At 71.9% G+C, this 55,945-nt stretch carries 52 protein-coding genes and 1 pseudogene; 17 read left to right on the top strand and 36 right to left on the bottom strand.

Annotation, left to right across the window (positions count from 1 at the left end):
* Nucleotides 1-21: 21 nt before the first annotated feature.
* Nucleotides 22-705: a leucine efflux protein LeuE gene (gene leuE, locus LG634_RS07215; RefSeq protein ID WP_226732801.1), complete on the bottom strand. Its 684-nt coding sequence runs from the start codon at nt 703-705 to the stop codon at nt 22-24.
* A 240-nt stretch (nt 706-945) separates the two neighbouring features.
* Between leuE and LG634_RS07210 the strand changes: the two genes are divergently transcribed.
* A complete protein-coding gene (locus LG634_RS07210) occupies nt 946-1,341 on the top strand; it encodes a nuclear transport factor 2 family protein (RefSeq protein ID WP_226732800.1) in 396 nt (131 codons plus the stop codon).
* Nucleotides 1,342-1,523: 182 nt separating this feature from the next.
* A complete protein-coding gene (locus tag LG634_RS07205) occupies nt 1,524-2,270 on the top strand; it encodes an enoyl-CoA hydratase/isomerase family protein (RefSeq protein ID WP_226732799.1) in 747 nt (248 codons plus the stop codon).
* 63 nt (nt 2,271-2,333) lie between these two features.
* Here the strand turns inward: LG634_RS07205 and LG634_RS07200 are convergent, their stop codons facing one another.
* Both LG634_RS07200 and LG634_RS07195 read right to left on the bottom strand, forming a co-directional pair.
* Entirely contained in the window at nt 2,334-3,488 is a 1,155-nt protein-coding gene (locus LG634_RS07200; RefSeq protein ID WP_226732798.1) for a DUF5925 domain-containing protein, read from the bottom strand.
* Between the two features lie 179 nt (nt 3,489-3,667).
* The gene (locus LG634_RS07195; RefSeq protein ID WP_226732797.1) at nt 3,668-5,599 is read right to left on the bottom strand and encodes a DUF11 domain-containing protein; all 1,932 of its coding nucleotides are present in this window, start codon (nt 5,597-5,599) and stop codon (nt 3,668-3,670) included.
* 619 nt (nt 5,600-6,218) lie between these two features.
* Between LG634_RS07195 and LG634_RS07190 the strand changes: the two genes are divergently transcribed.
* The 7 genes and pseudogenes from LG634_RS07190 (at nt 6,219) to LG634_RS07160 (ending at nt 12,679) form a co-directional block, all read left to right on the top strand.
* Nucleotides 6,219-7,037: a LysM peptidoglycan-binding domain-containing protein gene (locus LG634_RS07190; RefSeq protein WP_226732796.1), complete on the top strand. Its 819-nt coding sequence runs from the start codon at nt 6,219-6,221 to the stop codon at nt 7,035-7,037.
* A gap of 131 nt (nt 7,038-7,168) precedes the next feature.
* Nucleotides 7,169-7,897: a CAP domain-containing protein gene (locus tag LG634_RS07185; protein ID WP_226732795.1), complete on the top strand. Its 729-nt coding sequence runs from the start codon at nt 7,169-7,171 to the stop codon at nt 7,895-7,897.
* A 311-nt stretch (nt 7,898-8,208) separates the two neighbouring features.
* Nucleotides 8,209-10,791 (top strand): sensor histidine kinase, encoded by a 2,583-nt coding sequence (locus LG634_RS07180; RefSeq protein ID WP_226732794.1) that lies wholly within the window; start codon nt 8,209-8,211, stop codon nt 10,789-10,791.
* The gene (locus LG634_RS07175; RefSeq protein WP_226732793.1) at nt 10,788-11,273 is read left to right on the top strand and encodes a roadblock/LC7 domain-containing protein; all 486 of its coding nucleotides are present in this window, start codon (nt 10,788-10,790) and stop codon (nt 11,271-11,273) included. The genes LG634_RS07180 and LG634_RS07175 overlap by 4 nt, the downstream gene beginning before the upstream one ends.
* Nucleotides 11,270-11,638: a DUF742 domain-containing protein gene (locus LG634_RS07170; protein ID WP_226732792.1), complete on the top strand. Its 369-nt coding sequence runs from the start codon at nt 11,270-11,272 to the stop codon at nt 11,636-11,638. Before LG634_RS07175 ends, LG634_RS07170 begins: the two co-directional genes overlap by 4 nt.
* A 7-nt stretch (nt 11,639-11,645) precedes the next feature.
* Nucleotides 11,646-12,227: pseudogene (locus tag LG634_RS07165) on the top strand (GTP-binding protein); the annotation flags it as partial.
* A gap of 74 nt (nt 12,228-12,301) precedes the next feature.
* Nucleotides 12,302-12,679, top strand: a complete 378-nt coding sequence (locus LG634_RS07160) for a roadblock/LC7 domain-containing protein (RefSeq protein ID WP_226732791.1) — start codon at nt 12,302-12,304, stop codon at nt 12,677-12,679.
* Between the two features lie 85 nt (nt 12,680-12,764).
* Here LG634_RS07160 and LG634_RS07155 read toward each other — a convergent pair whose 3' ends face one another.
* The gene (locus tag LG634_RS07155; RefSeq protein WP_226732790.1) at nt 12,765-13,178 is read right to left on the bottom strand and encodes a PAAR domain-containing protein; all 414 of its coding nucleotides are present in this window, start codon (nt 13,176-13,178) and stop codon (nt 12,765-12,767) included.
* A 41-nt stretch (nt 13,179-13,219) separates the two neighbouring features.
* Entirely contained in the window at nt 13,220-14,611 is a 1,392-nt protein-coding gene (locus LG634_RS07150) for a COG1470 family protein (RefSeq protein WP_226732789.1), read from the bottom strand.
* 154 nt (nt 14,612-14,765) lie between these two features.
* On the opposite strand from LG634_RS07150, the gene LG634_RS07145 reads away from it, so the two are divergent.
* The gene (locus tag LG634_RS07145) at nt 14,766-15,161 is read left to right on the top strand and encodes a hypothetical protein (RefSeq protein ID WP_226732788.1); all 396 of its coding nucleotides are present in this window, start codon (nt 14,766-14,768) and stop codon (nt 15,159-15,161) included.
* A 186-nt stretch (nt 15,162-15,347) separates the two neighbouring features.
* Nucleotides 15,348-15,974, top strand: a complete 627-nt coding sequence (locus LG634_RS07140) for a helix-turn-helix transcriptional regulator (RefSeq protein ID WP_226732787.1) — start codon at nt 15,348-15,350, stop codon at nt 15,972-15,974.
* Between the two features lie 152 nt (nt 15,975-16,126).
* On the opposite strand, the gene LG634_RS07135 is transcribed toward LG634_RS07140, so the two are convergent.
* From LG634_RS07135 to LG634_RS07125, 3 genes are all read right to left on the bottom strand, one after another.
* The gene (locus LG634_RS07135) at nt 16,127-17,476 is read right to left on the bottom strand and encodes a sensor histidine kinase (RefSeq protein ID WP_226732786.1); all 1,350 of its coding nucleotides are present in this window, start codon (nt 17,474-17,476) and stop codon (nt 16,127-16,129) included.
* A gap of 1 nt (nt 17,477) precedes the next feature.
* Nucleotides 17,478-18,170 (bottom strand): response regulator transcription factor, encoded by a 693-nt coding sequence (locus LG634_RS07130; protein WP_226732785.1) that lies wholly within the window; start codon nt 18,168-18,170, stop codon nt 17,478-17,480.
* A 131-nt stretch (nt 18,171-18,301) separates the two neighbouring features.
* Nucleotides 18,302-18,940 (bottom strand): response regulator, encoded by a 639-nt coding sequence (locus LG634_RS07125; protein ID WP_226732784.1) that lies wholly within the window; start codon nt 18,938-18,940, stop codon nt 18,302-18,304.
* A 204-nt stretch (nt 18,941-19,144) separates the two neighbouring features.
* Between LG634_RS07125 and LG634_RS07120 the strand changes: the two genes are divergently transcribed.
* Both LG634_RS07120 and LG634_RS07115 read left to right on the top strand, forming a co-directional pair.
* Nucleotides 19,145-19,774, top strand: coding sequence for a hypothetical protein (locus LG634_RS07120; protein WP_226732783.1), 630 nt, complete (start codon nt 19,145-19,147; stop codon nt 19,772-19,774).
* 12 nt (nt 19,775-19,786) lie between these two features.
* Nucleotides 19,787-21,397: a hypothetical protein gene (locus tag LG634_RS07115; RefSeq protein ID WP_226732782.1), complete on the top strand. Its 1,611-nt coding sequence runs from the start codon at nt 19,787-19,789 to the stop codon at nt 21,395-21,397.
* Nucleotides 21,398-21,542: 145 nt separating this feature from the next.
* On the opposite strand, the gene LG634_RS07110 is transcribed toward LG634_RS07115, so the two are convergent.
* From LG634_RS07110 to LG634_RS07040, 15 genes are all read right to left on the bottom strand, one after another.
* Complete coding sequence (locus tag LG634_RS07110) at nt 21,543-21,782, bottom strand: hypothetical protein (protein WP_226732781.1); 240 nt, start codon at nt 21,780-21,782, stop codon at nt 21,543-21,545.
* 14 nt (nt 21,783-21,796) lie between these two features.
* The gene (locus LG634_RS07105) at nt 21,797-22,954 is read right to left on the bottom strand and encodes a transglycosylase family protein (protein ID WP_308072329.1); all 1,158 of its coding nucleotides are present in this window, start codon (nt 22,952-22,954) and stop codon (nt 21,797-21,799) included.
* A 184-nt stretch (nt 22,955-23,138) separates the two neighbouring features.
* On the bottom strand, nt 23,139-25,088 hold the full coding sequence (locus tag LG634_RS07100) for an NADase-type glycan-binding domain-containing protein (protein ID WP_308072327.1): 1,950 nt from the start codon (nt 25,086-25,088) through the stop codon (nt 23,139-23,141).
* A complete protein-coding gene (locus LG634_RS07090; protein WP_226732779.1) occupies nt 25,072-25,617 on the bottom strand; it encodes a phage tail protein in 546 nt (181 codons plus the stop codon). The genes LG634_RS07100 and LG634_RS07090 overlap by 17 nt, the downstream gene beginning before the upstream one ends.
* Nucleotides 25,614-27,575 (bottom strand): putative baseplate assembly protein, encoded by a 1,962-nt coding sequence (locus tag LG634_RS07085; protein ID WP_226732778.1) that lies wholly within the window; start codon nt 27,573-27,575, stop codon nt 25,614-25,616. Before LG634_RS07085 ends, LG634_RS07090 begins: the two co-directional genes overlap by 4 nt.
* A complete protein-coding gene (locus LG634_RS07080; protein WP_226732777.1) occupies nt 27,575-27,994 on the bottom strand; it encodes a GPW/gp25 family protein in 420 nt (139 codons plus the stop codon). The genes LG634_RS07085 and LG634_RS07080 overlap by 1 nt, the downstream gene beginning before the upstream one ends.
* A 52-nt stretch (nt 27,995-28,046) precedes the next feature.
* Nucleotides 28,047-29,972 (bottom strand): VgrG-related protein, encoded by a 1,926-nt coding sequence (locus LG634_RS07075; RefSeq protein WP_226732776.1) that lies wholly within the window; start codon nt 29,970-29,972, stop codon nt 28,047-28,049.
* A gap of 16 nt (nt 29,973-29,988) precedes the next feature.
* Nucleotides 29,989-30,726, bottom strand: coding sequence for a LysM peptidoglycan-binding domain-containing protein (locus LG634_RS07070; RefSeq protein ID WP_226732775.1), 738 nt, complete (start codon nt 30,724-30,726; stop codon nt 29,989-29,991).
* A gap of 13 nt (nt 30,727-30,739) precedes the next feature.
* A complete protein-coding gene (locus tag LG634_RS07065; RefSeq protein ID WP_226732774.1) occupies nt 30,740-31,273 on the bottom strand; it encodes a phage tail protein in 534 nt (177 codons plus the stop codon).
* Nucleotides 31,270-31,722, bottom strand: coding sequence for a phage tail protein (locus LG634_RS07060; RefSeq protein WP_226732773.1), 453 nt, complete (start codon nt 31,720-31,722; stop codon nt 31,270-31,272). Before LG634_RS07060 ends, LG634_RS07065 begins: the two co-directional genes overlap by 4 nt.
* Nucleotides 31,723-31,732: 10 nt before the next feature.
* Complete coding sequence (locus tag LG634_RS07055; protein WP_264202816.1) at nt 31,733-34,489, bottom strand: eCIS core domain-containing protein; 2,757 nt, start codon at nt 34,487-34,489, stop codon at nt 31,733-31,735.
* 231 nt (nt 34,490-34,720) lie between these two features.
* Nucleotides 34,721-34,879 carry a DUF6760 family protein gene (locus LG634_RS38190; RefSeq protein ID WP_308072344.1) on the bottom strand — a complete coding sequence of 53 codons (159 nt, stop codon included), beginning with the start codon at nt 34,877-34,879 and terminating at the stop codon, nt 34,721-34,723.
* Nucleotides 34,876-35,256, bottom strand: coding sequence for a hypothetical protein (locus tag LG634_RS07050; protein ID WP_226732772.1), 381 nt, complete (start codon nt 35,254-35,256; stop codon nt 34,876-34,878). Before LG634_RS07050 ends, LG634_RS38190 begins: the two co-directional genes overlap by 4 nt.
* Entirely contained in the window at nt 35,253-35,705 is a 453-nt protein-coding gene (locus LG634_RS07045) for a phage tail protein (RefSeq protein WP_226732771.1), read from the bottom strand. Before LG634_RS07045 ends, LG634_RS07050 begins: the two co-directional genes overlap by 4 nt.
* 87 nt (nt 35,706-35,792) lie before the next feature.
* On the bottom strand, nt 35,793-37,307 hold the full coding sequence (locus tag LG634_RS07040) for a phage tail sheath family protein (RefSeq protein WP_226732770.1): 1,515 nt from the start codon (nt 37,305-37,307) through the stop codon (nt 35,793-35,795).
* Between the two features lie 202 nt (nt 37,308-37,509).
* Between LG634_RS07040 and LG634_RS07035 the strand changes: the two genes are divergently transcribed.
* Nucleotides 37,510-38,112 carry a Pvc16 family protein gene (locus LG634_RS07035; RefSeq protein ID WP_226732769.1) on the top strand — a complete coding sequence of 201 codons (603 nt, stop codon included), beginning with the start codon at nt 37,510-37,512 and terminating at the stop codon, nt 38,110-38,112.
* A complete protein-coding gene (locus tag LG634_RS07030) occupies nt 38,109-39,656 on the top strand; it encodes a hypothetical protein (protein ID WP_226732768.1) in 1,548 nt (515 codons plus the stop codon). Before LG634_RS07035 ends, LG634_RS07030 begins: the two co-directional genes overlap by 4 nt.
* Here LG634_RS07030 and LG634_RS07025 read toward each other — a convergent pair.
* From LG634_RS07025 to LG634_RS07010, 4 genes are all read right to left on the bottom strand, one after another.
* Complete coding sequence (locus LG634_RS07025; protein WP_226732767.1) at nt 39,644-40,087, bottom strand: hypothetical protein; 444 nt, start codon at nt 40,085-40,087, stop codon at nt 39,644-39,646. The genes LG634_RS07030 and LG634_RS07025 overlap by 13 nt on opposite strands.
* Before the next feature lie 203 nt (nt 40,088-40,290).
* Nucleotides 40,291-40,704 (bottom strand): aggregation-promoting factor C-terminal-like domain-containing protein, encoded by a 414-nt coding sequence (locus LG634_RS07020; protein ID WP_226732766.1) that lies wholly within the window; start codon nt 40,702-40,704, stop codon nt 40,291-40,293.
* Nucleotides 40,705-41,028: 324 nt separating this feature from the next.
* Complete coding sequence (locus tag LG634_RS07015; protein ID WP_226732765.1) at nt 41,029-41,481, bottom strand: hypothetical protein; 453 nt, start codon at nt 41,479-41,481, stop codon at nt 41,029-41,031.
* A 178-nt stretch (nt 41,482-41,659) separates the two neighbouring features.
* Nucleotides 41,660-42,184, bottom strand: coding sequence for a hypothetical protein (locus LG634_RS07010; protein WP_226732764.1), 525 nt, complete (start codon nt 42,182-42,184; stop codon nt 41,660-41,662).
* A gap of 469 nt (nt 42,185-42,653) precedes the next feature.
* On the opposite strand from LG634_RS07010, the gene LG634_RS07005 reads away from it, so the two are divergent.
* Both LG634_RS07005 and LG634_RS07000 read left to right on the top strand, forming a co-directional pair.
* Nucleotides 42,654-44,765 carry a transglycosylase domain-containing protein gene (locus tag LG634_RS07005; RefSeq protein ID WP_226732763.1) on the top strand — a complete coding sequence of 704 codons (2,112 nt, stop codon included), beginning with the start codon at nt 42,654-42,656 and terminating at the stop codon, nt 44,763-44,765.
* A 70-nt stretch (nt 44,766-44,835) separates the two neighbouring features.
* A complete protein-coding gene (locus LG634_RS07000; RefSeq protein ID WP_226732762.1) occupies nt 44,836-45,687 on the top strand; it encodes a C40 family peptidase in 852 nt (283 codons plus the stop codon).
* A gap of 40 nt (nt 45,688-45,727) precedes the next feature.
* Here the strand turns inward: LG634_RS07000 and LG634_RS06995 are convergent, their stop codons facing one another.
* From LG634_RS06995 to LG634_RS06955, 9 genes are all read right to left on the bottom strand, one after another.
* Nucleotides 45,728-46,258: an acyl-CoA thioesterase gene (locus LG634_RS06995; RefSeq protein ID WP_226732761.1), complete on the bottom strand. Its 531-nt coding sequence runs from the start codon at nt 46,256-46,258 to the stop codon at nt 45,728-45,730.
* 239 nt (nt 46,259-46,497) lie between these two features.
* Nucleotides 46,498-48,876: a hypothetical protein gene (locus LG634_RS06990; RefSeq protein WP_226732760.1), complete on the bottom strand. Its 2,379-nt coding sequence runs from the start codon at nt 48,874-48,876 to the stop codon at nt 46,498-46,500.
* Between the two features lie 131 nt (nt 48,877-49,007).
* Nucleotides 49,008-49,811: a CAP domain-containing protein gene (locus tag LG634_RS06985; protein ID WP_226732759.1), complete on the bottom strand. Its 804-nt coding sequence runs from the start codon at nt 49,809-49,811 to the stop codon at nt 49,008-49,010.
* Between the two features lie 217 nt (nt 49,812-50,028).
* Entirely contained in the window at nt 50,029-50,496 is a 468-nt protein-coding gene (locus LG634_RS06980) for an ATP-binding protein (protein ID WP_226732758.1), read from the bottom strand.
* 173 nt (nt 50,497-50,669) lie between these two features.
* Nucleotides 50,670-51,590, bottom strand: a complete 921-nt coding sequence (locus LG634_RS06975; RefSeq protein WP_226732757.1) for a hypothetical protein — start codon at nt 51,588-51,590, stop codon at nt 50,670-50,672.
* A gap of 20 nt (nt 51,591-51,610) precedes the next feature.
* Nucleotides 51,611-52,819: an MFS transporter gene (locus LG634_RS06970; RefSeq protein WP_226732756.1), complete on the bottom strand. Its 1,209-nt coding sequence runs from the start codon at nt 52,817-52,819 to the stop codon at nt 51,611-51,613.
* Nucleotides 52,820-52,862: 43 nt separating this feature from the next.
* Nucleotides 52,863-54,386, bottom strand: coding sequence for a peptide MFS transporter (locus LG634_RS06965; RefSeq protein WP_226732755.1), 1,524 nt, complete (start codon nt 54,384-54,386; stop codon nt 52,863-52,865).
* Nucleotides 54,387-54,558: 172 nt separating this feature from the next.
* Complete coding sequence (locus LG634_RS06960; RefSeq protein WP_226732754.1) at nt 54,559-54,954, bottom strand: hypothetical protein; 396 nt, start codon at nt 54,952-54,954, stop codon at nt 54,559-54,561.
* A gap of 46 nt (nt 54,955-55,000) precedes the next feature.
* On the bottom strand, nt 55,001-55,801 hold the full coding sequence (locus LG634_RS06955) for a class E sortase (RefSeq protein WP_372482381.1): 801 nt from the start codon (nt 55,799-55,801) through the stop codon (nt 55,001-55,003).
* Nucleotides 55,802-55,945: the final 144 nt, after the last annotated feature.

The raw sequence follows: 55,945 nt of genomic DNA, 5'->3' as shown, positions 1-55,945 counted from the left end.
CGGCGCCGCCGGTGACGGTCCCTACAGGCCGGCGATCAGGGCGGCACCGAAGCCGAGGAACACCAGACCGGCCGCGGCCCGGAGCCAGGCCGTCAGCTGCGGACGGCCGCCGACGGCCCTGCCGATCCGGGCCGCGGCCAGCACCAGACAGGTCTGGTAGCACACGCTGATCAGCTCGTAGACGGCTCCGAGGAACGCGAAGGCCACGTGGGGGTGGGCCGCCGACGGAGCGACGAACTGGAGGAAATAGGAGAGGAAGAAGACGATCGCCTTCGGGTTGAGCACGGTGACCACGAAGGCCCGGCGGGTGCCGGCGACCGTGCCCGGGCCCGTCCGGGTCCCGTCGGTCGCCGTCATCGGGGCAGTCGGGATGTCCGCAGGGGTGCTCGGACGGAGCGTCCCGGACCCGGCCGACCGACGCGCGGTGCGCAGCATGCCGACGCCCAGCCAGGCGATGTAGGCGGCGCCCGCCCATCTGACCCACGTGACGACCTGGGGGTCGGCCCGGAGCAGGTGCGCGGCTCCCACGACGGTGAGGACCATCAGGACGACTTCGCCGGCGAAGACGCCGAGGGCGCAGCGCAGCCCGGCCCGCCGGCCGCCTTGCGCAGCGGCCGTCAGGGTGCCGAGCGAGCTGGGCCCCGGCAGCAGGATCACCAGCAGGGCACCCAGGACGAACGCCTGGAGGTGCTGCGTTCCCCACACGGCCCTGCTCCCCTCCTGGAAACCGCAGCGCTCTGCGGCGGCCGGTCCACCGTAGGAGCGGCGCCGGGCAGGAGCGCCCGCCGATCGGGGGACGGGACCGGGGGATGCGGCGGAAGGAGCCCGGCGTCGACGGCCCGCCGCGCCGGATCCTCCTGTGCGCAGTGCCGAAGGAGGTGCCGGTGCGGTGCGCGGGGCAGCAGCGTGGGCGGTGCACGAGCAGAACGACGAAAGGCAATCACGATGACCGCACCGGACCCGGTGGACGTCTTCCACTCCTACTACGAGAGCCTGGTCGCGGGCGACATGGAGCGGCTGGCCGCGCTCCTCGCCGACGACGTCGTCTGGCACCAGCCGGGCGAGGGCGACCTGTCCGCCAGCTACCGGGGGCGGGACGCAGTGCTCGGGCTGTTCGCCGAGTTCGTGGGGCGCAGCGGGGGCACGTTCCGGTTGGTCGTCGAGGACGTGATGGCCAACGGGCCGTTGGTGGCCGCGACGGTCCACTTCAGTGCCGAGCGCGCCGGCCGGGAACCGCTCGCGATGTCCGGGGCGGACCTGATGAGGATCGAAGGGGGGCGGATCTCGGAGGTGTGGCTCTTCTCCCGGGACCAGGCTGCGGAGGACGTCTTCTGGTCCTGACCCTCGTGTGCGGTCGTGCGTGTGGCCGTACGTGCGGCCGTGCGGCGTAGTCCCTTCGGAGGGCCGGTCCGCGGTGCCGCCCGCGGCGGGGGCGCCCCAGGATGGCAGGGCCCGGCGCCGACGCCCCGAGCGGCGCCGGGCTCCCCCGGCACGACGAATCCGATGCAGGAGCACGTACCCCCATGGGCAACTGGACCGCCGAAACCCGTGACAAGACCGCCGTCCTGACGTTCCGGCGGCTGCCGGACAACCAGATGGACCTCGCGTCCCTCGGCGAACTGGCAGACCTCCTCGAAGGTCTCGCGCACCGCACCCACGACGTAGCCGTGGTGCTCCTGAGGGGCGGGATCGACGGGATCTTCGTCAAGCACGCCGACCTGGAGGTCCTCCGGCTGGCCGCCTCGGGTGCCCTGACCGCCGAGGACGCCGCGGTCTGGCCGCGCGCGCTGGGCCTGCTGGAGTCCATCCCGCAGCCGGTGGTGGCCGCGGTCGACGGGCAGGCCTGGGGCGGAGGTCTGGAGATCGCCTTGGCGGCGACGCTGCGGATCGGTTCGGCCCGGACCCAGGTCGGCCAGCCCGAGATCCTCAACGGCCTCATCCCGGGTGGCGGCGGCACGCAGCGCCTGCCCCGCCTGATCGGCCCGGGAGCAGCCGCCGACCTGGTCCTGACCGGCCGTACGGTCGGCGCGGAGGAGGCGCTGCGGCTCGGTGTCCTCAACGCGGTGCTGCCGGCGGAGGACTTCGACCGCCGTGCCGAGGACTGGGTGGCGCAGGTGGCGCGCAACCCTGCGCCGGCGCTCTTCGCGGCCAAGCGCGCCCTGGCCGCGAGCCGTACGCTGCCCCTCGACGAAGGCCTGGCCCTGGAAGCCGCCCTGTTCCGGCGGGTGGTGCCGACCAGCGTCTTCGGCGGGGCGGCCCCGGCGGAATGACCGCCTGCCGGCGCGGCGGCCGGGCAGGCACGCGCCCGGCCGGCGGCCCACGGCCCCGGCGCCCTACATGTACATGCCCACAGGGGCGGTGGCCGTGCCGTGCCGCAGGGACGGCCGGCCGCTTTCCTCGCGGGTACGGGCGTACAGCTCGGCCAGGGTCGCGGGGCCGCCCGGGCCGCGGGCTGTGACGCCGCCCCGCCAGCGGGCGGCCTCTTCCGGGGTGAGCGGCCCCACTTCGATCTGCGCCATGCAGCGTCCGGGCCGGGTGACGGCGGGGTGCAGGCGGTGCACGTCCTCGTTGGTCGTCATGACGAGCAGGGTGCCGGAGTCCTGCCCGAGCAGGCCGTCGCTGAGGTTCAGCAGCCGGGCCATGCTCTGGCCTGCGGCCCGCTTGGCGTCGCTGCGCAGCAGTTCGTCGCAGTCCTCCAGCACGAGGGCCCGCCAAGGGCTGTGTTCGGGGCCCCGGTTGAGGGCGGTGTCGAGGAGGTAGCCGGAGGAGGAGAAGAGGTTCTCGGGGTCGAGCACGTACTCGAACTCGCACCAGTCCCGCCATTCCTGGGCCAGTGCCCGCAGCGCGGTGGTCTTGCCGGTGCCCGGAGGTCCGTGGACGAGGAGGATCGCGCCGTCCATGCCGTCGGGGCCGAGGGCGGCCAGGTGGTCGAGCCGGTCGCGGGCCGCCGCAGTGTAGTTCTGCCGGATCGCGTCCCAGCGCGGCGCCTTCGTGTCCCGGGAGATGCGTACGGCGGTCCCCAGCTCGGAGAGGTGCCAGAACCCGATCGGCACGGTGGCGTGGTCGGCCGGTTCCTTGCCTTCGTGGGCCCGGGTGAGACCTTCGAGGACCTCGGCGGCGAGGGCCTCGGTCCCGGCGGTGACCGCGATTTCCGCGTGGGTCGACGACCCCTTGGTCATGCGGGCGACCGTCGCGGTCCAGCCCGGCCCCTCCAGCAGGCCGACGGTCACGGCTTCGGAGGTGAACTGCCGTACGAGCCGTCCCGCGCACACCTCCCATCGCGGGGCTCCGTCCAGACCGTGGAGCCGGCCGGTGCGGGCGTAGGGCTGGGTGCCGTCGAGGAACGGGGCGAGCGCCATGGCCTGGATGGCGTGCCGGGCGTTCTCGGTGCCGCGCAGCGTGAGCTGTGCGGGGTTCCTGCCGTCTCCGGTGGTGGGCCCGGGACGGGTGGCGGTGTCGCGCAGGGCGCTGAGGGCTTCGGTGGACATGGGCCCAGTCTGTGATCTGCACGTGGCTGCGTGGAGGGCCGCCGGGGCACGGGAACGGGCACGGACGCGGGGCGGATGCCGGCAACGCCGTGCGAGGCACGGGACCGGGCAGCAGACCGCCGTACGACCGGCCCGGACGGGGCTGGTCGTACGGCGGTCCGCCGATGCCGGTGCGGAGGCTACTGCTGGGCGCGGGCCGCCCGCCGGGAGCGGACGAACAGGAAGGCACCGGCCGCGGCGGCGAGGGTCGCGCTGGTGCCGAGGGCCAGGAGCAGGGCACCGTTGGCGCCGGTGAGCGCCAGCAGGCCCTCGCTCTCCTTGTCTCCCTCTTCGGAGCCCGAGCCGCCGCCGGCGGCGATCTCGACCTCGGCGGTCGCCTTCTGGTTGTCGAGCTTCGGGTCGAACGCGTCGGTGCCGACGGTGGCGGTGGCGACGATCTTCTCGGCGGGCGCGGTCTCCTGGCCGTCCTTGCCGGTGTCCGGCGCTGCGGTCGGGACCGCGTCCGCGGTCTTCTCGGTGGCCTTCTGCTCGGGAACGGTGCCCGTGATCTCCACGGTGCGCGACTCGCCCGACGGGACGGTGCCCATGTCCTTCAGTTCCGCCGGTGCGGTGAAGCCCTCGGGGAGTTCGGTGACGACACGGACCTTGTCCGCTGCGGACGGGCCGTTGTTGGTGACCTTCATGGTGAAGGTCACCTCGGAACCGGGCTTCGCCTTCGGAGTCTCGCCGGCCTTCGTCTCCCCGTCCTTCGGCTTGGCCGTCAGCTCGACGGCGACGTCCGCCGTGGCGGTGGCGAGGGTCGCCTTGTTGTTGGCGGGCTGCGGGTCGTCGGTGGCCGACGTCGCGGTGGCCTCGACCGTGGGCAGCTTCCCATCGCCGATGTCGCCCGTCACGGTCATGACGGCCGACTTGCCGCTCTCCAGCACCTTCAGCGAGCAGCCGGCGTCCTTCCCGTTCACCGTCCCGCACTCGGCGCCGTCCACGACCGCCTTGCCGGTGAGCGCCACGTCGGACACGCCCTTGAGCTGGACGCCGTGGGCGGCCTGCGGGCCGTTGTTGGTCACGCGGACCTGGTATTCGGCCTTGGTGCCGCCCTTGGTCTGCACCCAGCCGTCGACGGCGAGGTCCGCGGTGGCGAGGCCGACCGTCACGGTGTTGCCCTGGACGACGGGAGCCGTGCCGACTTCGGCTCCGGTCCGGTAGCTCAGGGTCGAGGACTGGCTGAACTTCGCACCGGCCGGGGCGTCCTTGGCGACCTGGAGTTCGTAGGTGACGACGGCGCTCTCGGCGTCGAGGACGCCGTCCTTGCCCAGGCGCACCGTCAGCTTTCCGTCCTCGACGGCGGCCGCCTCACCGGCCGGCTCGCCGTCGATCTTCACCGAGTCCGGTACCAGGGTCGCGTGTGCGGGCAGGTCCTGGATGAGCGAGGCCTCGTGCAGGGAGTCGGTGCCGGGCTTCTTGACCGTGGTGGTGAAGGCGACCTTGCCCTCGCGCTGGACCGTCTGGGCGGAGGCGCCGGTCTCGACGGCCGGCTGGCCGGGAGCGGGGGTGGGGGCCGGGTCGGAGGCCGGCGGGACCACCTTCAGGCTGGCGGAGTCGAGGAGGTTGCCCTCCGAGAGCGCCTTGAAGCCGAAGGCGACCTTCTTCTGGCCTTCAGGTACGACGTACTTGCCGGAATGCGTCTTCCACTCCTTCGTGCCGGCGATCGTGTCGCTCTCCGCACCCTGCGGCTTCACCGCCTTGAAGTCCGCGGGGGTCTCGCCTTCGTGGCCGAACACGACCTGCATCTTGTCGGCGTCGTAACGGCTCAGGTGGTTCACGCTCCACTCCAGTTCGTCGCCCGCATCCACGTCCACCCACTGGTAGACGATGTCCATGCCTGCGCGCGCGGTCAGCTCGATGAGCTGGTTACCTTCGGGAGCATCGACATTCCGGTGCTTCGCACCCCACACCTCGACCTCTCCCGCGGTGGACTTCCAGTCCACTTCGTTCTCCGGGACGTAGCGGAATTGGGTCGGAGTCACCTCCGGATGCTCGAAGCTCCCGTTCTTCAGCAGCTCTTCACCGCTCTGCGTCGTCTTGGGGGTGGTGGCGCCCGCCTCGGGGGCCATGAGTACGGAGCCTGCGAGGCATGCCGCGAACGCGCCGGCGGCTCCGTAGCGTCGAAGGGAAGGGAGAGTGGACAGGGAAGGCATGGCACCTGCTTCGTGGATCGACTGCCGTGATCGGGGTGGGCCGCGTACTGCGCAGTGCGGCGGCGGCACACGGCGAACCTTCCAGCCCCGCCCCGGGCCCGCAGGGAGCCGCCGGGAAGTCGTTCGGGCAGGAGGCCGGGGTGCGCGGGCGGCGGATCCGCCCCGGCGAGGCTGTCGTGGGCAGGTGCTCATACAGGTCCTCAGCGCAATCCCCGAGTCGGTTGAACACGGTGTCCGCCGGTCGACGGAGGACGGGCGACCGACCGGACTGTGATGCCCGTCACATCACTCGTGGCATGTGACGGAGCCCCAGGACCGTGCCGGGCCCCGTGTTCCCGCGGTCGTTGCGCGGTCGCCGATGCGGAGGGGCCGAGCGGTGCGCGTGCGCCTTCCCTTTCGGGCACGGATCCCGGGGACCGGTTCCTTGTCCGGCGATTGCTGTTTGCCTACGGTCACTTCAACCGCTCGGATCGGCACCCAGCCGGCCGTCCCGCATCCGCCCCGTTCTCCGGGACCGGACGACCGAGAGGCACCCATGCCACCCCACGCAAAGCACCGGCGCCCCAAGGGCCATGCGTTCCGGCGACGCATCCTCGCCGCGGGCACCGGACTCGCCCTGCCGGTCGTCCTCGTGGGCGCCGCCGGCGCCGCACCGTCCTCCAAGCCGGCCTCCTCCGGGGCGGGTGCGGCGACCGCGGCCCACCGCCCCGCTGCGGCCCACCCCGCCCGTACCGCGTCGGGCAGCACGGCGAAGCCCGCAGCGGCGAAGCGGCCCGCAGCGGGCACGGCACCGGCGGCGAAGGCCAAGAGCCGCCCCACCAGCCACGTGGTCCGCAAGGGCGAGACCCTGGAGGGGATCGCCCGCAAGACCGGTGTGAGCGCCGCGCGTCTCTACGAGAGCAACAAGCGGCGGATCGGACCGAACCGTCACAGCCTCCCCGCCGGACTGGTCCTGGTCGTCCCGATGAACCCCGGGAAGATGCTGGCGGCGCGGCACGACCGGACGCAGTCCCCGCCATCGGCGTCGGGCCATGCGAACAACCTCGACGGATGGATCCGGGAGGCCCTCGCGATCATGCAGGCGCACGGCATCCCCGGTACGTACGAAGGCATCAGGTCCAACATCCTGCGCGAATCGTCGGGCAACCCGAACGCCGTCAACACCTGGGACATCAACGCGGTGAACGGCACCCCCTCGAAGGGCCTGCTCCAGGTGATCCAGCCGACCTTCGACGCGTACCACGTCGCAAGCACCCCCCGGGACATCCTCAACCCGGTGTCCAACATCGTGGCCGCCTGCAACTACGCGTACCACCGCTACGGCTCGATCAACAACGTCTCCAGCGCGTACTGACGCGCGCCGCGGGTCCGGGCGGACCCGCGGGGCCAGCGACCTGCACGACCTGCCGCCGACCGGCGGCACATTGACGACTACGGTGCCCGTCCGGCCAAGCGGACGGGCAGCACGGCAAGGAAGGCCCGTTCATGGGACGGCACAAGATCCCCCCGGCCCGAGGGGCCCACGCACTGCCGACCGGTGCCAGGCTCATCGCCTCCGTGGCGGCGGCCGCGGCGGGCGCGGGTGCGCTGGCCGCAGCGCTGGTTCCGGCCGGCGGCCACGCCGCCGTGCACGCGACCGCACCGCGCACCGCCCACGTGGCCGCCGCACACCCGGTTCCCGCGGCCCCCGCACCGGCAGCACGCGACGGGAAGTCCGGGGGCGGGCAGCAGCCCGCGGGAGGCGGGTCCGCCGGCGCCGCCAAGGCCCGGCACAGCACCCCGGGGGCCGGGGCCGGGGTGACGGCCCGCATGCCCTCGGCCGCCTCGGCCCGGCGCCTGGACGCACTCCGGCGAGAGCGCGATTCCACCTCCCCCGAGGCCGTCCTGAGCCTGGTGAACCAGGCCCGCGCCCAGGCCGGCAGCCCGCCGCTGAAGCTCAGCCCGACGCTCACCGCGGACGCCGACCGGATCACCGCCGGCCTGCCGGAGCAGGCCGGACCGGCGGGCGTCGTGACGGGTGTGGCGGCAGGCGCGTCCGCCGGGCAGGCGGTCGGCATCAGCCGCAACGAGGTCGGGGCGCAGGCGGCGGCGAACGACTGGTTCGCCGATCCGGCCCAGCGCGCGAAGCTGCTCGACCCGCACTACACCGCCCTGGGCGTGTCCACCGTGACCACACCCGAGGTCATCTGGTGGACCCAGGTCCTGGGCCGGTGAGCCCTCCCCGGGACTCGGGCGGACCCGTACCGCGAACGCCGGCGGGGCTGGACTTTCCGGCCCCGCCGGCGTTTTGCGGTGCAGGGCAGCGGGCCGATCGGGGGACGGGCTGCTCCCCCGGTCCCCTCCGGTGACCGGACGGTCCCGGAAGACGGGCCCGTCCCTAGGGTCGGAGCAGGTGGCCTTGCCGGAACCGCGGTGTACCGACCCGCACGGGCAGGCCCCCGCTCCGCCGCCGGTCGGCGGAGGCCGTCCGCTCCAGCTGCGCCGATGCGGCGCCCCGGGGCTCCGAGCAAGCGGAAGTGACACCCATGCGCATGCAGAGAGAGGGCCGGAAGCGGCTGCCGAAGGTTTCGCTGCGCCTGCCGCGGTCCGGCCGACCGCAGCAGGATCCCCCGCCGCCCGCCGCGGACCCGCCGCCGCAGACGCCTCCCCCGCCCCGCGGCGGACGGCGGCTGCACCTCGGGGACCTGCGCGTGCGGACCCGCCTGCTGGCCGTCATCGCGATCCCGCTGCTCGTGGCCACCGTGCTGGGAGCCCTGCGGGTGAACAGCGCGCTCGACGTGGCAGGGCGGTACGAGCAGTTCCACGAGGTCGCCCAGCTGGCCCGTACGGGCACGGAACTGGTCCAGCAGCTCCAGCACGAACGCGACGTCGCGATCGACCCCCAGGCGGCGACCGGGGAAACCGGGAGCGGGCTGACCGCCGTACGGGAGAAGACGAACGAGCTGGAGCAGCGTTTCACCGACGAGAGCAGCAAGATCGGTCAGACCGGGCAGCTGAAGACCAGGCTCGCCGCCGTCAAGGAGGCCTTCGCGGAGTTCCCGCAGATCAGGACGGCGGCGGACCATGAGAAGTCCGGCACCAAGACCGACACCGCCTACCTGGGTCTGATCATGCCGCTGCTCGGCATCGACAACGAGCTCGACGGCCAGCTGGCGCAGTCGCACTCCCGCGGCTGGGGCCTGTACACGCTGGCGCTGAGCACGTCGATGCTCTCCAGTGAGCGCGCCCTGATGTCGCAGTCCGCGGAGAAGGGCGCCCTGTCCCCCACCCAGCGGGCGTCGCTGCTGGCGACCGTCATGGTCCGGGACATGGCCCAGCGCGAGTTCACGATGGCCGCGCCCCCGGCCGACCGCGCCGCCTACGCGAAGATCACCGAGTCTCCGGCGGCACAGAACGCGGAGAAGGCGCTGCAGCAGATGCTGGCCGCGCCGGAGGACCTGGCGAAGGCACCGGACCTGCCGGCGAATTGGTACGCCGACTTCGGAACCCGCGTCCAGGCGCTCGACGAACTCGGCCGGTCCGTCTCCGACCAGCTGGTGTCGGAGAGCAAGGCGCAGTACGACGACGCGATGACGCAGGCCCGCATCGACGCAGGAATCACGGCCGGTCTGCTGGTCGCGGCCCTGGGTCTGGCGTTCGCGGTGTCGCGCAGCATCTCGCAGGGCCTGGCGCGGCTGCACGGTGCCGCGACCGACGTGGCCGAGGTCCGGCTGCCGCACCTGATGCGGGATCTCCAGGACAACCCGCTGGCCGCCGTCGACCTGCACGTCCCGACGACGGGAATCGCCACCCGTGACGACATCGGCGACGTGGCACAGGCCTTCGACGCGGTGCACCGGGAAGCGGTGCGGCTCGCGGGCGACCAGGCGCGGCTGCGGGAGTCCGTCAGCACCCTGTTCCGCAACCTGTCGCACCGCAACCAGAGCCTCGTCCAGCGCCAGTTGTCCATCCTGACCACGCTGGAGCAGCACGAGGACGACGGAGTGCAGCTCAAGCGGCTGTTCGAACTCGACCACCTCGCGGCGCGGATGCGGCGCAACAGCGAGAACCTGCTCGTCCTGGCCGGCGGTCAGAGCACGTCCCGGGCGGCCCGGCCGATGTCCCTGCTGGACGTGGTGCGGACGGCGATGTCCGAGGTGGAGCAGTTCGAGCGGGTCGGCCACCCGGCGCTGCCGCCGGTGTTCGTGGCCGGCTACGCGGTCAGTGACGTCGTCCACCTGCTGTCCGAACTCCTGGAGAACGCCCTGATGTTCTCCAGCCCCCAGACCGAAGTGCAGATCGGCTGCCAGCAACTCCCGGACGGCCGGGTGCTGGTGGAGGTCCGGGACCACGGAATCGGCATGGACGCGGCCAAGTTGGAGGTGGCGAACAGCCACTTCGCGTCGGGCGAGGCCCTGGCCCCGGACGCGTCCGCCCACATGGGCCTGTACGTGGTCGGCCTGCTGGCCCGCCGGCACGGCATCGAGGTCGCGCTGCGGGCGGCGGCATCGGGCACCTCGGCGCTCGTGATCCTGCCGCAGGAGCTCGCCGTACGCGTGGCGGCGCAGCCGGACGCCGTGCAGAGCCCGCCGGCCGCCGCCCTGCCGTACGCACGGCCGGAGCAGCCCATCCCGGCCGCCGAAGGCCCCGGCGCCGCGCCCGCGGCCGCACAGACCGGGCCGACGCGCCCGCCGGGCCGTCCGGACCCGAGCGGTCCGGGCAGGCCGGAGGCGGCCGGCGGCCCGCCCTCCGACGCTCCTTCGGGCCGGTCCGGGCCGGCGTTCCCGCCCCCGCCCGCCCCCGCGGCCGACGGCTCCGGGCAGCCGGCGGCGCCCCGTACGGAGCCGGCCGCGGGCCCGGGTGGTCTGCCGCGCCGCGTCCCGATGGCCCACCTGCTGCCCGGCAGCGTGGCAGGGCAGGACCCGTACGCCCCGCAGGCGGCGGAGCACGGGGCGGCTGCCGAAGGTCCGGCGGCGACCGGCCCGGCAGCGGCCGCAGCACCGCCGTTCGCGGCGCCGTCCGCGCCGCCGCCGGAGCGGCTCCGCAGCCGGCTCGGGGCCCTGCACCAGGGCATCGCGCGGGCCGCGGACGAGGACGTACCGCAGGCCGTGGAAGGAGACCGGGCATGAACCGCACCGCAGGGCAGGCATCGACGGACCCGGTGGCCGTGCCGGCTGCCGAGAGCCTCGACTGGATCGTCAACCGGTTCACCGAGCGGGTCGTGGGCATCAGAGCGGCGGCCGTCGTCTCGGCGGACGGCCTGCTGCTCGCCTCGTCCGCGGGACTGCTCGGCGAAGCCACCCGGCTGGCCGCCGTCAGCAGCGGCATCGTGGCGCTGAGCAGCGGCGGGGCGCAGCTCCTGGGCCGCGGCGGGGTCTCCCGCACGGTGGTGGAGATGGCGCACGGCACGGTGGTGGTGATGTCCGTGTCCGACGGCTCGCTGCTGGCCGTGCTCGCGACTCCGGAGTGCGACCTGGGGGTGGCCGGCTACCACATGGCCCGGCTGGCCCGGCAGTGCGGCGAGGTCCTCACGCCCGCCCGGCGGGACGCGGCCGCCGCCGGGCTGCCGGTGGTGCCGGCGCTGCCGCGCGGGTCCGGAGCGGCCGCATGAGCACGGTGTCCGGCGGGCCCGAAGGCCCGGACGCCGTCGCCGACGGCTTCGGCCCGCGGCCCTACACGCTGACCCGCGGCCGCATCCACGCCAGCCGTCCGCTGCGGCTGGAGACGCTGGTGGAGACCGTGGGACGACCGGACGGGTACGCGGCGCTGCCGGAGCACGACCGGATCCTGGACCTGTGCGGGCGGCCGCGCTCGGTGGCGGAGGTGTCGGCCCTGGTGGGGCTGCCCGTCGGTGTCGTGCGGGTCCTGGTGTCGGACCTCGCCGACGGCGGCCAGCTGCGGGTGCACGAGCAGGACGGGCACAGCGCCCCCGCCTCGATGCTGGGCCGGCTGCTGCACGGCCTGGAACGCCTCTGACGTCCTCATGCAGGAGAGCAAGGAGAAACGAGTGAACACGACGGGCAGCCGCCTGATCACCAGCGCCAAGATCGTCATCGCCGGCGGGTTCGGCGCGGGCAAGACCACGTTCGTGGGGGCGATCTCCGAGATCGAGCCGCTGCGGACCGAGGCCGTCATGACGGCCGCCTCGGAAGGCGTGGACGCGCTCGGCCACACCCCGGACAAGCGGACCACGACGGTCGCGATGGACTTCGGGCGCATCACGATCGACGAGGACCTCGTGCTGTTCCTGTTCGGTACGCCGGGCCAGGACCGCTTCTGGTTCATGTGGGACGACCTGGTGCGCGGCGCCGTGGGCGGGATCGTCATCGCGGACACCCGGCGCCTGGAGGACAGCTTCGCGGCCGTGGACTACTTCGAGAACTGCCGGCTGCCGTACGTGGTGGCCCTGAACCCGTTCGACGGGCGCCGGCTGCATCCGCCCGAAGAGGTCCGGGCCGCACTGGGCGTGGCCGGGTCCGTACCGGTCGTGTACACCGATGCCCGGGAGCGGCAGGACGTACGGCAGATGCTCGTCGAGGTGGTCCGGGAGGCGCTTCGCGCCCAGGGGGTGCACCCGGACGGGGGCGTGGGCGTGGCGGGGGAGCAGAGCAGTGCATGGACCGGTCAGGAGGTACACCCGTGAACAGCACAGCAGTACGGACCGCCGGTCTCCAGGCGGCGTTCGCCGGGTTCGTCGCCCGTACCCCGGGCATCGAGGAGGGGGTCGTCGCATCCGGAGACGGCCTGGTGGTCGCCTTGTCGGCCGGCGTGCCGCGGGACCGCGCCGATCAGCTGGCGGCGCTCGCCACCGGCCTGGCGAGCCTGTCCGCGGGCGGGTCGGCCCTGTTCGGCGGCGGGGAGGTGGTGCAGACGCTGGTGGAGATGGACGACGGGGTCCTGTTCGTCGCCGAGGCGCCCGGTGGCGGTGTGCTGGCGGTCGTGGCGGGGCCGGGCTGTGATCCGGGGGCCGTGGGTTTCGAGCTGTCGACCTTCGCATACGGGGCCGCCGTGCTCTGACGGCACACCGTGGGCAGCCGCCTGCGGGCCGGGATTCCCGGCCCGCAGGCGGCTTTGTGTGTGTCCGGGACCGGTCGGCGCGCAGTCAGCCGCCGATGCGGACGTTGTGCGCGGGGGCGGCCGGCATGATCCGGCCGTTGGGGGCGGGTACGGGGTCGGCGCAGGTCTGCACGGTGTCACCGGCGCGCGCGGCCGGCTTGCCGCCGATCCGGACCGTGCCGCTGCCCTTGAGCACGATGCCCGTGTGGGTGGGCGGGACGGAGAACGTCGCCGGTGCCGGCGCGATGTGCGGGGGGCTGATGGCGGCGGTGGAGGAGAGGGTCGCGGCCGGCTTGCCGCCGATGCGCACGGTCGGGCAGCAGCCGCCCGTCAGAGTGGCCTGGTAGGCGAAGGGCATGGGCTGCGGGGTGGGGGGACCGGGCGGGGCCGGTACCAGGACGATGTGGATGTCGGTGCCGGTGACCTTGTCGCCGAGGCGGGCTGCGGGCATTCCGGGCATGGCGCTTCCTTTCACGGTGGACGGGCGGGCGGAGGCCCGGGTCAGGTGGTGGTGGTGACGGTGGCCGGGAAGAGTGCGGTGGGCTGGCAGGTGCCGCTGCTGGACTCTTCGCAGCGCACGGCGACCACGATCGAGTCGCCCGCCCGGAAGGTGGCTCCGCCGGGGAAGGTGTAGCGCTCGTGCGTCAGGGTGGCCAGTGAGCGTTTCAACAGCACGGTGCTGTTCCGGCGGATCTCCAAGGTGCCTTCGTTGCCTGCCTGGTTGGTGAGGATGACCTCGTCGGCGGTGATCGTCTGCCCGGCCGGGACCTTGCGGCTGCGGGTCGAGGCGGTGCTGCTCATCTCGCTGCCGGATCCCTGAATGACGATGTTCTCGGAGGTGACCTCCGGGCCTCCGCCGGCGGGCGGCTTGGCGGCGCCGCCGCTGCCGCCACTGCCGCCGCCGGTGCCGCCGGAGTCCGCCGAACCGCCCGGGTCCTGGCCGTTGTCCGCGCCACCGGAGCCGCCCGGGCCGGCCGGCGCCTGGCCGGCGCCCGGGTTGCCGCCCTGGGCCGGCGGGGGCACGGCCCCTCCGCCGGATGCGCCCGGGGAGGGTGCGGAGGCACCGGGCGCGGGCGTGGTGCCGGGGGCCGGGGCGGTGGGGCCGGTGCCCGGCGAGGCGCTGGGGGCTCCGCCCGCGATGGCCTTCGACGTCGGCCGGGCATCGAAGATGCTCGGCCCGAGCACGGCCAGGACCACGACCCCGGCGACGCCGAAGGTCAGGGCCTTGGGCAGCCAGCGCGGCAGCAGCGCGGGCTGGACGACCACGCCGGCCGTCTCCAACCGGGTGCCGTCCGAGGCCGTCAGCCCGATCTCGACGGGCACGGTCTTGGGCTGGCCGGTCAGGAAGCGCTGCTTCATCTTCATGCGGACCGGGATCAGCTGCGTGGTGCCGCCGTCGACGACGGTCTGCTGCGGCTTGAAGCGGAACGCCACGGAGCCGCTCTCGTCCTTGCCGGTGAGCTGGACGGTGACCGGGCCGTTGCCCAGGTTGTCGACGGCCAGTCTGGTGCGGGCCCGGCGGGCGCCGCGAACGGTGCGCGGGACGAGTTCGGCAGAAACCTCCGAGAAGCCGGTGACGTCGACGGTGCCCTCTTCGATCACCGAGCCGTCGGTGTCCTCCTGCGCCATCACGCGCAGCGCGAACGCCTTTTTCCCGCAGGGGACTTCGGAGGAGCGCGGCGGGGCGAAGGTGATGACGGCCACGGCGTCGTCGCCGGGGAAGACGTTGACCGTCTCCGGCTCCACGGTGGTCCACTCGGCGGCGTCGCCGAGCACGTCGAGGGTGAACGTGTCGACCGTGTGGCCGGTGTTGTGCAGGCGCACCGAGCAGGTGGCGCTGTCACCGGCCTCAACGGCGACGTCCCGTTCGTCCAGCGATGCGATGACTCCCATGGGGTCACTGTGACGGCCCGGGCCGGGGCCGGGGATCGACGCCCGGCCAGGCTGCCGGGCAGTCCCCCGGTCGCCACGGGCAGAGGTCGAACGCATTCGGGCAGTCCCTCCCCCGTTCCACCGGGGTCGCGGGCCGGACCAGGACAATACGGGCATGGAGATACGCAATGCGGAACCGACGACGTGGAACCCCGCCCTGCTCTGGGAGTTCGACATCACGAGCAACGAAATCCGGGACGGACTGATCGCGTTCGACGCGGACACCCTCGCCTTCCGCTTCACCCCGCGGCCGCAGACCGGACGGCTGGAGTGCACGGTCGAACTGCGGGAGTACACGGGCGGCGGACTCGCGGGCAACCCGCTGCTGGGCGGCACCGAGACGGTGGTGATCGAGCCCGACCAGACCACCGATGTCTGGCTCTGCTTCGCCGGGTTCGGCTGGTACGACACGGCCATGACCCGGCCGGTGGGCCTGTGCCACTACCGGGTGTCGCTCGACGGCGACTCCACGGTACGGGTCGCCGTCGGCGGCGAGGACCGGCCGCTGTAGGGCCGTACGGCTTCCCGTCGGGCCTCCCCGGCGGCCCTCCCGAACGGACAGTCCTTCGCACCGACTCCTCTAGCCCTCTCTTAAGCTCCGCGGGCACACCATGGATACATCAACCGCGGACGGACGGTCCGGACGGACAATCCGGCGGTTGGTCCTCCTCAGTTCGCCCTTTCCGAGAGGGACTTCATGTCGAAGCGGATCTCTGTTTTCGTCCACGCACTGGACTCCATATCGGAGCTGGGGGTCATCGCGGCCCTCCGCATCCGTCCCGAAGTCCACATCGTCGACCGTCAGGACGCGGAGGCGGACACCGTTGCCGTGCTCGTCGTCGACGAGATCGACGACGCCGCCATCGCCCTGGTCAAGTCGACCCGGGGGCGCGGCACCCAGCGCATCGTCCTCGTCGCCTCCTCCCTGGAGGACGACGGCGTGTTCGCCGCCGCGGAAGCCGGCATCAGCGGCCTCGCCCGGCGCAAGGACGTCACGGCCGACGGCCTCGTGCAGGTCATCTGCTCGGTCGACCGCGGGGCCGGCGTACTGCCGCCCGACCTGGTCGGCAGCCTGCTCAAGCAGGTCTCCAAGCTCCAGCACCAGACCTCGGTACCGCGGGGCCAGCGCTACTCCGGCATCACCGACCGCGAGGCGGACGTCCTGCGCCTGGTGTCGCAGGGACTGGACACCAACGAGATCGCCCAGGAGCTCTGCTACTCCGAACGGACCGTCAAGAACACCCTGCACGCCATCAACAACCGCTTCAACCTCCGCAACCGGCCGCACGCGGTCGCCTACGCCATCCGCGAAGGCCTGATCTGACCCGGCCGACCGCTCCGGTGTTCCGGCGGTGCCCGGGCATGCCCGTGCCCCCGCGCGAGGTGCATCGCGCGGGGGCACGGTGGTTCCGGGTCACCTGCGCAGGCGCCGCAGCTCGCGGCGGCCCCGCCGGCAGGTGCGCCAGTGACGGTAGATCAGGTGGAGCATCGCTCCCATGGCTTCTCCTTCGGCTTCTCTTTCGGGGGCTGGCAGTTGGTCGCGGCGGTCTTGCGCGGACCGCCGAAGGAGACGGCGACGCGGGCGCCTCCCGAGGGCGCGACGCCCAGCAGGAGGCGTCCCCCCGAGATCGTCGCGGTGCGGCGGGCGATGTCCAGCCCGAGACCGCTGGAGCCGCCCGTGCTGCGGCCTCGTTCGACGACCCGCTGGTCGGCGAACCCCGGTCCGTCGTCGTCGATGGTGAGTTCCGCGCCTCCGCCCGCGAGGGAGCGCGCCGAGACCCTCATGCCCGTCCCTTCGGGCGTGTGCGTGAAGACGTTCTCCAGCAGCACGTCGACCGCGGCCTCCAGTTCGGCCTGTGGAACGTACACGTGGAGCGCTTCGTCACAGACCGTCAGTTCGCAGGAGCGCCCCTGCTCTTCGGCCAGGGCCGCCCAGAAGGCCACGCGGTCGGTGACGACCGTGTCCAGGCAGGCCGTCAGGCCGCCTTCTGCGGAAATCGGCTTGCGGGCGTGCCGGATGACGCGGGTGACCTGGCTGTTGAGCTCGTCGAGGCCCGCGAGGAGGCGGTCGGCGCCCGGGTGCCCCTTGAGGGCTTCGGCCTGCAGCATCAGTGAGGTGATGGGGGTGCGCAGCCGGTGGGACAGGTCCGCGAGCGACTCGCGTTCGTTGGTCACCAGTGCGCCGGTCCTCGCGGCCAGCGCGTTCAGGGTGTCGCCGAGCTGCTGGAGCTCGGGCGGGCCGTCGCCGGTGAAGCGGGCGTCGAGGCGTCCCTGACGCAGGCTGGCCGCCACGTCGGTCAGCTCCCCCGCCGTGCGCACCAGCGACCGGGCCAGCCGGTCGGCGAAGACGACGGACACGGCGGGCAGGACCACGGCTGCGGCGAGCAGCGCGGCCACGACCTCCAAGGTCGACTCGGTCGCCCCCTCCGTGTCCACCGACACGTCGATCTGCGCCTGGCCTTGGGGCAGGGCCACCGAAAGGCTGGCGACGCGGTCACCACCACAGGACCACTGCACGATCTGGCCGGGGCGGTCGGGTTCGGGCTGCACCAGGCAGGGCACCGTGGTCCCGTAGCGCATCCCGGAGGGCATCATCACCGTGGCACGGACGGTCTTGTGCTGGTCGGCGATCCAGGAACTGACCTGGTCGGTGCCCGATGCGGCCGACTCGCGGGTGAGCGTGGCGAGGGTCTGGGCCTGCATGACGGCGTCGTGGTCGGCCTGGGCCAGGTGGGCGTACCGGGCGTAGAAGGTGAGCGGTATGCCCAGCAGGAAGACGGTCAGCAGGGTGCTCAGGGCACTGATCAGGGCGAACCTGCGGCGCATGTCAGGCTGCCGGTTCCACGATCTTCACGCCGACGCCGCGCACGCTGTGGAGGTAGCGCGGCTCGGCGGCGGTCTCCCCCAGCCGGCGGCGCAGCCAGGACAGGTGCACGTCGATGGTCTTCTCACTGGCCCCGAACGCGTCGTCCCATATCTCGCCGAGCAGTTCGTCCTTGCTCACCACGCGCCCTGCGTTGCGGGCGAGGTAGGCCAGCAGGCGGAACTCCTTGGGGCGCATCTCCAGGTCCCGGCCGTCGAGCGTGGCCGTGTGGGCCTCCATGTCGACGGTGAGACCGCCGACGTGGTACGCGCTCTCCTGGCGCCGGTCCCCGGTGCGCCGCAGGACGGCCCGGATGCGGGCGTCGAGGTGTTCGGCGGAGAACGGCTTGACGACGTAGTCGTCGGCGCCGAGGTCCAGGGCCCGGACGATGTGGCTCTCGTCGTCCCGGGCGCTGGCCACCAGGACCGGGGTGTTGACGGTGGCGCGGAGCATCTTCAGGACGTCCAGGCCGTCGATGTCCGGGAGCCCGAGGTCGAGGATGATCACTCCGCCGGGGGCGGAGGCGGCGGCGTGGCTCAGGCCGTCGGTGCCGCGGGCGACGGCGTGGACGTCGTACTTCATCTTCCGCAGGGAGGCCGAGAGGAACTCGCGGATCTCCGCGTCGTCCTCGATCACTGTCACGCGCGTCCAAGCCATAGCCCGTCTCCGTGCCCTCGGTGGCGCCTCGCCGGCGCCCTCGGATCCAGAGTGCGCCGCCGGCGGCGGGGCCGGATCAGGTGATCGAGGGAACCGGTCGGAGAGTGCGGGCCCCCCGATCGGTGGACGGGTCAGTCCAGCAGGCCGCGGCGCATGCCCTCCGCCACGGCGGCGGCCCGGTCGCTCACCCCGAGCTTCTCGTAGAGGTGCTGGGCGTGGGTCTTGATGGTGCTGGGGGCGAGGAAGAGCTTCTGGGCGATCTGCGGGATGCTCATGCCCTCCGCGAAGTCGCGCAGGACCTCCAGCTCGCGGGCGGTGAACACGGGTCCGCCGGACTGGGCGCGCATGCGGATCTCCTCCGCGACGCCGCCGGCGAGCTCCGGGGGGATCACCGTCTTGCCCAGGGCGGCCTGGCGGACCGCCTCGACCAGCTCGGTCCGCTTGGCGTCCTTGAGCAGGTACCCGGCGGCGCCTTCTTCGAGCGCCCGGAAGACCAGCTCGCTGTTCTGGAAGGCGCTCACGATGACGACGCGGGTCTCCAGCTTCCACTGGGCCACGGAGCGGGTGACGGCGATGCCGTCCATGTCGGGCATCCGGAAGTCGACGAGTGCGACGTCGGGGGTCAGGTCCTTGATCATCTTCAGGGCTTCACGGCCGCTCGACGCCTCGCCCACGACGTCGATGGTCCCGCTCCACGCGAGCGCGCGGCGCACACCTTCGCGGTACAGCGGGTGATCGTCGGCGATGACCACCCGGGTGCGTTCCGTCATGGAGGCCTCACCTCGGACTCGTGGGCAGCACCGCGGGACGGGCTCTCCCTCCCGAGGATAGCCCCCGGCCGCCTGGGCGGCTCGGCAGGAGCGGAGGGCGTTGGCAGCACCCGATGGTCTGCCTCTTCGGTGAAGGGTCCTCGGCCGCCGCGGCAGCACACTCGCCCACGCAGCCGATGGATACGGACTCCGAGGAGACCATTGATGAATCTGACGTATTGGGCTTGCGCCGCCGCAACAACACGCCTGTACGAAACGCAGGCCACCGACTGGGCCGCCTTCGAAACCGCGCTCCGTGGGGCACTGGCGTCGGATCCCGCCGCATGCGCCGTGATGGAAACGGACGCGAGCGTCCAGGAGGTCTGGACGTACCTGACGACGGAGGTCGAGTTCGCCGGCACCGCAGCCGACGGGATCGTCGCCGCCATCAAGAACCACGCCTGCCTCCGGAACGTGCCCGACCCGTACGCCGGCACGGACTGGCAGCACCTGCCGACCGGCCCCTTCGGCCCGAAGCGTGCGCGGTACCGGTGGGACGGGACCCAGTGGCTCCCCGACGTACCTTCGCCCGCCCTTGACGGAGGCGGACTCGACGGTACGACTCCGCCACCGCCTGGGACGGGGCAAGAACGGAACAACCCGAAGAAGGACCGCACCACCACGAGGAAGACCGACATCACCTCAAAAAGTGGGGAATTCTCGCTCCCCGCCCTGCTGCACACGTACACGGCGGCACTTTCGGAAGTGACGCCCGCGGGAATCGACCCGGAGCGCAACGCGGAAATCTTGTTCGAGGCCCTGCGCGAGGCCGTCGCGTCAGCAAAGAAGAAGTAGGAGGATCTGAACATGGAAAAATCGGAAGAGGACTACAAGGAGAAAGCAGTCAGGGTGGCCGGCAAGCTGCTGAACTGGTACGGGTTGCCCCAAGAGGAAGAAAAGCTCCTGCAGCTCGAACAGGCCTTCGCCAAGAAGGGCGAACTGATGGTGAGTGCCATAGCGAAGCGCATCGAGGGGACGGCGACACCGCTGGCTGATGACGGACCGACGTGGCAGGTGAGCCCGGGAGGCAATCAAGCGGGAACTTTCCAGGTCGACTGGGTTCTCCGCAACCCGCAGAAACGGAAGGAAGTCGCCAAGACCCTTGCCACCCGCCTGTGCACTGCTCTCTATGAAAAGCTCGCGGTGAGCGCCGAGATGCAGGCCATGCTCTTCGATGACGGCAGCATCGTGATAGCGGCCAACCAGTGCGACGCCCAGGCCATCCTGAAAAAGAACATCAACTTGCGCGAGCTCATCGAGTCCTACGCGAAGGAGCTCGCCGGGTCGGAATGGAATCTGCAGCTGCCGTCAGAGGCATACAACGCCCACAAGGCGAACAAGGTCAGGGAGTTGAACAAGCTGATCAACGAGCCCACCTACGCAGGTACGAAGGCCAGCGGAGCCATCAACCAGAACGAGATGGAAAATTTCCTCGCGGCACTCGAGACGATCGCCTACAAGGGCGCCATCCAAGAGGGCGGCAATTCCTTCCAGTGCTCCGAGTGGCTGCTGAACAAGAAGACCACGTCCAAGGTCTTCTGGCTCACCACGCAGGGGGACTGCCATGCCGAACAGGCACTCGCCACCGCACTGCTCAGATCGGGCAAGACCTACAAGGCGACGATCGCCGGGACCATGCGCAACTGCCTCACATGCTGGCTGGTCCTGAAGTTCGGGGCCGACAAGGGATTGCTCAACCTCACGTTCTCGCTCGATGACAACCCGCCCGGCGGCTATTGGGAGAAGAGCTCCGAGGCGAGCATGGAAAGCTTCATCGACGCGGCATCCAGCTGGATGATCGAGCAGGGAAAGGAAGACATCGAACTCTCCCTGTCCGAGGAGGAAACGGAGGACTCGGTCCACCGCATGGTCGCAGGTGCACTGGTAAAAGAGTTCGACGAGTTCGTCGCTCTCGCCCTCCCCGGCAGCAACGTCGCAACGTCCGTGCGCCACGAGCAACGGGTGAAGAACAGCAAGATTCCGTCCGCACAGCAGAGGGGAATGCCATCTCCCACGCATTCGGATGACGAGCGCGTGGAGCACGACAACCGGACCGCAACGGAAAACGGGGCCAAACCCAAACCTGCAGCCCCGAAGCCGAAGAGCGACGGCTCGGCAACCTGGAGGGTTCGATGCGAGAAAGGTACAGACGTCCTGGGAATCCACAAGAAGAAGGTCCGGTTCGGCTCCGACTTCGATAAAGCGGGCGCAACCGGCGGCACATATTACACCGAGTTCGTCAAGACGGCAGGCGGTCTCGGCGTAAAGATCTCTCCGCCAAGCAAAAATACTGTGATCACCTGCAACGGAAAGACGAGGGAACACGGAAAGGAATTCTACATCGCCTTCAAGGAGTTCCAGGTGGGCAGCAGCATCTACTCGGTGGATCCCATCCTTCCCGACAGCGATTCCGAATAACAGCAGGACGCGACCTCTGACGATCACGGCTACTGGCCGTTGCTCATCAGAGGTCGCGTTCGCATGCCGGCTTCCACGATCCCTTCGCGCATGCGCCGATCCCCCGGTGCCCATGGGGCACCGGGGGATCGGCGTACTCGGTCGGTCAGGCGCGGAGGCTTCCTCGTCTGCCCTCCAGCAGGGGGCCCAGGACGTGGATGCGGGGGGTGGGGTCCGGCTCCGGGGGCGGCGGTTCGCGGAGCAGGCCCAGCATGCCGAGGAGGATTTCGCAGTCGGCGGCGTCCCGGGAGCGGGAGGCCACGACCTCGCGGGCGGCCTGTTCCTCCTGTTCGTCGGCGGGGCGGGTGCGCAGCATGTCCTGCTGGAAGATGTCGTGCCGGATCACTGTGTCTCCCTCCGTCAGGCCGCCGCGGCGGGCGGGGCGCCCTGGGACGCGAGGAAGGCCACCGGGTTGATGCGGTCCGTGAAGGTGTCCTCGGACGTGCCGACCTCAAGGTGCAGGTGGGGGCCGCTGCTGTTGCCCGTACTGCCCACGAAGCCGATCTGGTCACCGCCCTCCACCCGGTCGCCCTCCTGGACGGCGAAACCCTGCAGGTGGGCGTATGACGAGAACCGCTCCTCGCCGTCGACCTCGTGCCTGATGGTCACCTGGTTGCCGTAGGCGCCGTTGTAGCCGACCTCCACGACTTCGCCGTCGAGGATGGAGGCCACGGACGTGCCGGCTGGCGCCTGGTAGTCGACGCCCGTGTGGATGCCCAGGGTGTAGTTGCCCGGGGCACCGTAGCCCTGGCTGATGCTGCCCTGGACCGGCAGGACGGCGGTGTCGTCGTCCGTCTCGGCGGGCGGCTTGCCTCCCGGCTTGTCTTCCGGCTTGCCCTTCGGAGCGGTCGCGTCCGAGGAGGCCGAGCCGCCGCCCGGGACGGTGAGGTGCTGGCCGGGCTGGATCTGGTTCGGGTCGGTGAGGACCGACGTGTTGGCGTCGTAGAGCGGGCGCCAGCCGTCCAGTCCGTGGTCGAGCGCGATGTCCGACAGGGTGTCGCCCGGCTGCACGGTGTAGCTGCCGGAGCCCTGGGCGGAACCACTGTCCGCGCCGGAGGCGCCGTCACCCTGGCCCTTGACCTGCTTCTCGTCCTGCTTCTGGTCTCCCTTCTCCCCGGACTGCCCGCCCCCCTCCCACGGCTTGTCGTCCAGGGACTTCCCGCAATGCGGCCAGGCCCCCCGGCCCTGCCCCGCGAGCACCTTCTCGGCGATCTCGATCTGCTGTTCCTTCGTGGCCTGATGCGCGTTCGGGGCGTACTGGTGTCCTCCGAAGGCCTCCCAGGTGCTCGGCGAGAACTGCAGACCGCCGTAATACCCGTTGCCCGTGGCGATCGCCCAGTCGCCGCCGCTTTCACACGTGGCCACCTTCGCCCAGGACTCCGCGCTGGCCGCCTCCGCGGTGCCGCTGAACATCAGGGGAAGCGCGATGCCCGCTCCCGTCACGCCCGCCGCGGCCGCCACGCGCCGGGTGCACGTGATCCTGGGGCGGCGGCGCCGGCCCGTTCCTTTTCCAAGCATGGTTTCCTCCTCTGCGCCGCCTGCGCGACTGTCCGTGTGTGGGTGGGGTCACCTCCCTGCTCGGTCAACCGGTGCCTGGGAAAAGCGACGTGATGTCACGGTAGGCAGTGGCGGCTTAACGCCCGGCTATACGCAAGCGGTCCCCGCCCCAAAAGGCGAGGACCGCTCGGCCATTGACGCTCCGTCAGAACAAATAGCCCCGGACCGTAGTGTTGAACTCAAGCTCCGACAGGGCCACCATGTTGCCCGGCCTCGTGCCGTACGCGCCGACCACCCGGACCTTGATCCAGTCGGCCTTGCCGCGCGCGTCGAGCTCCACCGACTGCTCTTCGCTCTTGTCCTGCAAAGTCACCTTCTGCGTCTGGCCGTTCGAGTAGGAGATCTCCAACTCCTTGGCCCGGTCGTACGCCTTGAAGTCCGGGAAGGCGCCGTTGCGGACCACCAGGTGCGTCAGGTCGACCGGCTCGGCGAAGGTGAGCTTCACCCCTTGGTCGCCCTCGGCCTTGGACAGCCAGAAGGTGTCCGACCAGTTGTCGAAGGCGAGGGACCCCGAGTGGGCGGGGTCACCGGAGCTGTCGTCTTCCACGTGCACGGGATTGACCGGCTCGAATTCGGGTTTGACCGTGGCCTTCAGCCTCGTCTGCACCTCCCGTGCCTCCGTGGTCACGTACGTACGGAAGGGCGGGTGGACCATGTAGAGCGTGACCAGGGTGAACAGGGCGACGCTGCCGATGAGGCGAGTGGGCCCCAGCAGGGCGGACGGGGCGAAACGGCGCTTGTCCCGTACGCCCGCCTGCCCCGGCCGCTGACCGGCGGCCAGAACGGTCGGGCCGGGGCGCAAACGCGCGCAGAACCGCGGCCACCAGGGCAGCGTGGCCTCTTCGGCCTGCTCCAGCGACGATCCGCAGCGGCTGCAGAACTTCCGCTCCTCGTCGTTGTTCTCGCCGCACTCCGGGCACACGAGGTCGCCGGGCAGCGCGGGACGGGTGGCCCGGCTGCGGTGGGGAACGGGCCGCCGGGTCTCGGGCTCGGCCGGAGCCACGAGGCCGGGTTCGCACTCGTCCTCCCCGTCACCCGGGAGAGCCGGAAGTTCGTCGTCGTCCGCGTCCCCGCGTGCTTCGTCCTCGTCGTCCTCGATGAGTTCGGACAGCCAGGCGTCCTCGTCCTCGGCGTCCGCGCCGTCCTCCGCTTCCCGGACCGCGTCGCCCTCGTCCACCTCCCGGTCGCCGGCGTCGTCGGCCTCGTCTCCGCGGGCCTTTCCGTCCCCCCCGTCCTCGTCGTCCTCGTCGTCCTCGTCGTCCTCAAGGAGTTCGGCCAGCCAGGCGTCCTCGTCGTCTTCATCGGCTGCGCCCGACGGCTGCCCGTCCTCGTCCTCCGGCCCCCCCTTCTCTTCCTCCTCGCCGTCCTCGCCGTCCTCGTCGTCCTTGAGGAGCGCCGCGAGCCAGTCGTCCCCCTCGTCGTCCTTGCCGGATTCGCCGTCCTTCTCGTCGTCCTCGTCGTCCTTGAGGAGCGCCGCGAGCCAGTCGTCCTCCTCTTCCGCATCCTCCTCGTCGTCATCCGCTCCTCCCTTGCCTCCCGGGCCGCCGTCCTTGCCCTTCAGCAAGGACGAAAGGAACTTGTCGTCCTCGTCCTCATCGTCGTCGTCCGCGAAAGCCGGCGGCCTGCCCATGCCGGGAGGACCGCCCAAACCCGGCGGACCGCCCATGCCGGGAGGACCACCCATGCCCGGCGGCCGCCCCATCCCGGGAGGGCCCCCCATCCCGGGAGGACCGCCCATGCCGGGAGGACCGCCCATGCCCGGCGGCCGCCCCATCCCGGGCGGGCCCCCCATGCCGGGCATGCCACCCATGCCCGGAGGGCCGCCCATGCCTCCCATCGGCATGCCGGGGACGCCCGCGGGCCCGGTGCGGCCCGGGAGCGCGTCCCGGCTGCCGACGTCGACGTAGAGGCCCCGCTGCATCCGCGCGAACGCGGACGGCGTCGGGCCCTGCGCCTGCTGCTCGGCCTCCTGCCGCAGGTCCTCGGGCAGGTCGATCTTCTGCTTCTTGCCGGTCCACTCGAGGAAGGATCCGCACGAGCCGCAGAACTTGTCACTCGCGTGGTTGTTGAACCCGCACTTACGACACGTGGTCATCGTCCGGCAACTCCACGGAACGCAGGACGTGCGCCGGCACGGCCCCGTCGACCAGCGACTCGACCGCTTCCCGCCGGTCGGCCAGGGCCTGCGGCAGCAGGACCGCGACCCGCGGCTCGGCGGCGGCCGGGTCGCAGCCGCCGGCCCGGTCGGAACACCGCACGCCGCCGCTGTCCCGCACCTCCAGCCAGGAACCCGTCAGGGTGTGCAGCGCACTCCGCAGGCCCTCGTACGTACCCCGGACGACGAACGACTCGGCCGCGTGCTTGACCCGCGCCCGCCGGGCGTCCTCGGGGAGCGTCTCCTCCACGGTCACACCGAGCCAGGCGGCGAGCCACGGGAGGAAGTCCACGGGCGCCAGGTCCGGGTCGGCGTAGGCCTCCAGAGAGTCGAGCACGGCGATCGCGGGGGCGAGCACGTCGTCGAGGCCGCCGGTGAACCGCTGGGCGAAGGAGTCCTCCTGGTAGACGGCCGGCAGGTAGCTGCCGATCGGGTAGGGCGTGACGAGACCCGCGACGGTGCCCCTCATGCGCCGCTGCCTTCCACGAGGACCTGGTGCTCGAAGGAGAAGACCAGGCTGTCCGGGTCGAGCGTGACGCGGTCGGTCTCCTCACCGCGGGCGCCGGTGACCGGGTTGGCGTTGAACAGGCGTACGTCCTCGACGATGCCCACGCCGTCCACCTGCTGGAGGACCGCGTAGAGGTCGCCCGCCTGGACCGGGCGGCCGAACGGCCAGCCGGTGCCGTCGGGTCCGCCCGTGACCGGGTTGAGGTAGCGGTAGAGGACGTTCAGGGCGTCGTCGGTGACCCGGTCGGTCTTGGCGCCGGGGACGGCCCGCAGCCGGGCCACTGCCGTGACGCCCCGGTACAGGGGCGGCTCGACCAGCACGGTGGTGCCGACGAGCCGGCGCTCCTCCAGCCGGCGGGCCACCGTGTCCAGCGTGCCCCGCCGGGGCTTGAGGTCGGCGAAGCGGGCGGGGCCGGGTTCGTCGGGCAGACCGGGGACCACCAGGACCTTGACCGTGCCCGCGGGCAGCCCGGCCTCGTCCGCGGTCAGGCAGCGCACCCGGGCGAGCTCCGGGGCGGCCTCACGGGTGATGACCTCGAAGTCCTCGGCGGTCACCGCACGGCCGCGCGTGTGCATCAGCATCGGCGCACGGGACTTGACCTCCTCCACGGTTTCGCCGTCCACCCCGCCGGTGGCCGCGGCGAGGTTCTCGACGCGGGCGATGAAGGGGATGGAGGACTTGAGGGTACGGATGGCCCCGCGCCCGACGTTGCCGACGGCTCCGCCGCCGGTGGCGTAGCGGGCGAGGCGCACCGTCGACTCCTTGGCGGGAACGGCTCCGTAGCGGCGCATGGTGCCGTCCGGCTGACGCACCATCGGGCCGAAGCAGACCGTGCCGTTGGTGCTGTCGATGACGTAGTGCAGGTCGTCGGGGCCGCTGGCCGCAAAGTGGTCGACCGCGGTCCAGCGGGTCCAGCCGTCCTCGCCGCTGACCTCGACGACCGCGGGGACGGCGGTGGCCAGGACGGGGGTGTGGGAGGCCTGGAAGCGCTGGTTGGCGGTGCCGTCGGAGACGCCGAGGTCGTCGTCGTGGATGATCTCGGCGTGGACGGCGTCGACGGTGCCGCCGATCACGGACACGTCCATCGAGTCGACGACGGGCGAGGTGCTGTACGCGGGGCAGTCGGGCCGGGGGGCGGTGACGCGGGCGCGGAGCCAGCCGGCACGCCGGCCGTCGAGGATGCTCGCGTGGTGGCCGGCCGGGACCTGGAGGACGACGGCGCCGGGCCGGTTCAGGCCGCCGGTGTCGTCGGAGTACACCCGGCAGGGCTGCCAGTCGTCGCCGTCCCAGGCCTCCCACACCAGCGGCGGGTGGTCGGGGTCGACGCCCACGCCCTGGATGCCGCACGTGAAGTCGAGGCTGAGGACGGCCCGGGGCACGGCGTCGGTCAGGCCCACCAGGAGACAGTCGTCGACGGCCGGTGCCTGCGCGCCGAAGGCCGGGAAGCCGACCCGGAGGCGGTGCTGCTCGTCGCGGGCGAGCAGCGTGCCGGGTCCCGCTTCCAGGGTCATGAGGTGCCGGAGCGCGGCGGGCGGCAGTCGCAGTTCGTGCCGGGTGGCGAAGACGACGGACCGCTCGGTCTCGGTGCGCAGGGTGGCCACGTTGGTCCCGGAGGGCACGGTCACCGCCGTGGTCGCCGGGGCGGACAGCCAGAACGTGACGGGGGCCTGCGCGGGTACCGGTGGCAGCAGCCGGGCGCCGAGGAGTTCGAGGAACTTCACGTACATGCGGTCCGGGACCCGGTTGAGCCGGAACAGCAGCTGGTCCGTCATGAACGCGAACGTCTCGATGAGCGTGACGCCCGGGTCCGAGACGTTGTGGTCGGTCCATTCCGGGCAGCGGCGCATGACCATGCGCTTGGCGTCGTCCACCAGGTCCTGGAACCGGCGGTCGTCGAGATCGGGCGACGGGAGCGCCATCAGTAGTCCTCTTCCTCTTCCGGGATCGTGTAGAACGGGAACACCAGGTTCCGGCGGTCGTTGGTGGCCTTGATGCCGTAGACGATGTCGATGTGGACCAGGCTCGGTTCGTCCGGGGCGGGTGCCGCCCACACGCTGAGGACGTCGATCCGGGGCTCCCAGCCGATGAGCGCGGTGCGCACTTCCTCGGCGAGCATGGCCATGGTCTGGTGACCGGTGTCGCGGTAGACGTAGTCGCGGAGCCGGCAGCCGAAGCCCGGACGCATCGGGCGTTCGCCCGGGTACGTCGACAGGATGAGCTTCATGGCCTGTTCCAGCTCGGTTTCGCGCCGGACCAGGGCGATGCCGCCGGTGGGTCCCACCCCCATGGGGAAGGCCCAGCCGGCGCCTATGAAGTCGTCTGCTCTGTTCGCAGCCATGTCGGTGTCCTCGGGTCGCGCGCGTGGGGGGTGAACGGGTGGGTGGGCTGGGTCAGTTGAGGTCGATGGTGGTGCCGGTGACCTTGACCTTGGTGCCCTTGATCTCCAGGTCGCCGTTGCTGGCCAGTTCGAGCCTCTTGGTGGCGCGGACACTGATGTCGCTGCCGGTCACGTTGACGACGCCCTGCTTGCCGGCGTCGATGGTGATGGCGCCGGTGCCGTCGGTGGAGATGGTCAGGTCGCCCTTGCCGCGGGTCTTGCCGGTCTGCGGCTTGCAGGTGAGCAGCACCTGGCCGGTGGTCTGGTCGATGGTCAGGCCCAGGTCGCCCTGGGCGGTGGCGAGGACGATGGCGGACTGTTCGCGCAGCGGAGAGCGGTTGGGCGGCACTTCCACGAACGCGAGCCGGCTGCCGCTGCTGCTGACGAGGCCGCGGCGCATCACGTCGCCGCGGTCGCCCTTGCGTTCGACGGCGGCGCCGCCGAGGGTGAGGGTGCTGGCGCCGTTGCGCATGCCGCCGAGGACGACGGGCCGGTTGACGTCGTCCCATTCGAACGCGACCAGGACCTCGTCCCCGACCTCCGGCACGAAGATCACGGCGCCACGGTTGCCGCCCGGCTGCACGACGCGGACCCAGTCGGTCTCGTAGTCCGGGGACAGCAGGTCGAGACGGACCTTGATGCGGTTGCGGCCGGTGGGGTCGGCGACGTTGGTGACGATGCCGCACATCAGGCCGGCCCGCCGGTCGGCGTCGGCGGCGGGGCCGCCGGCAGGTCCGGTGGGGAGGCCGGTGTCCGCGCCGCTGACGGTGAAGCGGGTGAAGTGGCCGCCGTCGTCGTCGCTGAAGGTGTGGCGGGCGTGGGTGACGGTCCAGGTCCCGCAGAAGGGTCCGGGTACGCCTTCCACCTGGACCGTCCCGCCGGCCTGGATGGCACTGTCACCGAAGGCGAACCCCTCGGCCTGCGCGGACGTGGCGCCGATCCGCTCGGCAGTACCGGCGGCGAGCGACTCGGCGGCGACGGCGATGTCCGCGCCGGCGCCCACCGGGTGGTTCACCACGACGTGGGTGTCGCCGGCGAGGAGGCCGCCCATCTTGAACTTCCCGGCGGGAAGTGCGGGCGCGGACGGTGCCGTGGCGGCCCCGGCGTCGGGGGTGACGGGCCGTACCGGTGCGGTGGCGACGACCACTTCGGTGTTCTCCTCGTCCCAGGTGCGCACTTCCACCTGGTCGGGAAGCATTTCGGGGGCGACGAGCCGGGGCCGGAAGGAGAGCAGGTTGTCGCGGAAGGTGAGGGTGGGCTCGGCCGCCGTGTCGGGCAGCGCAGCCGGCTTACCCACGCCCTTGGGGCCCTTCGCGCCCTTGGGACCCGCCCCGGCCGCGCCGGCCGCGGCCCGGCGGAAGTGGAACTCCTTGCCCGTCATGCCCATTTCGAAGCCGTTGGCCCGGGCCCGGGCCTGGAGGAAGTCCCAGTCCGTCTGGGCGACCTGGGCGAGGTGCCCGTGGACGTACTGGGTCTCGTCGATCGTCCCGATGTTCAGGCGGGCCGCCTCCGCGATCTGCTGCGCGATGTCGGAGTCCTTGGTGTTGACGAAGGTCCGGGTGCGCCGGGACCGCTGGAGGACGTGGGAGAGGTCGTAGCCGCGGGCGACGACGTAGGTGACCAGTTCCTCGCAGACCGCCTCCAGCGTGGTGATCTTGCCGTGGATGAGCGGGGCGCTGCCGCCGGTGGCCCAGATCTCGACCTTGTGCCCGACGTCGAGCTGTTCGGCCGCCCAGCCGCTGTTGTCGAGGAACGTGATCTCGAACATGCCGGGCAGGTGGAGGTGCGTGTCGACCACCACCCGTACGATCATCTGCTCCAGCCGTCCGGGCACTTCCGTCGGCAGCGTCGCGCCGATGCGCACGTCGGCGCGGGCCGGCCCTGGGCGGCTGACGGGTGGCGTGGTCGCGGAGGCGATCGCCGAGGGCTTCAGTTTCACGGTGTTCCTCCGGCGGTCAGGCGAGTTCCTGGGGGCTGGGCAGATAGACGGTCGTCCCTGGCCGCATGCGCAGCGGATCGTCGATGGCGTTGGCGTCGGCGACCTTGCGCCAGTGCGAGGTGCTGCCGTACTGGGACCGGGCGAGGTTCACCAGGTCCTCGCCCTCGGTGACGGTGTAGGCGCGCCGGCCGGGCAGACCGCCCGAGGTGGGGTTGGTCGGGAGGGTGCCGAGCAGGGTGGGCTGCTCCTTCATCTGGATCGTCGCGCGGGCCCGGATCGGAATGCCGGCGCGGGTGAAGCGCTGGTAGTTGATCGACGCGCTGAGCAGCACCACGTTGTAGTAGAAGCCCTGCATCGGCGGCCCGTAGGTGAAGGTGACGACGGGCAGCTGGTTGTACGAGTCGTCGTCGAGGAAGCCGTACCGGGAGAGCGCGCTGCGCTTCTGGACGTGCTTGGCGGCGGAAACCTGGCCGGCGGCGCCGCCTCCGGGGCTCATCCAGTTGAGCAGCTGGTCGCACAGCTCCTTCGTCTCCGGGCCGGTGAAGACCACGTCGCTCAGGTTGATCTTCAGGGCCTCGGCGCGCTGGAACGAGGTGCCGGTCTCGCCCTGCTGGGAGCCGTTCGCCGAACTGCTGCCGTGCGAGCGGTAGCCCACCTCGCGACTGATCGTGATCTTGTCGGGGTTGAGGAGGAAGGGCACCGCTCCGGGCATGGAGGGCTGCTTGCAGATCAGGGCTGCGTTCGTCGTGGTCATGGCCGTGCGTCTCCTAGTAGAAACCCTGGTGGGCCAGTTCGAGGGTCTCCAGCGCGACCTTGTTGGTGTCGGCGTCCAGGTCCGGACCCTTCCAGTTCCTGGGGAACACGCCGCGCAGGCTCCAGGAGTGGACACGGTTGTTGTGGGCGTCCATCAGGATGATTTCGGCGGTGGCGCCCGAGTACTCGGCCTGGCCGAACTCGTAGCCGTACCAGTCGTCCCTGACCTGCCGGAGCCAGCCTTCCAGCATCTGCGTGTCGCCGGACTTCACTGCCCGCTGGAGCGTGATCGTGCCGTACTTCATGCGCTTGGGGAGGATGACGACGTTTTCGTAGTTGCCGCCGCACTCGATCTCCTCGTGCTCGAAGGAGACGCTGAGCCCACGGCACGAGGACCAGTGGCCGAGGTCCCGCACGCCGTCCACGACCACCCTGAAGCGCATTGCCATGCCGAGCATGGCCTTGTCGACGTGCCAGTCGCCCTGCGCCCAGCGGCTGCCGGAGCCGGTCGGGGGGGTGACGGGCTGGATCATGGGGGACTCGGTCATGCTGCGACGTCGTCGGAGAGGAAGCCCAGGTGCTGGAGTTCCAGGGTCTCCAGCGCCACCTTGCTCTGGCCCGCCTCGAAGCTGGCGATGGACCACTTGACGGGGATGATGCGCCGCATCTCCCACTTGATGACGGGCTTGTTGTGCGGGTCCATCAGAGTGATGTGACCTGTCTGAGCCTTGCTCTTGAAGGAGTTGCTGGACAGCCAGGCCTGGACCTTCGAGGAATCGCTGCACGCCGCCCGGGTGAGCTTGAGGGGGGTGTACTCGGTGAAACCGGGGAAGTACCAGCGGTCGTTGCCGGCGTCCCCGGCCCGGTAGTCGGCCATCTTCCACTGCACGTCGAGGCCCTGGACCTGGGCCCAACTGCCCAGGTTGTACTCGGCGTTTTCGATGTGCACCAAGAACCGGTTGGCGAGTGCGAGCGTGCTGTCGTCGTTCAGTGGCATGTGTGGGCTCCTAATACCTGTATCCGTAGCGTTCCTGCTTGACGGCCGAGCGCAGGTGCTGCTCGCTGTTCCACATGTCCCGGACCTTCGGGTAGAGGCGCTGGGCCAGGTCGTTCACCTGGTCGTCTCCCAACGCGTCGACCGCGAGGGCCGGGGGTGTGCCGCCGCCGTCCTCGGCGTCCTTCTTCTTGTCCGGTTCTGCCTTCTTGTCGGACGGCGGCAGGAATTCGGACCTGGCCGCCGCCCGCAGCGCGTTCTTGACCTCGTTCCAGACGTCGAGACCCGATCCGGGGGTGGTGCCGGGGTCCTCGTCCTCGTCCCCGTACTCCGCGACGGCCGGTGCGGAGGCGGTCCGCGCCCACGGCGGGAGCGGCCGGTCCTTGCGGCCGGCGGTGGGCGCGGGCGCCGATGCCCCATTGTCTTCGGCCGGTCCCTTAAGGGACTGCTGTGCGGGGGCTGCAGGTCGGTTGTCCCGGGCCCAGGGCGGGAGCGGCCGTGCCGCCCCGTCCGCGGCCTCGGGCACGGCGGACGGCCCGAGGGCGTCCAGCGCTCCCGACGTCACCGGGAGGCCTTCCGCCGCCGGGTCGGCGTCCTGTTCCGCATGCTCCTTCGGCGGACGCCCTCCGAAGTACTGGCGCAGCGCGTCCCGGCGCTTGCGGTCCAGTTTGATGCCGACCTCGGAGGCGAGCGCCTGGACGATGCCCAGCCCCATCTGGCCCTTGAGCCAGTGGATGTCGCGGTCCTCCCGGACGTCGTCGTCGTTGTCGCCCTGGACGAGCCTCTTCTTCCTGATCGCTTCGGCGATACGGAAATCCAGCGCTTCCTTCAGGTCCGGGTCGGTCAGGATGTCGGACTGCGACAGGGGCGGTGCGTCCCCGCGCGAGCGGCGCCGCTTGAACTCCTCGTCGGCCAGGAACTCGAGGATGATCTCCTCGCGGGTGGCCTTCTCCCGGTGCTTGCCCTCGCCCATGAGGAAGCCGATCATTTCCCGGTGCTCCTGGTTCGTCTCCAGGTCATGGGTGGTGAGCTTGCGCTGTTCGCCCTTGCGGCTGATCGCATGGTTGAGCTCGGCAAGGTACTCGTCGACGACCTCCTCGCGGCTGGCCCGCTGGACTCCGTCGACCAGCCCGCCTTCGGGGGTCCAGGACATCTCCGGGCCGGTGTACGACGGCTCGGGGACGGGCGGCGGGGCGGGCGTCTCGGGTTCGGGGACGGGCTCCGGGGCCGGCGGGGGCGGCGGCGGGGCCGCCGGGGTCATCTGGGCGACGAGGCGGCGGATCTCCTCGGGGTCGGGGGACGCGGTGACCGGCCTGCGGTGCACCAGCGGGGCGGGGGCGCCGGGGTCGCCGCGGAAGTAGCGCTCGGCGGAGACGGCCTCGGCTTCGAGGGCGCGTCCGGCCGGCGAGTTCTCGGGCGGCAGGTTGCCGCCGTACCGCTTCTGCTGGGCGACATGGGTCAGTTCGTGGGCGATGAGCCCCCGGGTGCGTGGGGAGTCGAGGGCGGCGGCGGTGTCCGGGAGGTAGACCTCGGCGTCCTTCGTGAAGGCCTTCGCCGCCATGTCGCGGGCCATGCGGGTGGCCCGCTCCCCCGTGTGCAGCGCGGTGCCCGTGACGTCGATGCCGTGCAGGTTCGACACGGCGCGGGCGAGGTCGGCGGGCGCCGTGCTCGCGCCGGCCGGGGGGCGGGGGGTCGCCCGGTGGTGCAGGGGCGGGCGGGACGGCGCGGGGCCGGTCTCGACCGGGTGGGGCGGGGTGGTGCCGTCGGCGTCCGGTCGGGTGGCGGCCGGGCCGACGGGCGCGGCGGGGCGCTCGTGGTGGTGCGGCGGTGCCGTTTCCGGGCCCGGCGGGTCGGTGGGGTGCGTCGGCAGGGTCTCGGGTGCGGCAGCCCTGGCGGCGGGCTCCGGCGGGGGCCTGCCGTCCTCCTCTCCGAGGGCCGCCGGGTCGGCGTGCGGGGTGTGGGACAGCGCCGGGCCCAGGCCAAGCCGGCGGCTCTGGCCCAGGTTTCGGCGCCTCGCCGGGTGGTCCCCCACGGGGTGCTCGGGCCGCGCGGCCGTGGCCGGCGCGGGAGCCGGCGGAGCCTCGGGGAAGAGCGCGGAGGCGTCACCGGCCTGCGGGAACAGCAGCGAGGCGAGGTCGGTGCCGCCGACGGGTCCGGCGTTCATCCAGGCCGGTGGGTGGGTGGACACGGTGGCCGCACGGGGTTCTCCGACGGTGCCGTCGGTGACGTGGGTCAGGTCGGGCGCGGGCTCGCGCAGCGGCGCCGGGGCGACGCGGCGGGGCGCGGGGGCGGCCGGCGGATCGGGCTGCTCCTCGGCGGGTGCGGGCAGGGCCGGGGCAGGGCCGAGGGGCCCGGGCTGGGCCGCTCGGGCACCGGGGTGGCCGAGGGGGCCCGCCGGAGCGGGGGCGGGAGCCGCGTCCGCGGGGCGGCGCGGTTGCACGTGGCGCAGCGGCGCCGGTTTCGCCAGGCCCTCCACACGGCCGGCGGGCACCTCGGACCCGCCGGCGGCGCCCGTGCCCGAGGTGGCCAGCATGCTGTCGGCGGCCCGCAGGGTCGGGTCGGTGACGGGTGCGGCCGTGAGGCGCTGTGCGGCCCGGCCGCGGGGCCCGGTCAGGGGGCCCGACAGGGGCGGAAGGTGTCGCCAGGCGGGGGGCTCCGCGGGCACCGCGGGGGCGGGTCCCGGCCCGGATCCGGCCCGGGCGGGCGGGGGTGCGGCCGGCGGCCGGGCAGCTGCGGGGGTGCCGCCACGGCGGCGGAAGGGCCAGTTCATCTCGTTCCTTCCCGGCGGGGCCGGAGGTCGTGGGACGGCCGCCCGAGGGCTGCGGCACGGGGCGCGCGGCGGAAGACGGCTGCGGCCGCGGGTGCGGGCCGGGCCGGAAGCCGGGGCCCGGCCCCGGGCGGGGCTGACGGCCCCGGGCTCGGCGGTGGGCTCCGGGCGGGGCGGTGGGCCTCAGGCGGGGCAGTGGGCCCCGGGCGGGGGCCGGCGCCGGTGCGTACCCGGTCAGTCCTCTTCGGACAACTGCCGGTTGATCTTGCCGATCTCCTCGATCATCCGGGCCCGTACCGGGTGTTCCAGGGCGAGCACCTGGTCGAGGGACCAGTGCAGGTAGTACGCCACGTACGCAGCCTCCTCCCAGAGGCGGTCGGCTGCGTACGTCAGGATTCCCCCGGGGCATCACCGGAGACGTCCACGGCGAACTCGTGGCTGCACTCGGGGCAGGCGACCGCGGCCTCGGTGGTGCCCTGCTGGTTGATGCGCTTGTACAGGTCCTGCAGGAAGGCCAGGTCCGAGGCGAAGAGGTTCTCGACGACGTAGCCGGTGACCTCCGGCAGGTCGCCCAGCTCGACCAGGGTGCGCTCCAGCAGGAGGACGGTGAGGTACGCGGGGTTGCCGCGGACCCGGGGGTCCGACTGCGGGCTGATCTCGTCGCGGGCGGTGGCCAGGCGCATGACGCCCTCGCGGTGGACGGTGCCGTTCTGGTCGACGTATCCGCGGGGCAGGGTGAACGGGTACTCGGTGCGCAGGGTGTCCGTCATGCCGACACCCGCTGGATGCTCTCGCACACGAGGGTGGTGGTCTCCATGAGGACCTCCGTCGCGCCGGCCTTCAGGGCACCGATCTCCAGCTTGGACGGCCAGGCGTTGAAGAGGTAGTAGCGGGCCACCGGCTTTCCGTCGAAGCTGTACATGACGAGCGAGCAGCTGCGGCGGGCGCTCGTGATGTTCCCGGCCAGCACCGACTGGTGCCAGGCCCACAGCTCCATGCCGGCGGTCTTGCCGCGGCGCAGCACGACGGTGGGCGGCTTGGCCTTGCCGGGCAGCTTCTTGAAGATGATCTCCTTGTCGTTGGACGACAGGTAGTCGACGGGCTCCACTTCGGTCGTGATGCCCGACAGTTCCGAGAACGAGGCGATCTCGTGTCCGTCGATGGTGATGGAGAAGCGTGCCGCTGTGAGCGCGTCGTGGTCTCCGAGTCCTGCCGACACGGGCAGTCTCCCTTCGTGGGGGTGCGGTGGGGGGTACTGCTATCGGGCGGGTGCCCGCCGGCCGTTCCGGCGGGCACCCGGGGCGGCCTACTCGTCCAGCGAGGCGCCTTCGGAGTACTGGGAGATGCGGAAGACGACGAACTCGGCGGGCTTGACGGCCGCGATGCCGACCTCGACGGTCAGGACGCCGCGCTCGCGGCTGTCCTCGGGGTTGTTCTCGTCGTCGCACTTGACGTAGAAGGCCTCGTCGGGGGTGCGTCCGTACAGGGCGCCGTCCCGCCAGACCCCGCGCAGGAACATGGTGATGGTGCGCTTGACCGAGTCCCACAGCTTGGGGTCGTTCGGCTCGAACACCACCCAGTTCGTGCCCTGGAGGATGGAGGTCTCGACGAAGTTGAAGAGCCGCCGGACGTTGAGGTAGCGCCACTCGGGGTCGCTGCTGAGGGTGCGGGCGCCCCAGACGCGGATGCCCTGGCCGGGGAAGACGCGGATGCAGTTGACGCCGAGCGGGTTGAGCAGGTCGTGCTCGCGGCGGGTGATGGCGAGTTCCACGGCGAGCGGGCCGCGGATCGGCTCGTTGGCGGGTGCCTTGTGGACGCCGCGGGTGTCGTCGTTGCGGGCCCAGATGCCGGCCATGTGACCGCTCGGCGGCACGAACCGCGGCTTGCCGGTGGCGGGGTCCATGACCTTGATCCACGGCCAGTAGAGGGCCGCGTACTTCGAGTCGTAGCCGGCCTCGTCGACCCGCCAGTCGCGCACCTGCTGGGCATTGAGCCCCGCCGGGGTGTCGAGGACGGCGACCCGGTCGGCCATCAGCTCGCAGTGCGCGATGACGGCGAGCTGGACGGCCTTGGCGCCGTCGGCGTCCAGCAGCCCGGTGGCGAAGGCGGCCATGGCGTCGGGGACGGCGACCATGGTGACGCCGTCCACGGCTTCGAGCGCGGCGATGCCGGTCCGGGCCAGGGCGTCGCCGACGAAGGCGACCGGGCTGAGCGTGGCGGGTCCGGTGCCGCCGTCCTCGCCGCCTTCGCAGGGCACGCCCTGCTGGGCGGGCGCGGCCGTGTCCGGCCCGGCCGCCTCCAGCCGGATCAGCTTGGAGCGCTGGTTGACCGCCGCGGCGGCCTTGGCGGGCAGGAGCTTGTCGAAGGTCTCGGCGGGCCGGCCGTCCTTGAGGACGGTGAGCTTGAAGAGGCCGTCCTCGCGGTCGTGGGCCGGTTCGGTGACGACGCGCAGGCCGTTGCCGGCCGCGCCCTCTTCCGCGGCCCGCACCAGCAGGGCGGGTTCACCGTGCACGGTGCGCAGGACGGCCTGGGCCGCGACGGGAGCGTGCTCGTCGGCGGTGGCCTCGATGCGGACGATGTACGCGCTGCCGCCGCCGTTGAGGAAGTAGCCGTACACGCTGTGGGCGAGGTGGGAGTCCTCCGTGAACTCTCCGAAGGTCTGGGCGTACTGGGTCCAGTTGGTCACGAGCGTGGGCTCGTTGACCGGACCCTTCTCGGTGAGTCCCACGAAGGCGCAGACCGCGGTGCCGACCCCTTCGATCGGCTTGGAGCCCGACGGGACTTCCTCCACGTACACACCTGGTGACAAGTAGCTGGGCAATGCGTCCTCCGACGGTCGTTTCTCGTGAGAAAACGATCCCTCGGGGCGGTGTACGGAAATAGAAGCGAACGGGCAGTCCGGCGGCTCGCGATTTCCCTGTTCGGGAATTCCCGGACGGGCCGCCCGAAAGGGCACCGCGACGGCATGTCGGGCTGTCCGTCCGCCGGGCGCGGGAAACCCTCGCGCGGAACAGAATTCCGGCATGCCTCTCACCGATGCCACCCGTTCGCTGTGCCGGCTGCTGCAACCGCTCCTGCCGGACGGCGCTTCCGTGTTCTCCGGTTCGCTCGCCCACTGGCCGGCCGCCGTGCTGGTGCAGCCCAGCGGCCTCGGCCTGTACCTGCACCGGATCGAGGAGGTCCCGACCGGCCTGGGCGGCGACTGGTACGACGTGCGCGACGACGCGGGCCGGGTGGTCGCCCGGGGCGGACCGGCCCGCCGCTTCCGGCTGGGCTACCTGCTGTGGGCCTGGTCCGAGCAGGACCCGGCCGAGGAGCTGCGGCTGCTCGGTGACGCCCTGGGCCTCCTGGCCGGTCACCCGCACCTGCCGGCTTGGTGCCTGTCCGGCCCGCTCGCCGCGGGCGGGCCGACCCGGCTGACGCTCGCGCCGGAGGGTCAGACCGCGGCGGACGGGGTGTGGAGCGCGGCCGGGCTGGCACCGCGAACCACGCTGCACGTGGCCCTGGCGGCGGACCTTCTGCCCGATCCGGTGGCGCCGGCTCCGCTGGTCCGCGAGCGGGACGTGCGTACGCGCACGTCGGCGGCCCGGCCGGGCGGCGCGTACCGCGGGGGGAGGTCGGGGTGAGCACCATGACACCGGCGGGCGGTCCCGTCGAGACCTGTCAGGTCGTCGTCGGGAAGTACCTGTGCCTGGACGAGCTGTACCGGTCCGTGGCGGTGTTCGGGACGTCGCGCCCCTGGGACGCGTTCCTCCGGGGCGGGGACGTGGTGTTCGCCCGGACCCTCAAGCCCGAGCCGCTGATCAGGGCGATCGCCGACTTCGAGGACATGCCCGACGTGCACGGCGCCCAGCAGGTGTTCGAGGAGATGGCCGCCGCCCTGTCCGATTTCACCGACGCGTTCACCAAGGACCTGCTGGGCAAGAACACGTCCGGCTGGGAGGCGGTCTCCGCCGCCTACGCGAAGGTGCCGCACGGCAGCACCGCCGCCGAGGTGCGCGGCGATTTCGAAGCCGCCTGGACGGCGTTCGCCGACCTGCTGGGGACGGTCTCCGTGATCCTCCAGCACATGGCGTCCCTGCGCGACGTCATCCGGCCGCTGGAGCGGACCAGCCTGGCGGAGCTCGAAGCGCAGATGTATCCGTGGCACCAGTACGCGGACCAGTGCTTCAGGTTCCTGTGGCAGCAGCTGCCGGCCGATCCGGTGCCGCCCGCGGGGTCCCCGGGTGGGACGGTTGCGGCCGGTGTGCCCGGACCGGCGGGCTCCGCGGTGCCGGGGCCGGGGCCGGCAGCAGCTCGCGAGGAGGCGATTTCGGCGCGCATGGCGGTCCCGGCGAGGCTGCTCCCCGCCTACAAGCCGGCGCGGAAGAAGAAGCCGAAGGGGCGGCCCACCCCCGCGGCCGCCAAGCCGTTCGTCAAGAAGCTCTTCTCCCGGAAGAGCGCGCCGCTCAGCGCGTCCGAAGCCGAAGCACTCGCCAATGCGGTCGTCGTCAACAAATACGTCATGCTGCTCACGACGCGCAGCATGCGGAAATTCGCCTTCGGGCCGGGTGGGTTCGTCAAGGAATTCCTCGGTTACGCGCAGAGGACCCCGCTGAAGGACGCCTATCCGGAACCGAGCCTGGCGACCGACACGTTTCGCCAGGCGCTCAGTGCAGCCGAGTACGCCGTCGACCGGTTCGGCCGGTACGAGACGGTCTTCCGGAAGAGCGCGAACACCGCGGCGCTGGAGCACGCGGCCGAGGCCGCGGCGGAGGCCTACGCGGCGCTCGCGGACGCCGCGGAGAAGCTGGACCGGCAGGTCATGCCGGCCCTCTCCGCCGCCCATGCCGTGAACGCCCTCAAACACCAGCGCGGCACGCTGCTGGACGACCCGGGGACTCGCGGCGCGTGCGAGCGGCTCGCGGAACGCAGCCTCGAAGGCGCCGGGAAGTGCGCCCGTCTCGTCGCGCGGGTCAACAGGATCCTCGCCGACAAGGACTTCACGCACAGCACGAAGGCGAACAGCCTCGACTTCCAGAGCGTCGAGGGCTTCACCGGTTACACGACCCGCCGTGCCGCCGTCGCCTCCACCTGCACGGAAGCGGTCCTGGAAGCCAACGACTCGCTTTCCCGGACCTACGCGCGGCTCGCCCGCAAGGCCCAGGAGCGTGCCGCTCAGCGCACGTAATACGCCGGCCCGTACGGGCCGGCGTCGTCCTGGACCAGCAGGCCTGCGGCCACCATGTGGGCGCAGGCCCGCCGGACGTGTTCGGGGCGCAGGGAGAACTCCTCGCCGAGCAGGCCGGTGGGCAGGGCGTGGCCGGGTCGGTAACGGCCCGCCCGGATGCGGGCGCCCACGACGGCGACGAGGTCCCGGTCGTGCGGGTGCACCTCGTCGCGGGCGAGCACGATGCGGGTCCTCGGCCGGCAGATGGCCAGTTCGCCGAGGGTGTCGAGCTGCCGGACGGCACGGCGCACCGAGTTGTGGGGCAGGCCCAGCAGGGCCGCGATGACGTTCAGTGGGGCGAGCAGGTCGCCCGGGGCGTACGCCTGGTGCAGGTGGGCGCGTACCCGGTCCAGTTCGGTCGCGCCGCCGTTCCTGCCGGCGATGTCCTGCATGCACGGTCCCCCCAGCCTCCGTCGGGTCACCCGAAGATCGGCTGTATCGTGCCCGGACCGCACCGCACCCTGCGGGCCTCTTCAGGTTCTCCGCAGGTACGGCTGAGGTTGCGCGAGGGTGGGGCGGCTCGCCGGGTCCGGACCGCGGCGGGCTGCAGACGGCGGGCGGCGGGCGGCGGGCGGCGGGCGACCGGGGCGTGCGGTCAGTACCAGTGGTGCGCCTTCCAGAACTCCCAGGCGTGCGTGCAGCTGCCGTACCGGGTCTGCATGTAGTTCAGGCACCACTCGATCTGGGTGGTCGGGTTGGTACGCCAGTCCGGGCCGAAGGCGGCCATTTTCTCCCCGGGCAGGGCCTGGCCGAGGCCGTAGGCGCCCGACGACGCGTTCCTGGCCGTCACCTTCCACCCGCTCTCCTTCTGGACGATGTGGCTGAACGCGGCGTACTCGGCGGGGTTCGGGATCAGCGAGTGGGCGACCGTCTGGGGGCTGAGGGTGGCGGCCTGGGCCGGAGCGGCGCCGGTCAGCGCGCCTCCGGCGACGAGGACGGCCGCCGCGGCCGTGAGGCCGGCGAGGCTCCTCTTGCGCTGGAGGAAGCGGGACATCGGGACGCTGGACATGGCGGGGCCTTCCGTTGGGGGCTCTGGTCCGGTCGGCGCCGACTGCGGCCTGGGGCCGTGGCGTTCGGACCGGTCTCACCGTTGTAGCCAGGCGCCGCAGGCCCTGCAACGGCCCCTTGCTGCTATCGCCGCTAGTAGTCCGGCGCCCCGCGGGGCGCCGCGGGACCACGGCGCCGCGCAGGCGGCACCCGCCGCGGATCCTGGACCTCCGCCTCTCCTATGCGTCTTCGTAGACCGCCACTTCACTGTGACGTGGGTCACGCCGCTGTTGGTACGGCTGGAAAAGTGCCAGGTGAGAGCCGCTCTCCGACTGGCGGGCGCCCGTCATCCCCCGGCCGCTCCCCCACTCGGAGGACTCGGAGCGGCGGCGCCGGTGGCAGCCTCTGCCGTGTCCCCGCAGGGCTCGCACCACCGGGCGCCGGGATCCCTGCGCAGGGCCTGCGTGAGCTCGGCCCGGCTCAGCTCCGCCGGCCGGCCCGCGGCCCGCTTGCGGCGGACCGCCGCGCCGACGCAGTGCTCGACCCGACGGAGTTCGCAGTGCACGCGCAGCATGCGGCGGGCCTCCTGCTCCGTCTCGAAGCCCTCGTGCAGGAGCATGCACAGCCGGCACCGCCAGAAATAGCGGTTCCGTCCGGGGTCGTGACCGAGGCAGAGTGCGGCGGGGGCTGCATCACCCTGGGAGCGGCGCCCTTCGCGGGCGGGCGCGGGGGCGAGCGGGCCGCCACAGGCGGCGGTCGGGTCGGCAGGGCCGTCGGGGCCGTGCGGGTGCTGGAACATGCTCTCCTCTTCGGGAACGGGTGGTGCGGGGGCGCCCGGCGACGGGCCGAAGGGAGCGCCGTCAGTGGCGGACGCTTCCTCGGCCTCGCCTTGCCGGGGGCTTTTCGGAGGCTTGACGTGCCCGGCGGCCTGTCCGGAGGGCTGCCCGTACGGGAACTCCGGGCCAGGGCCGACCTCGTCAGAAGGGCTGCGGCCGGGAGGGGTCGCCGGGCGCGGGCGGGTGGGGGGCGTACACGTGACCGGGCAGCTCCACGTCGGCGAACCAGTCGGCGCCGGGCCAGTACCGGCCGAACGCGGCCCATTCGGCCACCACCTCGTCGTACACCGGCGTGGAGATCCGCGACGCCGCCGGGGCGGGTGCCGGGACCCTCGGCATGGGGGCCGGCGTGGGCACGAACGGAGCGGCCGCGGGCATGGCACCCGGCACGGCGGCCCTGAAGCCGGGGTCGAAGCCGGTCGGCGTGGTCATGGCGGGCATGGCGGGCATCACCGGAACAGCGGCCATCGGGGCGGTCGCCGTGGGGAAGGGGGCCGTCGGCGGGCCGGGGGACATCACGGGGAACGGCGCTGCGGGCGGGACGTGATGCATCGCGGGCACCGGAGTCATCAGGGGAGCTGCGGCCGGCTGGGCCGGCCCGGCGGGTGCGGACGGGACGCCGTAGCCGGTGGCGTCCGGGTGCGCGGCACCGGTGGAGGGAAACATGCGGGGGCCTCTCGGACATCTGAGGGGGGAGGGACCCCCGATGCTCGGGACCACGCGGCCATGTGTCCACCGCGCTCCGCATTGCCTGCCGCGGAGTCCCGCGCAACCTGCCGTTAGGGCGCGGATCCGTAGCTTCTGCCGCATGCGCCCACACCGTGAACCCCCGTACGACCGGCAGCCCTTCGGCCCCGGTGAGCCGACCGCTCCGTACCCCCGCGCGGCACGACGTGGCGGCGGCCCTGCCGGTCCGCCGGACTCCGGTCACGGTCATCACGGGCCGGGGTACCTCCCCGGACCCGGGCAAGGACACGGGCAAGGGCAAGGGCACGGGCAAGGGCACGGACCCGCGCCCGCGGACGACGACGGGAGCGAGCAGGACGAGACCCCGCCGCGCCGGACCGGGTGGCGCCGCTTCGTCCCACGCCCGCGCACCGTCCTGTGGACTCTCGTCGCCGGCCTGCTTCTGCTGATGGGTGCGTTCGCGGCCGGCTACTACCTGGTCGAGATCCCCGATCCGAACAAGAAGGCAGTGGCCCAGAGCAACGTCTGGCTGTACGAGGACGGCACCGAAATCGGGCGGTCCGGCGTGGCCCGCCGGACCAGCGTCCCCCTCGTCGAAGTGTCGAAGGCCGCGCAGGACGCGACGCTCGCCGCGGAGGACCGCACCTTCTACACGGACCCGGCCATCTCGTTCAAGGGCATCGGCCGCGCCGCGGTCAACAACCTCACCGGCGGCAGCCAGCAGGGCGGCTCAGGCCTCACCCAGCAGTACGTGAAGAACCACTACCTGACGCAGGAGACCTCCTACACGCGGAAGTTCAAGGAACTCTTCATCGCCGTCAAGGTGAACCAGAAGATGTCGAAGGACGACATCCTCGCCGGATACCTCAACACCAGCTACTACGGCCGCGGCGCCTACGGCATCCAGTCGGCGGCCCAGTCGTACTACGGGATCGACGCCAAGGACCTCACCGCCGCCCAGGGCGCCTACCTCGCCACCCTCCTCAACGCACCCAGCCGTTACGACGTCAAGCAGAACCCGGAGAACCGGGAGCGGACCGTCGCCCGCTGGAACTACGTCATGGACGGCATGCGGTCCATGGGCGCGATCACCGCGGAAGAGCGCGCCGGTGCGACCTTCCCGGAGCCCCGTGCGCCCAAGCAGTCCGAGGGCATGGCGGGCCAGAACGGCTACCTGATGCAGGCGGCCCGCGAGACCCTGATCGCCGACGGCGTCGTGACCGCGGCCGAACTCGATGCGGGCGGCTGGACGGTCAAGACGACGTTCGACAAGGCCAAGCAGGCGGACCTGGTGGCCGCGGTCGACAAGCAGCTCCGGACCCGCCTCGACCCGCAGTCCCGGTCGGTGGACCGCAACGTGCGCGCGGGCGCGGCGTCGGTGGAGAACAAGTCGGGCAAGGTGGTGGCCCTGTACGGCGGCCGCGACTACCTGAAGCAGTACGTCAACGACGCGACGCGGCGGGACGTGCAGGCCGGCTCCACCTTCAAGCCGTTCGCGTTCGCCGCCGCCCTGGAGGAGGACGCGACCAACGGCAAGGGCAGCCCGATCGGCCCGCGGACGCTGTACAACGGCAACGACTCGTACACCGCGACGAACGGCTACGCGCCCGGCAACCAGGGCGGCCGCAGCTACGGCCAGGTGTCCGTGCGCGAGGCGATGGGCCGGTCCGTCAACACCGTCTTCGTCCAGCTCGCGGCGGACGCCGGGCTGGGCTCGGTCCGCAAGGCCGCCGTCGACGCGGGGCTCCCGGACGACACGCCGGGCCTCGCCGCCGTGCCCTCGCTGCCGCTGGGCGTGGCCACGCCCAGCGCCGTCGACCTGGCGGGCGCGTACGCCACGTTCGCCGATCGCGGCGTGCACCACGCGCCGCGCATGGTCCTGGAGCTGAGCCGGGGCGGCGAGCCCCGGGACCTGCCGGAGACGCAGGGCGAGCGGGCGTTCAGCACGCAGACCGCGGACACCGTGACCGACGTGCTGCGCAGCACGGTGGACGCCTCGTACGGCACCGGTAAGGCCGCGAAGGCCGCCGGACGGCCGTCGGCGGGCAAGACCGGTACGACGAACGAGAGCAAGTCGTACTGGTACGTCGGCTACACGCCCGAACTGACCACCTCCGTCGGCGTGTTCCGCGAGGACCCGAAGAGCCACGCCCGGCTCGGCCTGAAGGGTCTGGGCGGTGAGACCAGCGGTGGCGGCGGCTTCCCGGCCCGGATCTGGGCCGCGTACACGAAGACCGCGCTCGCCGGCACGCCCGTCGGGTACTTCAAGGGCTCGGCGACCGTTCAGGACGGCGGGGCCGGTACCGGTTCCGCTCCCGACCGCGACCCGTCGCCGGAGCGCGATGTGCGGCGGGCACCGAAGCCGTCCGCGTCATCGCCGGGCACGCCGAGTACTCCGCCGCCGACCGCTCCGTCGAGCCCCGCCGTGCCCAGCACCCCGCCGCCGGCCGGTCCGCCGGAGACCCCCGGCCTGCCGTCCGGTCCGCCGGAGACCCCCGGGCCGACGGACCCGGGCAACGGAACGGATCCCGGACAGGGTCCGCCGTGGTCCCGCCTCTGAACATCCCCGCTGTCCCCCCGGCCGGCCCCCCGCGGCCGGTCCCGACTCCGCAACGGAAGGTCCCCACGACATGACCGACACCACAGGATGGCGTCCGCACTCCCCCACCCGCGCCCGGCCTTCGCCGGGCCGGCACCGCAAGCCGCCCGGCCGGGGCCGTCTGATCGCCCTCCGCGCCGGCGTGACCACCGGCGTGCTCGGTACCGTTGCGGCCGTGTCGCCGGTGGGTGCCCAGGGCGATACGCGAGACCAGCACACGGACACCGCGTCGACCCAGGAGCTCGACCTGCGTTCCCTCGTGCAGTCCAGCAGCAGCCTCACCTCGGAAGCCCTGCTCGAAAGCGCGGAACGGCACGCCCGGCTGGCGGCCGAGGCGAAGGCCGCGGCGGAGAAGGCGGCCAAGGAGAAGGCCGCCAAGGCCAAGGCGGCGAAGGAGAAGGCCGCCAAGGCCAAGGCCGCACGGGAGAAGGCCGCGAAGGCTGCGAGGGCCAAGGCGGCGCAGGCAGCTCAGGCCGCGTCCGCTTCGTCGGCGGGCACGACCTCGGACTCCGGGTCGGAGAGCGGCGGCACCGGAGCGGCCGTGGCCGCGTTCGCCCGCGCCCAGGTCGGCAAGCCGTACGTGTACGGCGGCATGAGCGTCACCGCCGGCTTCGACTGCTCCGGCCTGGTCAAGCAGGCGTACGCGGGCAAAGTCGAGCTGCCCCGCACGTCCCAGGACCAGTCGACCGTCGGAAGGGAGGTGTCACTGAGCGACCTCCAGCCCGGCGACATCCTGTACTGGGGCGGCAAGGGCAGCGCCACCCATGTCGCCATCTACGTGGGCGACGGCCAGTACGTCGGCGCGCAGAACCCGGGAGACGGCGTCCGCCTGCACCCGGTGGGCTACGGCGGCACGCCGTCGGGGGCGGTCCGCGTCCTCTGAGGCAAGGCACCGCCCGGGCCGGACCGGCGGGGGCCGCGGGTCAGGGTTTGATGGCGTCCAGCTGCGCGTGGGCCTGCCGCAGATCGGTGGCGTAGCGCGCGAGGCGCTGCTCGTGCGGCGTGCGCGGGGTGAAGGGGGGCACGGGCACCGGGTGACCGTCCGCGTCGACGGCGACGAAGACGATGACGCAGTCCGTGGTGCGCTCCAGGCCGTCCGACCGCGGGTCGCCGGCGGACACCGTCACGAGGATGTGCATGCTGGACCGCCCGGTGGCCGCGATGCGCGCTTCGATCTCGACGAGGTTCCCCACGGTGACGGGCTTGCGGAACTGTATGTTGCCCACGCTGACGGTCACGCAGTACTGGCGCGACCAGACCGCTGCGCAGGCGTAGCCGGCGGCGTCGATCCACTTCATCAGCGCACCGCCGTGCACCTTCCCCCCGAAGTTCACGGTGCTCGGCTCGGCGAGGAACCGCAACGTCACGACGTGCCGGTCACAGCCCCCGTCGGCGGCACGCTCGTCGCTGCCGGCGTCCGCCGGGAGACCGTCCTGAGCAGGTTCTCCGGTCACCCTTCCACCATAGGGGCGGAACTCGTGCCCGCTACCCGGGGCGAGAGGCTGCTCACCGAATGGATCGACCGACTGGCGGTCACAGCCCTGCTGCCCGCCCGGCCCGCGCGGTGCGAGCGCTCGGGCCCGGACACGAGGACCGAGCGCCCCAGGACCCGTGAACCCCGCCGCGGACGCGTACGTCCACGGCGGGGTTCACGGGTGGCAGGCGGGCCTGGCAGCGTCGGCTGCCAGGGCCCTCACTTCGCGACGAAGTCCTGGTACTCGCGCGGGAGAAGCTCGTCCCGGCTTTCGTATCCGCTGTCGTTTTCCGGGTCAGATGAATAGTCGTCGGATTGGTCGTCGGAGCCGATCACCACCACACCGCCATCATAGTGATAATAGGCTTGACCCGCCGTAACACCAGCGATGATGTCGGCAGGGGTGGGATTAACGACCGGGATGATTCTATTGGGTCCCCATCGGCCGTTCTCGACCTCGCCAGAAATGTCGATGAGCGAGTTCATCCAGCTCTCCATCGTCGCCGCCCGAGCGTCCGCGCGACTGGCAAACCCGATGATGTCGGAACGATCCGGGGTGAACATCACGAGGTCTTGCCCACCGTTTTCCAGGAGGAGGTGGGACACGCTATCGGAGGGGACCTGCCAGACTCCTTCCCATCCCCCCTTCAGACTGGCGGCAACAACGAAGGTCCAGTGTTCACCTCCGGGGAAGCACTCGACCGCGAGCAACTCACTACGATACTTGCCAGCCCCGGTCGGGGTTTTGATCCACCCCGGCTTTCCAATGCAGGCAGCAGGGGCCGGGAGATCCGTCGAATGTCGGATCGAGTACAGGTAGATCTTTTCCGGGTTTGCCACATCGAAGATGAAGCCGCACTGAGGGGCTGCCATGTATTCCCACACCTGCTCCTCCTCCCGGAGGCTCTTCAGCCAGCCCTGCCGGCCGTGGACCAGTCCTGCCTTGCCGCAAGAGCCCAAGACCTGGCCGTCGCTGTTCAGCACGACCACTTCGACATCTGCCTGCGGATCCAGCGTGGCCAGCTTGAGCTGGTTCCACTCCCGACCTTCACCCGTCCTGACAAACACCTGACCGTCGGCAGGGCCCTTCGCGAACTCCTTCACGGACCTGATCGGCCGGACGTCCTTCAGCTTGAAGTAGCCCACGTTTCCGCCTCCCAGATCCATCTCGCACCAGCCCTGGAGCGAGTCGGGCTTGGCCGCGAAGAGATTCTTCCCGATCTTGAAATACTTGTTCGGGTCCAGGCTTCCGATGATCTCGGCATCAGTTTCCAGGAATAGGAACGCCCCAGGGAACCGATGCCGCTGCGGCTTGTCGGAGCAGATGATGGTCGACCCCTTGATCGTCAGGACGATCTGCTCCGCATCGGGCTTGGAAAGGTCGATCACAGGCGGCACGGATATTTCATGGAAGCCACCATCCGGACCCGTCAGGATGATCTTCCCGCCCTTCTCCTTGAAGTCCGGAGCCTCGTAGTGCCTGTCCTCCGGCAGTTCGTCCTTCCACCAGGCGAAGATCTGCTGCTGCATCTCACCGGACGCCTTGACCGGCGGAGCGAGGAGGTAGACCACCTTGCCCGAGAACGTCAGGCAGGGAATGAGGTCCGTGAGAACACTTCCCAGCCGCCCCTCGGCGACCGCTTCCTGCCTCAGCTTCGCCATGACGGCATCGGCCTTGACTTCAGTGGTGTTCTTCTTTTCCACCACAGAAAGGGACCCGAGACCGCCGCCATCACCGACGACCACATAGCGATCACCCAGGTCCAGGCGCCCGATCAGCGGATTCTGCGGGGGCAGGCAGAGGTTGCCGATCTTCCCAAGGATCGGGTTGGCCTGCTGGAACTGAGCGTCATTGACCTTCCAGTGACGCCCCCTCCGGTCCCTCACGAGCTTGGCTCGGAACATGTAGTTCCCATGACCGTTGTACTCGTAGCACTTGTCCTTGAAATCTGCGGTCGGTACGTCGTCCACCAGGGCCGGAGTCCCGGGAAGGGTGAGCCAAATGAGCTTCTCCCCACCCTGCTCGGCAACTACGATTTCATTCGCACTGTGCTGGTACACACACTGCACCGACGAAAGCACGGCGTTCTTGTCGAACCCCTGATAGGTCCGCTCCTTCTCGTCGACAAGCCACTGCGCATCAGCCGCCTGCCAATCTGCCCGGTGATTCGTCATCGCAGTCCTGAAATTGTCCAGGATGGTCCAGGAGTTTGCCGGGAGGAGAGGGGGAACAAAACCCGCCTGACCGCCGTTAACCACGCCGGGATAGCCTGTCACGGCACCGGCCGGCGGGTTGTTGCTCCAATAGAAGTGCTGGAGAGAGGTCGACAGGTGCTCATTATTCTCCACCTTCAGGTGGAGATTCACGATCTGCCCATGGTTGATCCATGCGTCGGCTTGCACCGTGATGTGATAGACGCGCGTAACGCCGGCCTGATCCGGCTGGTTCTGAATCGTCCAGAGCCACAGCTCACCCGGATTTCCCTGAAACCCGTTCGATCGCCCCTTACACCGGACACTGCCTGCAATTTTGGCACCGTCCCACCCGAAATTACCGTTGTCGCCGCCATGCCACTGCGGCCTGGGGTTCTGCTCCATATCGGTCCTCCTGCTCGCGGATCACCGGAATTCGGCACAACTGCCGGTCCGGTAATCAAACGTAGCTTTCAGACCGCGGATCCCGGCCTGTCGAGGGCCAGCCGAACGGGAAGATCTAATTCATTTCCGGGTCACCCCGGTGTGCCGAAGTTCTGGGTCCACCAGGGGCCGCCGTCGGTGTTGAGGCCGACGCCTATTTCGGTGAACTTGCAGTTGAGGATGTTGGCGCGGTGGCCGGGGCTGTTCATCCAGGCGTCGACCACGGCGGCGGCGTCGGCCTGGCCCATGGCGATGTTCTCGCCGTAGCCGGACCAGTCGTAGCCGGCCGCCTCGATGCGGTCGTCCGGCTGGGAGCCGTCGGTGCCGGTGTGGGAGAAGTTGCCGGTGGCGGCCATCGTGTCGCTGTAGCCCTGGGCGGCTTCCGTGAGGTCCCCGTCGACCGACAGGGAACCGCAGCCCGCCGCCGCGCGCTCGACGTTCACCAGGCGGACCACCTCCGCCGTCTGGCCGCCGCCCGCGGGCTGCGAGCCGGTGTCGGGCTTCGGGGCCGCCGGCTTCTTCGTGGCGGTCTTCTTCGGGGCCGCCGTGGTCGGACGGACCGTGCGGGGCGCGGCCGGCTTCGCGGTCTTGGACGGCGTCGCGGGCTTCGTGGCCTCCGACGACTTCGGGGCGGCACGCGTGGGCGCCGGCGGGGTGGAAGGCGGGACGGGGGCCTGCGCGGCGGAGGAGGTCGACGGCGCGGGAGAGTCGGCGCCCGGCGCCCCCGTGTCGAGGGCGACGGTGGTCGCCTGCTCGGCCGTGGACCCCATCAGCTCGGCTGCCGCCATCCCGACCGCGCCGACGGCCAGGACTCCCGCGCCCGCCAGGGCGGCCTTGACGCGCAGCGGCCTGGGTGCTCGGTGCGCGCGGCTTCTGCGGGTGGCACGGGGACTCATCGCGGGGAACCTCCGGAACGTACGGGCAGGCTGGCCGCGGGGCGGGCACGCACGCCGCGGCAGGAGGGCAGCGTCCTGCACGCCGCGCCCCTAAGCCGGAGCGTAGGGCTCTGCGGACGCCCGGAACATGGTTCTCCGGATCCGCTCAGGAGGCCCTAAGGATCCGTTCAGGTTGCGCCAACCAGGCCCCGCCCGCAGGCTCCCCGCCGGCCCGCCCTCACCCGAGGGCGAAGCCCGCATAAACGGTCTTGCCGCAGGTCTCCGTCGTGCCGGGCGCCGTGCGGGACGTCACGCCCCAGCGGTCCGCAAGTGCGGTCACCAGCTGGCAGCCGTAGCCTCCGGACTCCCCCTTGGCCTCGTCGGCGGGCTCGGCGGGTACGGCGTCCGAGCCGTCGGCGACCTCCACCATCAGCTCACCCCGGCAGACCTGCACGCGCACCTCGTCCACCCCGCCGGCGTGCCGGCAGGCGTTGGTGACCAGTTCCGACACCACGAGCAGGACGTCGTCGGCCCGGTTCCCGGCCTCCTCGCAGCCGGCGCGGCAGCAGGCGTCCAGGGCCTCGGCGACCAACTTGCGTACCTCCCGCACCACTTCGGCCCCCTGCTCGGGATGGATGACTGCGGTGGCGGTGGTGATGGTGGACGTGGACGTGGTGGCGGTGGCGGTGGCGGTGCAGGTATTCATGGGCTGCCCCATTCAAGAGATAAGTCAGAATAAGTCTGACTTGATGCTTTTTACGCCATTTCTCCATCTCAGCTGATCCGGGGTGCTCCCCACATCGGCCATCGGGCCACACCGGGCGGGATCCGGGGACGGCGATCGGAGGATGCCGTCTCCCCCGGACGGTCCGCTCCTCGTCAGCCGGCCGTGAGGCGGCCGGGGACGAGCAGACCGGCAGTGGCGAGGGCGTCCATCACGCTGTCCGGATAGTGGGAGCCCCAGGCCCGGTAGATCTCCAGGGCGCGCAGCCGGCCGGTCTCGCTCAGTGCCGTCCAGGTGTCGTGGTCGAAGCACTCGGCCAGCTCGTCGAGGACCCGCTCCTCGGCGCGGAGCTGTTCCGTGAACTCGACCGCCCACGGCCAGTGTCCGGCCTCCGGCATGTGGAGGGCGTCCCACTGCTCCGGGGTCGCCGCCGACAGGACGTCGTGCAGCCGGGAGAACTCGCCCTCCGCTCCCGCGGCCCGCATGTTGCTGCCGTGCACCTGAAACCACAGGAGCACCCCGTCGAAGGCGAGGAGCCGGGCGCGCTCCGTGCGGCTCAGCTCCTCCCAGCGCACCCGCGTCGTCGCGTAGTCGGCGCAGAGGAAGGCTTCGGCGGCACGAGCGAGGGCTCCGGCCTCCGGGGCGCCGGCCACCGGGCCGCCGCGCTCCGTACCGTCACGGAGCTCCAGTACGTGGATCCTCTTGTACGCGTCGAAGGCCGGTCCCAGCACTCCGGTGCAGACGTGCCGGTGGGGAGAGCAGAGGGTGGGGCTTGAGCAGAGCCACATCGGCTTCGGCAGCGTGGAGAGTTCGCCGCGCTCCGCCTCGAAGTCGGCTGCCACGGTGAGCCGTTGTGCCTCGGACACTGGCAGGAGACGGGCGTTCTCGACCACGGCGGCGCTGTGGAGCCGGGGTTCCGGGCCGCCGGGTGCCCCGGAGAGGAGCCGCCGGATCTGCGCCGGCGGGAGGCCGTCCCCCAGCGGGGCGTACGTGATCAGGCTGCGGCAGCCGGGCACCCGGGCGCGTGACTTCGACACGGTCACACCACCGGTGGCCAGCAGGAACAGGTCGGTCATGGTCGTCCGTCTTCTTTCGGTCAGGGGTGCGGTGCGGGCTCGGCCGGGGTGCCGGCGGCCTCGGCGTGTCCCGGGACCCGGAGGTCGGGGAGCGCCCAGGCACCGGCGGCGACGGCCAGGCACACCGGGACGAGGAGGAGGAAGGCTGCGTGCAGGGAGGCGTGGTCGGCGACGAGGCCGATGGCCACGGGGCCGAGCAGCAGTCCGCAGTAGCCGAGCATGCCGGCCCGGGCGATCGCGGCTGCCGACCGCTCGCCACCGGCCAGCCCGGCGAGGGAGAAGGTCAGGGGGACGACGACGCAGACGGCGGCGCCGACCAGGACCAGCCCGGCGACCGCCAGGGGCGGGGTCGGGGCGGTGACGAAGACGGCGAAGCCGGCGGCGCCCGCCAGCCCGGCGCCCGTGAGCAGCGTGCGGGCGCCGCAGCGCCGGGTGACGCGGTCGCACCAGAGCCGTCCGATGAGCATGGCCAGCTCGAACGCGGGGTAGCCGAGGGCGGCGACGGCCTCGGAGGCGCCGAGTCCGTCGTGCAGGTGCAGGCCGCTCCAGTCGGCGACGGCTCCTTCGGCGAGGAAGGCGCAGAACATCAGGGCGCCGAGCAGGAGGACGACCCGGGGCAGCCGCGGGCGCCGGCCGGGTCCGGCGGGGACCGCGGCCGGCGGCGGGGTGTCGGGCAGGAAGCGGAACATGACCCAGGCGGCCGGCACGAGGGCGACCACGGCGGTGGCGGCGACGGAGGTGGTGAAGCCGAGTCCGGCGGCGGCGAGGCCGGCTCCGGCCAGTCCGCCGATCACGGCGCCCAGGCTCCAGCCCGCGTGCATCCGTCCCATCAGGGGCCGGCCCCCGACCCGTTCGAGGTGGGAGGCCTGGGCGTTGGCGGCCACGTCCACGAGGCCGAAGAGTCCGCCGAAGACGAGTCCGCCGGCGACGAGGAAGGGGAAGGCGGGGGCGAAGGCGAGGAGCAGGAGCCCGGCCACGGAGGCGGGGACGGCGAGGCACAGGACCCGGTGGCTGCCGTGCCGGGTGAGCAGCCGGGTGGCCGCCTGCATGGCGATCAGCGCGCCCAGACCCCAGGCGAGCACTTCCAGACCGACCTGGAGTTCGGTGAGGCCGAACTTGTCGCGGAGCGCGGGGATCCGCACCACCCAGACCGCGCTGATGGCTCCCACCAGGCCGAACGTGGTCATCGTCGCGTTCCTGGCGCGGGCGAGGCGGGCTTCGGGGGTCATGGGGTGCGGGTCCTTCCTTGCAGGCGGTGGAACGGTTCCGGTGTTACGCGGCCGAGCCCATCAGGCGGCTGATGTGCTTGCGGCGGAGCAGGACGGCGAGGCCGGCCAGGGTCGCCAGGGCGCCTTCCACCGCCACGGCGGGCAGGTCGGAGAGGTTGACGTGGGCCATGGACAGCAGGCCGGTGACGGAGTCGCCCGCGGTGACGGCCAGGAACCACACGCCGAGCATCTGGCTGCAGTACTTGCGCGGGGCCAGCTTCGTGGTGGCGGACAGGCCGACCGGGGAGAGGCTCAGCTCGCCGAAGGTCTGCACGAGGAAGATCAGGACCAGCCACCAGGGGCTGACGCGCGCCCCGCCGGAGGCCAGGGCCAGGGGGATCAGGAAGACCAGGAAGGAGACGCCGATGAGGAGCAGTCCGGCGCTGAACTTGCCGGCGTTGGTGGCGGGCCGGCGGCGGCGCGCCAGGTGCAGCCACAGCCACACGAACACGGGGGCCAGAACGATGATGAACACCGGGTTGAGGGACGAGTACCAGGACCCCGGGACGGTGAATCCGCCGATGGTCGAGTCGGTGCTGGTCTTCGCGAAGGCCAGGAGAGTCGAGCCGGCCTGGTCGTAGATCATCCAGAAGACGGCCGCGGCGGCGAACAGCCAGGTGTAGCCGCGCATCTTCGCGCGCTCGTCCGCGGTGAGGCCGCGGTCGCGCCGGATCCTCACCAGGACGACGACGGGGACGGCCAGGCCGATGAGCGTGAGCGGCAGCAGGATCCAGGTCAGCGTGTAGTGACCGGTGGCGGCGACCACGGCGTAGAAGGCGACCACGACGGCGAGCACAGCGGCGGCGCGGCGCGCCAGGACGCGGCGCTCGGCGGTGTCCAGCGGGTGCGGGACGTGGTCACTGGCCTTCGCGAGGTGGCGGGTGCCGTGCAGGTACTGGGCCAGGCCCAGGGCCATGCCGATGCCGGACAGGACGAAGGCGAGCGGCCAGCTGACGGTCTCGCCGATGGTGCCGATGACCAGCGGGGCGAGCAGTCCGCCGAGGTTGATGCCGACGTAGTAGAGCGTGAAGCCGCCGTCGCGGCGGGGGTCGTCGGCCCGGTAGAGGTGGCCGACCATGGGGGCGATGTTGGCCTTCAGCAGGCCGGAGCCGATGGCCACCAGCGCGAGGCCGCCCAGGAAGGCCGTCATGCCGGGGGCGGCCAGGACGAAGTGCCCGGCGATGATCACCAGCGCGCCTATCATCACGGTCCTGCGCGCGCCCCACAGCCGGTCCGCGAACCAGCCGCCGGGCATCGTGAGCAGGTAGACGACCGCCAGGTAGACCGAGTAGATCGCCGTGGCGGTGGTGAGCGTGACGCCCAGGCCGCCGCCGGGCAGGTGCGCCCGCAGTCCGTCCGGGCCGCCGGAGATCAGGTAGAAGACGAGCAGGGCGCGCATGCCGTAGTAGCTGAAGCGCTCCCACATCTCGGTCATGAAGAGGGTGGCCAGGCCCCGGGGGTGTCCGAGGAATCCCTTGCCCGCGGGGGGCCGGTCGGTCGGCGAGGGCTGGGTCAGCGTGGCAGACAAGGTGACTCCCGGGGCCGGAGTGACGCCACTTCCCCAAGGTGTGCCCGAAGGGGCAGGTCAGGGGATGGGCGGAGGCCAATGAGGCGGCCTCTGTCCAGTCTGGAAGGCCGGGCCCGCCCATCCGATCCCCCGGTCGTGGGACCGGCCGGGGGATCGGGCCGCCGTCCGGGCGTCAGCCGTCCGCGCCGCCGGGTACCTCCCAGGCCGGTTCGCCGTCGATGCCGGCCGGCCAGGAGTGCAGGGCGTAGTGGTCGCGGAGATCCTCCAGGAGCAGTTCGTCGTACTCCCCGTCGACGTACTCGCACAGCACGGTGCGGCCCTCGCGGGACAGGTCGAAGGCGAGGACGAGGAGCAGGTCGCGGCCCGTGCCGTCCGGGGCGGTCCGCTGCCAGACCTGGCCGGGTGCGGCGACCACGTGGACGTAGCCCTCGGCGTACGTCCGGCAGGCCAGCCGCAGGGCCCGGTCGGGCGGGAGGCGGTCCTGCGCGACGAGCCGGTCGCGGTAGCGCTTGACCAGGCCGGCGGCCTGGGACTGGCCCACGGCCAGGTCGATCCTCGTGGGGTTCACCGCGGGTTGCTCCTCGGTCGGTGCGCGGGGCGGGCGGTCACACCGGTCACCGCAGTTCCGCCGGGAGGGTGCGGGGGCCGTCGACGGGCAGGGTGCGTACCAGGTGGGCCCAGACGGCCATGCGGTAGTCCGACGTGTATTTGGGGGTGCAGGTGGTCAGGGTGAGGTAGCGACCGGGGCCGTCGTAACCGGAGCCCTCGGGGACGGCCTGGATGATGCCGGTGTTGTCGTTGGAGGTCTGCGGCAGCACCTTGTCGAACTTGTAGACGTACCAGGTGTCGCGGGTCTCGAAGACGGCGATGTCGCCGGGCCGCACCCGGTCCATGTGGTGGAACTTCGCCCCGTGTCCGTCCCGGTGGGCGGCCAGGGCGAAGTTGCCCTCCTCGTCCCAGGGCATCGCGGCGTGGTCGTAGACGCCGGCCACTCCGCGGTCGAGGACGGCGGGCGCCGTTCCGGACTCGACGAGGATGGGCGCCTTGCTCATGCGCGGGACGTGGAGGAACCCGACGGCGCTGCCGGCGGGGGGCTTGCGCGTGGGATCGGGCGGGGACTGCTGCCAGTCCCTGCGCAGGTCGGCCGAGAGGCTGTCGGCCTTCCGGTTGGCCAGGTAGTCCGTCCCCCACAGGGAGTAGGCCGTGTAGAGGCCCAGGAGCAGACCCATGACGCACAGCAGGGCGCCGAACTTGCTGCCGAACGAGCTACGGCGCCGCGCACCGCGCCGGGATCCGCGTCCGCGGTTCGGCGGGGCCGGCCGGCGGGCGCCGGTGGTTTCCGCGCCGCGGGACCGCCGGGGGGCGGGCCGACGGGCGTCGGAGCGGCGCGGCCGGGGCGGCGGCGGATGGGGCATGGCACGTCCTGCGGGTGGGGCGGGGCCGGGCATGGACCCGGCGGGGCGTCACCGGGCACGCTGCGCCATGGGCGGGCGCGACGCACCGGTCCGCGGGGAAGTCCTCCGGGCACGGGGGCCCGCCCGGTCCGGCGGGCCGGGGCC

This window comes from Streptomyces bambusae, from assembly GCF_020532645.1.
Lineage (GTDB): Bacteria > Actinomycetota > Actinomycetes > Streptomycetales > Streptomycetaceae > Streptomyces > Streptomyces bambusae.
The sequence above is the reverse complement of the archived record's forward strand: the minus strand, read 5'-3'. Positions and strand labels throughout refer to the sequence as shown.

What these genes read in the sequence shown, in the direction of transcription:
- LG634_RS07210 (WP_226732800.1), top strand. Translation starts at nt 946, where the DNA reads ATGACCGCACCGGACCCGGTGGACGTCTTCCACTCCTACTACGAGAGC.
- LG634_RS07205 (WP_226732799.1), top strand. Translation starts at nt 1,524, where the DNA reads ATGGGCAACTGGACCGCCGAAACCCGTGACAAGACCGCCGTCCTGACG.
- LG634_RS07200 (WP_226732798.1), bottom strand. Translation starts at nt 3,488, where the DNA reads ATGTCCACCGAAGCCCTCAGCGCCCTGCGCGACACCGCCACCCGTCCC.
- LG634_RS07195 (WP_226732797.1), bottom strand. Translation starts at nt 5,599, where the DNA reads ATGGCCCCCGAGGCGGGCGCCACCACCCCCAAGACGACGCAGAGCGGT.
- LG634_RS07190 (WP_226732796.1), top strand. Translation starts at nt 6,219, where the DNA reads ATGCCACCCCACGCAAAGCACCGGCGCCCCAAGGGCCATGCGTTCCGG.
- LG634_RS07185 (WP_226732795.1), top strand. Translation starts at nt 7,169, where the DNA reads ATGGGACGGCACAAGATCCCCCCGGCCCGAGGGGCCCACGCACTGCCG.
- LG634_RS07180 (WP_226732794.1), top strand. Translation starts at nt 8,209, where the DNA reads ATGCGCATGCAGAGAGAGGGCCGGAAGCGGCTGCCGAAGGTTTCGCTG.
- LG634_RS07175 (WP_226732793.1), top strand. Translation starts at nt 10,788, where the DNA reads ATGAACCGCACCGCAGGGCAGGCATCGACGGACCCGGTGGCCGTGCCG.
- LG634_RS07170 (WP_226732792.1), top strand. Translation starts at nt 11,270, where the DNA reads ATGAGCACGGTGTCCGGCGGGCCCGAAGGCCCGGACGCCGTCGCCGAC.
- LG634_RS07155 (WP_226732790.1), bottom strand. Translation starts at nt 13,178, where the DNA reads ATGCCCGGAATGCCCGCAGCCCGCCTCGGCGACAAGGTCACCGGCACC.
- LG634_RS07150 (WP_226732789.1), bottom strand. Translation starts at nt 14,611, where the DNA reads ATGGGAGTCATCGCATCGCTGGACGAACGGGACGTCGCCGTTGAGGCC.
- LG634_RS07145 (WP_226732788.1), top strand. Translation starts at nt 14,766, where the DNA reads ATGGAGATACGCAATGCGGAACCGACGACGTGGAACCCCGCCCTGCTC.
- LG634_RS07140 (WP_226732787.1), top strand. Translation starts at nt 15,348, where the DNA reads ATGTCGAAGCGGATCTCTGTTTTCGTCCACGCACTGGACTCCATATCG.
- LG634_RS07135 (WP_226732786.1), bottom strand. Translation starts at nt 17,476, where the DNA reads ATGCGCCGCAGGTTCGCCCTGATCAGTGCCCTGAGCACCCTGCTGACC.
- LG634_RS07130 (WP_226732785.1), bottom strand. Translation starts at nt 18,170, where the DNA reads ATGGCTTGGACGCGCGTGACAGTGATCGAGGACGACGCGGAGATCCGC.
- LG634_RS07125 (WP_226732784.1), bottom strand. Translation starts at nt 18,940, where the DNA reads ATGACGGAACGCACCCGGGTGGTCATCGCCGACGATCACCCGCTGTAC.
- LG634_RS07120 (WP_226732783.1), top strand. Translation starts at nt 19,145, where the DNA reads ATGAATCTGACGTATTGGGCTTGCGCCGCCGCAACAACACGCCTGTAC.
- LG634_RS07115 (WP_226732782.1), top strand. Translation starts at nt 19,787, where the DNA reads ATGGAAAAATCGGAAGAGGACTACAAGGAGAAAGCAGTCAGGGTGGCC.
- LG634_RS07105 (WP_308072329.1), bottom strand. Translation starts at nt 22,954, where the DNA reads ATGCTTGGAAAAGGAACGGGCCGGCGCCGCCGCCCCAGGATCACGTGC.
- LG634_RS07100 (WP_308072327.1), bottom strand. Translation starts at nt 25,088, where the DNA reads ATGACCACGTGTCGTAAGTGCGGGTTCAACAACCACGCGAGTGACAAG.
- LG634_RS07090 (WP_226732779.1), bottom strand. Translation starts at nt 25,617, where the DNA reads ATGAGGGGCACCGTCGCGGGTCTCGTCACGCCCTACCCGATCGGCAGC.
- LG634_RS07085 (WP_226732778.1), bottom strand. Translation starts at nt 27,575, where the DNA reads ATGGCGCTCCCGTCGCCCGATCTCGACGACCGCCGGTTCCAGGACCTG.
- LG634_RS07080 (WP_226732777.1), bottom strand. Translation starts at nt 27,994, where the DNA reads ATGGCTGCGAACAGAGCAGACGACTTCATAGGCGCCGGCTGGGCCTTC.
- LG634_RS07070 (WP_226732775.1), bottom strand. Translation starts at nt 30,726, where the DNA reads ATGACCACGACGAACGCAGCCCTGATCTGCAAGCAGCCCTCCATGCCC.
- LG634_RS07065 (WP_226732774.1), bottom strand. Translation starts at nt 31,273, where the DNA reads ATGACCGAGTCCCCCATGATCCAGCCCGTCACCCCCCCGACCGGCTCC.
- LG634_RS07060 (WP_226732773.1), bottom strand. Translation starts at nt 31,722, where the DNA reads ATGCCACTGAACGACGACAGCACGCTCGCACTCGCCAACCGGTTCTTG.
- LG634_RS07055 (WP_264202816.1), bottom strand. Translation starts at nt 34,489, where the DNA reads ATGAACTGGCCCTTCCGCCGCCGTGGCGGCACCCCCGCAGCTGCCCGG.
- LG634_RS07050 (WP_226732772.1), bottom strand. Translation starts at nt 35,256, where the DNA reads ATGACGGACACCCTGCGCACCGAGTACCCGTTCACCCTGCCCCGCGGA.
- LG634_RS07035 (WP_226732769.1), top strand. Translation starts at nt 37,510, where the DNA reads ATGCCTCTCACCGATGCCACCCGTTCGCTGTGCCGGCTGCTGCAACCG.
- LG634_RS07025 (WP_226732767.1), bottom strand. Translation starts at nt 40,087, where the DNA reads ATGCAGGACATCGCCGGCAGGAACGGCGGCGCGACCGAACTGGACCGG.
- LG634_RS07020 (WP_226732766.1), bottom strand. Translation starts at nt 40,704, where the DNA reads ATGTCCAGCGTCCCGATGTCCCGCTTCCTCCAGCGCAAGAGGAGCCTC.
- LG634_RS07015 (WP_226732765.1), bottom strand. Translation starts at nt 41,481, where the DNA reads ATGTTCCAGCACCCGCACGGCCCCGACGGCCCTGCCGACCCGACCGCC.
- LG634_RS07010 (WP_226732764.1), bottom strand. Translation starts at nt 42,184, where the DNA reads ATGTTTCCCTCCACCGGTGCCGCGCACCCGGACGCCACCGGCTACGGC.
- LG634_RS07005 (WP_226732763.1), top strand. Translation starts at nt 42,654, where the DNA reads ATGGGTGCGTTCGCGGCCGGCTACTACCTGGTCGAGATCCCCGATCCG.
- LG634_RS07000 (WP_226732762.1), top strand. Translation starts at nt 44,836, where the DNA reads ATGACCGACACCACAGGATGGCGTCCGCACTCCCCCACCCGCGCCCGG.
- LG634_RS06990 (WP_226732760.1), bottom strand. Translation starts at nt 48,876, where the DNA reads ATGGAGCAGAACCCCAGGCCGCAGTGGCATGGCGGCGACAACGGTAAT.
- LG634_RS06985 (WP_226732759.1), bottom strand. Translation starts at nt 49,811, where the DNA reads ATGAGTCCCCGTGCCACCCGCAGAAGCCGCGCGCACCGAGCACCCAGG.
- LG634_RS06980 (WP_226732758.1), bottom strand. Translation starts at nt 50,496, where the DNA reads ATGAATACCTGCACCGCCACCGCCACCGCCACCACGTCCACGTCCACC.
- LG634_RS06975 (WP_226732757.1), bottom strand. Translation starts at nt 51,590, where the DNA reads ATGACCGACCTGTTCCTGCTGGCCACCGGTGGTGTGACCGTGTCGAAG.
- LG634_RS06970 (WP_226732756.1), bottom strand. Translation starts at nt 52,819, where the DNA reads ATGACCCCCGAAGCCCGCCTCGCCCGCGCCAGGAACGCGACGATGACC.
- LG634_RS06955 (WP_372482381.1), bottom strand. Translation starts at nt 55,801, where the DNA reads ATGCCCCATCCGCCGCCGCCCCGGCCGCGCCGCTCCGACGCCCGTCGG.